The following is a 57,671-nucleotide window of genomic DNA, read 5'->3' on the forward strand; positions in this document are numbered from 1 at the left end:
CTTTTGGCACGCTGTTGAGTTCTCAAGGAACGGACGCTTCCTTTGTACTCACCCACAGTGTTGATTACTGGGGCTTTCCTCCGGGCTTCCCTTCGCTGTTTCCAACCTTACCAGATCCGTTTTCCGTTCCTTACCGCTTCTCATTCGAAGCAGTTCAGTTCGGAATTCATTTCCGGCGCCCTGTCGGAGCGGGCTTCCCCGACTTTATCAGATCTCTCTGAGCCGGATTTCCATCCGCTTTCCGGAACCCCGCCCCGCACTCGAAGTGCTGCGGCGTTCCCTCTGTGGTGGAGCCGTAAACGTACTGGACGGCCGCGCCCGATGCAAATCGGCAGCGGGGCGGCCGTCCATACGGCTGATGCCGCGTCAGACCTCGACGACGACCGGGAGGATCATCGGGCGGCGGCGGTAGCTGTCCGAGACCCACTTGCCCACCGAGCGGCGGACGAGCTGCTGGAGCTGGTGGGGCTCCGCGACGCCGTCCGCGGCGGCCCTGGCGATGGCCTCCTCGATCTTCGGGACGACGGCGTTGAACGCCGCGTCCTCGATGCCGGAGCCACGGGCCTGGATCTGCGGGCCGCTGACGACCTTGCCGGTCGTGCTGTCGACGACCACGAAGACGGAGATGATGCCCTCGTCCCCGAGGATGCGGCGGTCCTTGAGCGAGGCGTCGGTGACATCGCCGACCGAGAGGCCGTCCACGTACACATAGCCGGCCTGCACCTTGCCGACGATCTTCGCCTGGCCGTCGACCAGGTCGACCACCACACCGTCCTCGGCGATGACGATGTGGTTCTTGGGAATGCCCGTCAGAGCACCCAGCTCGGCGTTGGCGCGCAGGTGGCGCCATTCGCCGTGGACCGGCATCAGGTTCTTCGGCTTGCAGATGTTGTAGAAGTACAGCAGCTCGCCGGCGGAGGCGTGGCCCGAGACGTGGACGCGGGCGTTGCCCTTGTGCACGACATTGGCGCCCCAGCGGGTGAGGCCGTTGATCACGCGGTAGACCGCGTTCTCGTTGCCCGGGATCAGGGACGACGCGAGGATCACGGTGTCACCGCGGACGATCCGGATCTGGTGGTCGCGGTTGGCCATCCGCGAGAGCGCGGCCATCGGCTCGCCCTGGGAGCCGGTGCAGACGAGCACGACCTCGTCGTCCGGCAGGTCGTCGAGGGTCTTGACGTCGACGACGAGACCGGCCGGGACCCGCAGATAGCCCAGGTCACGGGCGATGCCCATGTTGCGGACCATCGAGCGGCCGACGAAGGCGACCCGGCGCCCGTACTCGTGGGCGGCGTCGAGGATCTGCTGGATGCGGTGGACGTGGCTGGCGAAGCTGGCCACGATGATGCGCTTCTGCGCGCCCGCGAAGACCTGGCGCAGGACACCGGAGATGTCCCGCTCCGGCGGGACGAAGCCGGGGACCTCCGCGTTGGTGGAGTCCACCAGCAGCAGGTCGATGCCCTCCTCGCCGAGCTTGGCGAAGGCGGGGAGGTCGGTGAGACGGCCGTCCAGCGGGAGCTGGTCCATCTTGAAGTCGCCGGTGTGCACGGCCATGCCCGCGGGGGTGCGGATGGCGACGGCCAGGGCGTCCGGGATGGAGTGGTTGACCGCGATGAACTCGCAGTCGAACGGGCCCAGCCGCTCGCGGTCGCCCTCGGCGACCTCGAGGGTGTACGGGCGGATGCGGTGCTCCTGGAGCTTGGCCTCGATCAGGGCGAGGGTCAGCTTGGAGCCGATGAGGGGGATGTCCGGCTTCTCGCGGAGCAGGAAGGGGACGCCGCCGATGTGGTCCTCGTGGCCGTGCGTGAGCACGATGCCCTCGATGTCGTCGAGGCGGTCCCTGATGGACGAGAAGTCCGGCAGGATCAGATCGACTCCGGGCTGCTCCTCCTCGGGGAAAAGCACTCCGCAGTCGACGATCAGCAGACGGCCGTCGTACTCGAAGACCGTCATATTGCGGCCGATCTCACCGAGACCGCCGAGCGGGGTGACGCGCAGGCCGCCCTTGGGAAGCTTCGGCGGCGCGCCGAGTTCAGGGTGCGGGTGGCTCAAAAGACTCTCCTCACCACGCACGCCACATGCCTCTACGGACACATGGCGCGCATGACATTCGTGCACTTGCTGTTTCGTGCACTTGCAGTTGTTTGTCGATCTTCAGTTGTTTGTCGATCTTCAGTTTTGAAGTCTGGGTGCTAGAGCTGTACCCCGCCGGCGGCGAGATCGCTCTTGAGCTGCTCGGTCTGCTCGTCCGTGAGACCGACGAGGGGCAGTCGCAGCGGGCCGGCGGGCAGGCCCTGGAGGGCGAGGGCGGCCTTGGTGGTCATCACGCCCTGGGTGCGGAACACACCGGTGAACACGGGGAGCAGGCGCCGGTGGATCTCGGCCGCCTTGTCGACGTCACCGGAGCGGTGCGCCTCCAGCATCGCGCGGAGCTCGGGGGCGACGAGGTGGCCGACCACGGAGACGAAGCCCACGGCGCCGACGGACAGCAGCGGCAGGTTGAGCATGTCGTCGCCGGAGTACCAGGCGAGGCCCGAGCGGGCCATGGCCCAGCTCGCCGCGCCGAGGTCGCCCTTGGCGTCCTTGTTGGCGACGATGCGCGGGTGCTCGGCGAGGCGGACCATCGTCTCGGTCTCGATCGCGACGCCGCTGCGGCCGGGGATGTCGTAGAGCATCACGGGCAGGCCCGTGGCGTCGGCGATCGCCGTGAAGTGACGGCGCAGGCCCTCCTGCGGGGGCTTGTTGTAGTAGGGCGCGACCACGAGGAGGCCGTGGGCGCCCGCCTGCTCGGCGGCGCGGGCCAGCTCGATGCTGTGGTGGGTGTCGTTGGTGCCGGCTCCGGCGACGACGTGGGCGCGGTCGCCGACCGCTTCGACCACGGCGCGTACGAGCTGGGCTTTCTCCGCATCGCTGGTGGTCGGGGACTCACCGGTGGTGCCATTGACGACAAGGCCGTCGTTGCCTGCGTCCACGAGGTGGGCGGCGAGGCGCTGAGCGCCGTCGAGGTCGAGGGCGCCGTCGGCGGTGAAGGGCGTGACCATGGCGGTCAGTACCCGCCCGAAGGGCGTCTGCGGTGTGGAGGTCGGAGCCATGGGGGTCACGCTACTCGTTGCTCACCGTGAGGTATCCCCTCGGGGAGTGCCTAAAGGGATCCCGGCACTGCCTGCTCGGGGGTTCAAGCAGTGCCGGGTCCGTTTTTTCAGCGTAGATGAAGGTGATGAAACGCCGCAATACGGACACCTTGCCCGCTGGTCCGGTAGCAGCGCGTCACCGCTGGTCGGCGCACCCTACGGGGCGACGCGACCGTTCTTGTTGAAGGCGTCGTAGGTGAGCGGCATGAGCTTGGCCCACTCCGCCTCCATCTTCTCGCCCACCATCTCGATCTCCCGCTGCGGGAAGGAGGGGACCTTCGCCAGCTCGTGCTGGGTGCGCAGGCCGAGGAAGTGCATCAGGGAGCGGGCGTTGCACGTGGCGTACATCGAGGAGAAGAGGCCGACCGGAAGGACCGATCGGGCGACCTCGCGGGCGACACCGGCGGCCAGCATCTCCTGGTACGCCTCGTACGCCTGGCGGTAGCTGTCCTCCATCGCGCGGCCGGTGAGCTCGTGCTGCGCACGCGTGCCCTCGACGAAGACGTACTTGCCCGGGCGGCCCTCCTGGACCAGCTTGCGGGACTCCCCGGGGACGTAGAAGACCGGCTCCAGCTCGCGGTAGCGGCCCGACTCCTCGTTGTACGACCAGCCCACGCGGTGGCGCATGAACTCGCGGAAGACGAAGATCGGGGCGCTGATGAAGAAGGTCATCGAGTTGTGCTCGAAGGGGCTGCCGTGACGGTCGCGCATCAGGTAGTTGATGAGCCCCTTGGACCGCTCGGGGTCCTTGGTGATCTCTTCGAGGGACTGCTCGCCGGCCGTGGAGACCCGGGCCGCCCACAGCACGTCCGAGTCGGCCGCGCTGTGCTTGACCAGCTCGACGGTCACATCGCTGCGGAACCTGGGCTTCGAATCCTCGGTGGGGGTGTCGCTCACCGGCGGGGTCCTTCCTTTTGCTGCTGTGCTTGCTTTGCTGCTGTGCCTGGCCGTCGCCAAGCCTAAGGGCCACCACTGACAACGGGCCGACACCGGCCCTGGGCGGGGGCTCCGGATCACCCGGGATCGCCCGGAAGCCCGATGCCACAGGAAGGCCCGGGACGCCAGTTGATATTTTTCACAGAAGTTATGGAGAAACGGGCACCCATTGCCCGGTTCGAGCGTCTTCAGGTGTGACAGCACACTTTCGAGGTTCCTAGGAGAGCCCACCATGTTCCGCCGGCGAGAGCCCGTGCCGTTCGCCTTCGTCGCCGAGGCCGAGCGCTACCGCAGCAACGTCACCCCGCCGCCCCGGGGCGGTGCCAGTCGTTCCGAGCTAGTCGGCCGGACGCTGGTGGGGCTGACGGTGGCCGCGGGGCTGATAGGCGCGCTGCTGTTCGGAATGCCGTCGCTGGAGACGGGTCAGCAGAACCCCGGCCACAGCCAGAAGTCCGAGGCCAACGCGGGTCGCTGAGCACTGGCCGTCAGGCAGCGGGTACCCTCACCGCGCACAGTCGTTCGACCGTGCGTATCGAGTGAGGAACCGTCGTGCCCCTGCCCTTTTCGACAGCCGAACGCGACGGCGAGCTCGCGACACCGACCGAGACGACCACGACTGCCAAGAAGTCCGCGACCGACACCATCGCCGCGCTCCTTGCCTCAGAGGACCTGTACGAGGACCACCGCCGCTGGCGGCGCCCGTACCACCCCGGTCCGCTGCGGGTGGGGGGCGCGGCGATGCTGCTTCTGCTGGCCGCCTACGTCCTGGTGTCCGGCGTGATCATCGCCGCCGCGGGAGCCCTGCCGGGCGCGGGCGTCTGCTTCGCGATCGCCGCCGTGCTGATCACGGTCGCGGTGCGGATGGTGCGTACGGGCATCTGGGTGAGCCCTCACGGTCTGCGTCAGCGGCGGGTGCTGCGCGGTGTGACGCTGCCGTGGGCCGAGGTGGCCGAGGTGCGGACCGTGCAGCAGCCGGTGCGGGTGGTGGGGACGCCGCGTACGGCGCAGGGGCAGGCGCTCGTGGTGCGGCGTACGGACGGCGGGACGCTGCCCGTGCTGGTGACCGACCGGAACGCCGATTTCGTGGGGCGGCCGCAGGCCTTCGCGATGGCGGCGGACGCCGTCGAGGACCGGGTGGCCGAGTTCAGGGCGTAGCGGAAGCGGATGGCGGAAACGGATGCGGATGACGGAAGGGCCGGGGCTTCGTGCCCCGGCCCTTCGTCGTCTCAGGCGCCCGAGGCGCTGATCTGTTTGCCGTCGTGCAGGGCGATCGCCCGCTGCATGGCCTTGCGGGCCCTGGGGGTGTCGCGGGCGTCGTGGTAGGCGACCGCGAGGCGGAACCAGCAGCGCCAGTCGCCCGGGGTCCGCTCCGTCTCGTCCTTGCGGCGGGCGAAGACCTCGTCCGCCGAGTCCCGGTCGATCCGCCCGCCGGGCGTCCGTACGAGCTCGTCGACGGGGAGCCCGCCCTCGGCCTCCAGCTCGCGGGCCAGCCGGTTGGCGTCGCGGGCGAACTTGGTGGTCTGGTAGAGGAACCAGGCCCCGATGAACGGCAGGATCATCACCGCCAGCCCGAAGGTGACGGTGACGACGGTGCCCTGCTCGATGAGCATCACGCCGCGGCTGCCGACCAGGACGAAGTAGACGACCAGGACGGCGGCCAGGGCGAAATAGACGATCTTGGCGCGCACGGTACTCAGCCCAGGTCCAGGAAGTTTTCCAGGCCGAACGTCAGGCCCGGCGTGGAGACGACGCGGCGGGCGCCCAGCAGGATGCCCGGCATGAAGCAGCTGTGGTGCAGCGAGTCGTGGCGGATGGTGAGCGTCTCGCCGGTGTCGCCGAGCAGCACCTCCTGGTGGGCGAGGAGGCCGCGCAGCCGGACCGAGTGGACGGGCACTCCGTCGACGTCGGCGCCGCGCGCGCCCTCCAGGGCCGTGGTGGTGGCGTCGGGCTGCGGGGCGCAGCCGGCCTCGCGCCGCGCGGCGGCGATGAGCTGCGCGGTGCGGGTGGCGGTGCCGGAGGGGGCGTCGGCCTTGTTGGGGTGGTGGAGCTCGACGACCTCGACGGACTCGAAGAAGCGGGCGGCCTTCTGGGCGAAGGTCATGGTGAGGACCGCGCCGATGGAGAAGTTCGGGGCGATGAGCACACCGGTCTTCGGCGACGCCTCCAGCCAGGAGGTGAGCTTGGCGAGGCGGTCCTCGGTCCAGCCGGTGGTGCCGACGACGCCGTGGATGCCGTTGCGGACGCAGAACTCGAGGTTGTCCATCACCGAGTCCGGGTGCGTCAGCTCGACCACGACCTGGGCGCCCGCCTCGGTCAGGGCCTCCAGCCGGTCGCCCCGGCCGAGCGCGGCCACCAGCTCCATGTCGGCGGCGGCTTCCACGGCCCGGACGGCCTCGGAGCCGATCCGGCCCTTGGCGCCGACGACCGCCACGCGCAGCTTGCTCATCGTCCCTGCTTCCCCTTGTGTGCCCGGCCGGCGGTGCTGCCGACCGGCGCGGTTTTACGAAACGGCCTCGTGCAGGCGGGCGGCCTGCTTGTCCTTCAGCGGGCCGATCACGGACAGCGAAGGACGCTGCCCCAGGACATCACGGGCCACCTCGCGGATCTCGTCCGGGGTCACCGCGGCGATGCGGGCCAGCATGTCGGAGACCGACATCTGGTCGCCCCAGCACAGCTCGCTCTTGCCGATGCGGTTCATCAGCGCGCCCGTGTCCTCCAGGCCGAGCACGGTGGAGCCGGAGAGCTGGCCGATGGCGCGGCCGATCTCCTCGTCCGACAGGCCCTCGGTCGCGACCTTGTCCAGCTCGTCGCGGCAGATCCGCAGCACGTCGTGGACCTGGTTGGGGCGGCAGCCGGCGTAGACGCCGAAGAGGCCGCAGTCGGCGAAGCCCGAGGTGTAGGAGTAGACGGAGTAGGCGAGGCCGCGCTTCTCCCGGACCTCCTGGAAGAGCCGCGAGCTCATGCCGCCGCCGAGGGCGGTGTTGAGCACGCCGAGGGCCCAGCGGCGCTCGTCGGTGCGGGAGATGCCCGGCATGCCGAGGACGACGTGCGCCTGCTCGGTCCTGCGGCCCAGCACCTCCACCCGGCCGGCCGTGCGGATCGTCTTCGCACCCGAGCGGGGGTCCATCGGCACGGCGTCCGTACGGCCCAGGGCGCCGGCCTTCTCGAAGGCGGCGCGGACCTGGCGGACGACCTTGGCGTGGTCGACGTTGCCGGCGGCGGCCACGACCAGGCGGGTCGGGTCGTAGTGCTTCTTGTAGAAGCGGGCGACCTGGTCCCTGGTCAGGGCGTTGATCGTGTCGACGGTGCCCAGGACCGGGCGGCCGAGGGGGGTGTCGCCGAGCATGGTGTGCGCGAACAGGTCGTGCACACAGTCGCCGGGGTCGTCCTCGGTCATGGCGATCTCTTCGAGGATCACCCCGCGCTCGGCGTCGACGTCGGCCGGGTCGATCAGCGAGCCGGTGAGCATGTCGCAGACGACGTCGATGGCCAGCGGCAGATCGGTGTCGAGCACCCGCGCGTAGTAGCAGGTGTACTCCTTCGCCGTGAAGGCGTTCATCTCGCCGCCGACCGCGTCGAGGGCGGCGGAGATGTCGAGGGCGCTGCGCTTGGCCGTGCCCTTGAAGAGGAGGTGCTCGAGGTAGTGCGTGGCGCCGTTGAGGGCCGGGGTCTCGTCGCGGGAGCCGACGTTCGCCCAGATGCCGAAGGTCGCGGAACGGACGGACGGCAGGGTCTCGGTGACCACGCGCAGACCGCCCGGGAGGGTGGTCCGGCGGACGGTGCCGATGCCGTTCTCGCCCTTGAGAAGCGTTTGGGTACGGGCGACGGCCCGCCCCTCCGAGGAGGGGCGGGCCGTCTTCCGCGAACTGCGGGACGTCACTTGGCGGACTCGTCCTCGTTCTCGTTGGCGTCCTCGCCCTCGATCACGGGGATCAGGGAGAGCTTGCCGCGCTGGTCGATCTCGGCGATCTCGACCTGGACCTTGGCGCCGACGCCGAGGACGTCCTCGACGTTCTCGACGCGCTTGCCGCCGGCGAGCTTGCGGATCTGCGAGATGTGCAGCAGGCCGTCCTTGCCCGGGAGCAGGGAGACGAAGGCACCGAAGGTGGTGGTCTTGACGACCGTGCCCAGGTAGCGCTCGCCGACCTCCGGCATGGTCGGGTTGGCGATGCCGTTGATCGTGGCGCGGGCGGCCTCGGCGGCCGGGCCGTCGGCGGCACCGATGTAGATGGTGCCGTCGTCCTCGATCGTGATCTCGGCGCCGGTGTCCTCCTGGATCTGGTTGATCATCTTGCCCTTGGGGCCGATGACCTCACCGATCTTGTCCACGGGGATCTTGACGGTGATGATCCGCGGGGCGTTCGGGGACATCTCGTCCGGCGTGTCGATCGCTTCCATCATCACGTCGAGGATGTGGAGGCGGGCGTCGCGGGCCTGCTTGAGGGCCGCGGCCAGGACGGAGGCCGGGATGCCGTCCAGCTTGGTGTCGAGCTGGAGGGCGGTCACGAACTCCTTGGTGCCGGCGACCTTGAAGTCCATGTCGCCGAAGGCGTCCTCCGCACCGAGGATGTCGGTGAGGGCGACGTAGTGGGTCTCGCCGTTGATCTCCTGGGAGATCAGGCCCATGGCGATACCGGCGACGGGGGCCTTCAGGGGCACACCGGCGTTCAGCAGCGACATGGTGGAGGCGCAGACCGAGCCCATGGAGGTGGAGCCGTTGGAGCCGAGGGCCTCGGACACCTGACGGATCGCGTACGGGAACTCCTCGCGCGTCGGCAGGACCGGCACGATGGCGCGCTCGGCGAGGGCGCCGTGGCCGATCTCGCGGCGCTTCGGGGAGCCGACGCGGCCGGTCTCGCCGACGGAGTACGGCGGGAAGTTGTAGTTGTGCATGTAGCGCTTGCGCGTCACCGGGGAGAGGGTGTCGAGCTGCTGCTCCATGCGGAGCATGTTCAGCGTGGTGACACCCAGGATCTGGGTCTCGCCGCGCTCGAACAGCGCCGAGCCGTGGACGCGCGGGATGGCCTCGACCTCGGCGGCGAGGGTGCGGATGTCGGTGACACCGCGGCCGTCGATGCGGACCTTGTCCTTGATGACGCGCTCACGGACCAGGGACTTGGTCAGCGAGCGGTAGGCGGCGGAGATCTCCTTCTCGCGGCCCTCGAACTGCGGGAGCAGCTTCTCGGCGGCGAGCTCCTTGACGCGGTCCAGCTCGGCCTCGCGCTCCTGCTTGCCGGCGATGGTGAGCGCCTGGGCCAGCTCGGTGCGGACGGCGGCCGTCAGGGCCTCCAGGACGTCGTCCTGGTAGTCCAGGAAGATCGGGAACTCGGCGGTCGGCTTGGCGGCCTTCGCGGCGAGCTCGGCCTGGGCCTTGCAGAGCACCTTGATGAAGGGCTTCGCGGCGTCGAGACCGGCGGCGACGATCTCCTCGGTCGGCGCCTCGGCGCCGTCCTTGACGAGCTGGATGGTCTTCTCGGTGGCCTCGGCCTCGACCATCATGATCGCGACGTCGCCGTCCTCCAGGGTGCGGCCCGCGACCACCATGTCGAAGACGGCGTCCTCGAGCTCGGTGTGGGTCGGGAAGGCCACCCACTGGCCCTTGATCAGCGCGACGCGGACGCCGCCGATCGGGCCGGAGAAGGGCAGGCCGGCCAGCTGCGTGGAGCAGGAGGCGGCGTTGATCGCGATGACGTCGTAGACGTGGTCCGGGTTGAGGGCCATGACCGTGGCGACGACCTGGATCTCGTTGCGCAGGCCCTTCTTGAAGGACGGGCGCAGCGGGCGGTCGATCAGACGGCAGGTGAGGACCGCGTCCTCGGAGGGGCGGCCCTCACGGCGGAAGAAGGAGCCGGGGATCTTGCCGGCCGAGTACATCCGCTCCTCGACGTCCACCGTGAGGGGGAAGAAGTCGAGCTGGTCCTTGGGCTTCTTCGACGCGGTCGTGGCCGACAGCACCATGGTGTCGTCGTCCAGGTAGGCCACGGCGGAGCCGGCGGCCTGACGGGCCAGGCGGCCGGTCTCGAAGCGGATGGTGCGGGTGCCGAAGGCGCCGTTGTCGATGACGGCCTCGGCGTAGTGGGTCTCGTTCTCCACCAGGGATATCTCCTCTTGTGCGTCCTCACCCGTGTGGCGGGGACGGTGGCCGTCCTCGCCCGTGTGGCGGGGACGGTGGCGGAGGTGCGTCTCGGCTGGCCGGTCTTCGATCGAAGCACCCGGATTTCCCTGATCCGGGGGCCACTACCGAGGACCGGCGGCGAGCGGAGCGCTCCTCCTCATGCGGTTTCGCGGTGCGGGATCCAGATTACAAAGCTTCCGGCTCCCGCGAGATACGCAAAGGGAGCGGCCCCCAGGATGTGGGAACCGCTCCCTTCACGACGTCTTACTTGGCGCCCGCGGCACCGCGGCGGATGCCGAGGCGCTCGACCAGGGCGCGGAAGCGCGTGATGTCCTTCTTGGCCAGGTACTGGAGCAGACGGCGACGCTGACCGACCAGGATCAGCAGACCACGACGGGAGTGGTGGTCGTGCTTGTGGGTCTTGAGGTGACCCGTCAGGTCGGAGATGCGGCGGGTGAGCAGCGCGACCTGGACCTCGGGGGAGCCGGTGTCGCCCTCCTTGGTGGCGAACTCGGCCATGATCTGCTTCTTCGTAGCGGCGTCGAGCGACACGCGTACTCCTTCTGAGTCTCGTTTTGGCCACCGAGTGCCCCTGGTCTCTGTCTCAGGGGAGCTTCCGTAACTCGGGAGGCGGGGTCCGCTGGGCGCTGTCCCCAGATGCCCTGGCGGGCGTTCCGGAGGCGCGTACACAAACGGCCACTGGACACAGTACCAGCCCGGGGGCTTGATTCCGGCCGTGGGGCGCGGCCCCGCGCAGGTCAGCTGCCCGCTCGGTGACCGCTCGGCTGCCCGCTCGGTGGCCGGTCAGCTGCCCGTGAGGCCGCGTGCGCTCGCGTAGACGTCGAGAACGGCGAGGCAGAGGGGGACGAGGGCGAGCAGGACGGCGCTCTCCACCATGTCGGAGGCTCTCCCCCAGAAGGGTGACAGCCCCTTGCGGGGAATGATCAGCGCGACGGCGGTGAGCAGGGCCGCCACGGCGGCGACGGCCACGGTGATCCAGACCGTACGGATGTCGGAGGCACCGCCGTGGGCGCCGGACAGCGGGCGCAGGGCCAGGCCGAGGACGAGCAGGGCGAGCCCGGCGAGGCCGGCGCCGAGGACGGTGGCGACCTGCGAGGTGTAGCGGAAGAGCCGGGCGCGCAGGGTCATGGCGAGCCCCGCGGCGAGGGCGAGGGCCGGGGCCCAGGGGTCGGCCGCGAAGGCGAGGACGGCGGCCGAGCCGACGACGACGGCCGAGCAGCCGCCCACGAGGCCGAGCAGCAGCTCGTGCCCCCGGCGGGCCCGCGCGGCGACGCGTTCGGCGTCGACGGGCGCGGTGTCGGCGCCGCCGCGGGGGGCGTCCAGGTCGTCGCCGGCGGCGCGGGGCGCCGTGTAGCCGATGGGCAGCCGGGCGGCACGGGCCGAGAGGGCCGGGAGGAAGGCGAGCGCGCCGATCGCGGCGACGGCGCAGACGGCGGCCGCGGCGGAGGGCGCGGCACCGGTGAGGATCATCCCGAAGGTGGCCAGGACGCCGGCGGCGGAGGTGACGACGGTGGCGACGAAGGGGGCGTCGCCGCCGGGGGTGACAGCGACGAGGACGACGGAGGCGATCAGGACGGTCGCGCAGCCGAGCAGGAACTGCAGGCGTCCGGCGCCCTCGCCCGCGGCGGGTCCGATGACGCCGGACCCGGCGATCAGCAGGTGCGGCACGGCCGCCAGGCCCAGGGCGACGGCCGAGCCGCGGTCCCGGTAGACCCGGGCCCGTACGCCCGCGTAGGCGGTCAGGAGGACGCCGGCGGCGCCGGCGACGATGCCGGGCAGGCCGTGCGCGTCGTGGCGCGCGGGGTCGGCGTAGAAGAGGACGAGGCCCAGGAGGACGAGCAGCACGGCGGCGCCGGTGAGGCCCGCGGCGCGCAGCATGCGGGTGTTCCACAGGGCGCGGTCGCCGGTGACGGCCGCGGCGACGGCGTCGGAGACGTCGTCGTGGACGGCGGGCGGCAGGGACTCCGCGAACGGGCGCAGGGTGAGGATCTCGCCGTCGAGGACGCGCTGGGCCGCGAGGGTGCGGGCGCCGTCGAGGACGGTGCCGTCGCGGCGGACGAGGTGATAGCCGGTGGGGGTGCCCACGGGCTGGGCGCCTCCGGTCAGCCGGAGGATCTCGGGATGGACGTCGGCGACGGGGAGGTCCTCGGGGAGGGCGACGTCGACGCGGCTGTCCGGCGCGACGACGGTCACCCGACAGAAGCCGGTCGTGGCGGGCGTGCTCACCCGGATTGCCCCCTGATGCTGTCGGTGGTGTCTTTTTTGCTGCTGATTTGCTGCAGATTTGCTGCTGATTCTGATGTTTGGCCGACGGGTGGTCACCAACGGTGGCACTCGCGGCTGGTCACCCTACCGGGGGCGAACTCCCGTACGCCGATAGGATCACCGTCTCGCGAGGGGCGGCCGGGGCCACAGGGGCGTCGGGCGGGAAACGGCCCCTCGGTGCAGAGGGGTTGAGCCGTTCCGTGACCCAGGTCGTCGTCAAACGCCAGCCTCGGGCCCTGCCGCCCGAGCTGCCGAGCGAGGAACTGCGGCTGGAGGCTCCTCCGGAGCTGCCGCGCGGCCGTCAGGAGGGCATCCTGATGCAGCTGCTCCCCACGCTGGGCATGGCCTCGTCGATGGTCTACTTCTTCATGCCGGGCGCCAATCCCATGATGAAGATCATGGGCGTCCTGATGATGATGTCGACGCTCGGGATGACCGTCGCCATGGTCGTGCGGCACCGTCAGGGCTCGCAGGGGCAGATGGCGGACGCGCGCCGCGACTACCTCAGGTACCTCGCGCAGACCCGGCGCACCGTGCGGCGCACGGCACGGGCGCAGCGCGACGCCCAGCTCTATCTCCACCCCTCCCCCGACCAGCTGTGGTCGGTGGTCGCCGAGGGCTCCCGCGTCTGGGAGCGGCGGCCCTCCGACGACGACTTCGCTCAGGTGCGCGTCGGGCTGGGCGCGCAGCGGCTCGTGACGCCGCTGGTGGCCCCGGAGACGGCGCCCATAGACCAGCTGGAGCCGCTGACGGCGGGCGCGATGCAGCGTTTCCTGGCCGTGCACGGCTCGCTGGACGGCCTGCCCATGGCGGTGTCGCTGCGCGCCTTCTACCACGTCACCCTCTCGGGAGACCCCGACACGGTGCACGGCTGCGCGCGGGCGCTCGTCGCCCAGCTGGCCACGCTCCACTCCCCCGAGGACCTGGTCGTCGCCGTGGTGGCCGGGCGCGGCGCGGCGGCCCGCTGGGAGTGGACGAAGTGGCTGCCGCACGTGCAGCTGCCGGGCACGGCCGACGGGGCGGGCGCGCGCCGGCTGATCGGCGACGACCTCGGCGAGCTGGAGGAGCTGCTGGCGCCGCGTCTGGAGGGGCGCCCCCGCTTCGGCCGTGACACCCGTCCCCTGGTCGAGCAGCCGCACGTGGTGCTGTTCCTGGAGGGCGCCGCGGTGCCGCCGGACTCGCTCTTCGCCTCGCCGGAGGGCTTGCAGGGCGTCACCGTCGTGGAGGTCGTGCCGGGCGGGCTGGACGAGCTGCGGGGCGGGCTGGCCATCGGCGTGGCGCCGGGTGCGCTGCGGCTGCGGTCGCAGGTGGCGGCGTACGACGGGGTGCCGGACACGCTGTCCCCGGAGGCCGCCGAGGCGCTGGCGCGGCAGCTCGCGCCGCTGCGTCCGGGCAGTGGCGAGGAGGACGAGCCGCTTCTGGCCAACTGGGACTTCACGGAGCTGCTGGGGCTGGGCGACGCCGGTGCGGTGGACGTCGCCCGCACCTGGCGGCCGCGCACGCCCGCCGAGCGGCTGCGCGTGCCGATCGGCGTCGGCGAGGACGGCGCGCCCGTGATGCTCGACCTGAAGGAGGCCGCGCAGGACGGCATGGGCCCGCACGGCCTGTGCGTGGGCGCCACGGGCTCGGGCAAGTCCGAGCTGCTGCGCACGCTGGTGCTGGGCCTCGCGGTCACCCATTCCTCGGAGACGCTGAACTTCGTCCTCGCGGACTTCAAGGGCGGCGCGACCTTCGCGGGGATGTCCGGGCTGCCGCACGTCGCGGCCGTCATCACCAACCTCGCCGACGACCTGACCCTGGTCGACCGCATGCGCGACTCCATCACGGGCGAGCTCCAGCGCCGTCAGGAGCTGCTGAAGTCGGCGGGCAACTACGCCAACGTCCACGACTACGAGAAGGCGCGGGTCGCGGGCGCCGCCCTGGAGCCCCTGGCTTCACTCGTCCTGGTGATCGACGAGTTCAGCGAGCTGTTGACGGCCAAGCCGGACTTCATCGACATGTTCATCCAGATCGGCCGGATCGGCCGCTCCCTGGGCGTCCATCTGCTGCTGGCCTCGCAGCGCCTGGAGGAGGGCCGGCTGCGCGGGCTGGAGACGTATCTGTCGTACCGCGTCGGTCTGCGCACGTTCTCGGCCGCCGAGTCGCGTACGGCACTGGGCGTGCCGGACGCCTACCACCTGCCGACGGTCCCGGGTTCGGGCTATCTGAAGTTCGGCACGGACGAGATGACCCGGTTCAAGGCCGCGTACGTCTCCGGCCCGTACCGGACGGGCGGGGCAGCCGGCGTGGACGGCGCGGCGCTTCCGGTCGAGCGGCGCCCGGTGCTCTTCACGGCGGCGCCGGTGCCGGTGACGTACGCGGCGCCGACCGCTCCGGATCCGGTTTCGGGGCACCCGGGGGACGACACCTTCGCCGACACCGTCCTCGACGTGGTCGTACGGCGGCTGGAGGGCCAGGGCCCGCCGGCCCACCAGGTGTGGCTGCCCCCGCTGGACCGGGCACCGTCCCTCGACCAGTTGCTGCCGCCGCTGGCGGAGGTCCCGGGCCGGGGCCTGACGGCCTCCGACCCTTCGCGCCAGGGCCGGCTCGTGGTGCCGCTGGGCATCGTCGACAAGCCCTTCGAGCAGCGTCGCGACGTCCTCCTCCGGGACTTCTCGGGAGCGGCGGGCCACATGCTCGTCGTCGGCGGCCCCCAGTCGGGCAAGTCGACGCTGCTGCGCACGCTGGTGGCCTCCTTCGCGCTCACCCACACCCCCGCCGAGGTGCAGTTCTACGGACTCGACTTCGGTGGCGGCGGCATGAGCGTCGTCGACGGCCTGCCGCACGTCGGCGGCGTCGCCTCCCGCCTCGACCCGGAGCGCGTACGCCGCACGGTCGCCGAGGTCGCGGGCATCCTGGCCCGCCGCGAGGAGTTCTTCCGCGCGCGGGGCATCGACTCCATCGCCACCTACCGGCGGCGCCGGGCCGCCGGCGACTTCGCCGACGAGGCCTGGGGGGACATCTTCCTCCTGGTCGACGGATGGGGCAGCTTCAAGCAGGAGTACGAGCTGCTGGAGGGCGTCGTCACGGACATCGCGTCGCGCGGCCTCGGCTACGGCGTGCACGTCGTGATCACCGCCTCCCGCAACATGGAGGTCCGGCCCGCCCTGAAGGACCAGCTCCTCGGCCGTCTGGAGCTGCGGCTCGGCGACACGATGGACTCGGAGTTCGACCGCAAGGTCGCCGCCAACGTCCCGGCCGGCGTCCCCGGGCGCGGCCAGCTCCCGGAGAAGCTCCACTTCATGGCCGGCCAGCCCCGGATCGACGGCGGCAGCGACCCGGAGACGCTCACGGACGCGACGGAGGCCCTGCTCACGGCGGTCGGCGCCGCCTGGACCGGGCCGAGCGCCCCGCGCGTCCGGCTGCTGCCGCGCACGCTGCGGGCCGACGAGCTGCCGAAGGGCTCCGAGTTCCCCGAGCGCGGCGTGGCCATCGGCATCGACGAGACCAACCTGGAACCCGTCTTCGTCGACTTCGAGACCGACCCCTTCTTCCTCGTCCTCGGCGAGAGCGAATCCGGCAAGACGGCGCTGCTGCGCCTGATCGCCAAGCAGCTCACCGAGCGCTACGGCCCGGACGAGGCGAAGATCGTCGTCGGCGACTACCGGCGCTCCCTGCTGGACGTCATCCCCGACACCCACCTGCTGGAGTACGCACCGGTCGCCTCGTCCCTCACCGTCCACGCGAACGCCCTCAACGGCCTGATGGAACGCCGCGCGCCCCAGCCGGGCGTCACCCCGCAGCAGCTGCGGGACCGGAGCTGGTGGTCGGGCCCGCGCTTCTTCGTCATCGTCGACGACTACGAGCTGGTCGCGACGGGAGGCGGCGGGAACCCGCTGGCGGTGCTGACGGAGAACCTGCCGTTCGCACGGGACGTGGGCGTCCACTTCATCGTCGCGCGGAACTCGGCGGGGGCGTCGCGCTCCATGTTCGAGTCCTTTATGCAACGGGTGAAGGAGCTGGGCGCCCAGGGCGTGGTCCTCTCCGGCGACCCGGGCGAGGGCGACATCCTCGGCGGCGTCCGCCCGCGCCCGATGCCGCCGGGCCGCGGCTTCTTCGTCTCGCGCAGGCGGGGAACGCCGCTGGTGCAGGTGGGGTGGGTGCCGGAGCAGTAGGCCGGAGCAGCAGGAAGCGGGCGGGGACAAGATCCCGCCAAGAGATCAACAAGGGGGGTGCGTCACACGCACCCCCCTTGTTAGCTTCGAACGCACGAATGCCTTGTCGCGCGGGCGACTTGAGGCCGGTCTGGGGGGATCGTGACGTTCGAGAACGAGCGGGCGGGGCTGCGCGCCGACGCGGTGACGCGGACACGGCTGGACGGGGCCGGGGGTACGGGCGGCGGGCCGGACCTGTCGTCCTCGGCCGCGAAGAAACGCTCGGCCGTGACGGCTCTGGAACAGCACATAGAACCGGACTCACAGGCCGCCGGCCGGGTGGCGGACGAGACGTCCGAGGCCGCGGCACGGGGCTTCCAGGACTGGGCCACGGGAGCCGGCATCACGGCGGCCCTGAAGGGCTGGCGTGAGTCGGTGAAGTCGCTTCAAGCCCGGCTCTCCGCAGAGAAGGCGGCCCTGAGCGGGACGAACCGGTTGTTCCTGGGGGCGGATTCGGGGATCGCGGGCCAGTTCCCGCTCCTCAAGCCGGGCGGCGGCCCGCTGAACACGAATCCGCCTTTCCCGTCACGCGTCTCGGGCTACTGAGGAGGGCGGCTTCACCATGCTCACGTACCACCAGGTCATGACGACGGACCTCGCCCTCCTGACAACCGCGGCCGAGCAGTGGGACGCGGCGGCGAAGAAGTTCGAGTCCGTGCAGAAGGACTACGAGAGCCAGGTCAAGGCCATAGCCTCCGACGGCACCTGGACCGGCCAGGCCAACCTCGCGGGCAAGACGACCATGCAGCTGACGCACGAGCAGTACACGGCGGCGGCGAAGGAAGCCCGAGCGATCGCCTCACTGCTGCGGGACGCGCACGGCCAGTTCACGGACCTGCGGGGGAAGCTGAAGTCGGCGGTCGCCGATGCCGAGAAGGCCGGCATGAAGGTGTCCGAAGGAGGCATCGCGAGCTTCGACTTCGCCAAAGCCGACGCGGCCACCGCGAACGCCGCACGCCATGACCCCGACCTCCACACAGCCGAAGCATCGTGGACCAAGCACGTCGACAACGTCGTCCGCGCCTTCGACGACGCCGACCAGGGCGTCAAGCTGGCGCTTCAAGCCGCCGTCCAGGACGGGACCCCCGATCTCCTCGACGGCACGCCTCATGGGTTCAACGCCCAGGCGGAAGGCGACATCGAGAAGGTCGAGGCCAAGGAGGCCTACGAGCTGGCGACCAAGCTCACCTCCAAGGGCCACCTCGACGCCAAGGAAATGGCCGAGATGCAACGGCTCTTCCGCGACAACGACCACGACAAGGCCTTCAGTCAGACGTTCCTGAGCGGCCTCGGCGCTGACAACACCATCAGGTTCACCAACAAGCTGAACGAGCTCGGGCACAGCTCCGGTTCCGACAAGCGTGACTATCTGATGTTGGACAAGGGCCTGTCCCAGAGCCTGGCCACAGCTACTCAGATTCCGCCCTTCAAGACTGATGGAAAACAACTCGAGCCAGGCTCCAGAGAATACTTTGGCGCCTATAAGAATTGGCTCGATAGTTCCGACGGAAAATTCTACAAGCAGTGGATGGGCGACCTCAAGACCGCGGGCGTCAAGCATTACCGGTACGAAGGAATAACTGACGAGCAGCGCATCGGCGAGGGCCGTGAGCAGAAAGTTCGCGGTTACCAATCCCTGGTCACCATGATGCAGAACGGTGGCGACTACTCGCCCCAGTTTCTGCACGACTTGACGGACGACATGATCGCCGCCGAGCGCAAGGACAAGAACCTCTGGGACCTCTACGGTCCGTTCAGCAAGAAGGACACCGGCTGGTTCGCCTACGATCCAGTGGACCGCACCCTGGGCATCATGAGCAAAAACCCTGCTGCAGCCACCTCATACTTCGACCCCAAAGCTCAGATCTACGATCGGGATGCGAACGGCGGGGAAGGCGCATACCGCGGCAACGACAGGTTCGACTACCTGCGCGAGAAGCGCGACTGGGCCGTCATGAACACCGTTGACACCATTGGGAACTGGGAACACCACGGGGACGACATAGAGGCCAGGGACGGCCACAAGGGCTTCGGCGAAGCACTGCGGGCTGCCGCCACGGGGCGAGCTCCTGACACACCTGCGATGAGCAGCCACCCACGGCATACCGATACCCAGGTGCGAATTTTCGAAGATATCGTATCGAAGTACGGCACCTATACTGCGGTGAACCAGAGCGACATGCCTGCGAACATTCGTGGCAACATGGCGCATGTTATCGCGGACTATCCGGCCGACGTGCACGACATTCTCGGCAAGGGGGGAGACGCCAGAAAGCTGGAGCTAGACCCCAGCAGGGCAAAAATAGGAACTGCCGAACTCCAGCAGTTCATTCGGGCGGCCTCGGAGGACGGCGACGCCTTCCACATCATTCACCACTCGCAGAGCACTGAGGCGGCTGAGAGGATCAATAAAATAGGGCGCGATGACTTCGCCAGTTACCACGAAGGAAGCCCAGACGTTCCTCGCGGGCACGTAACGGAATCCGGGAGGGCTCTTGGGGCTCTCGACAGAATCCGGGCCGATGTGATCAGCGACCATAAGGACAGCGAGATATTTCGGAACAACTGGAACGCGAAGATCAACTACCACTTGATCGGCGCCCCTTTCACGCTCATTCCCTATTCGGGAGACAGTATCCAGCGATACGTCGACGTCGGGACCTCCGAGTATGCGAACCGCCTCAATGACAAGGCGACAGCCGAGAGCACCAAAGATCTGATAAAGCTGTACGACGGCGGACAACGGGAGCTCGAAGCAATGCTCATAGACCGCGCCAAAGATCTTGATGTACCCATGGAGAAGCTCAGGGCCACAGGAAGCCGGGGGCAGGATCTCCTCACGGAAGCCGGCTTCGGCTATGCGGACGGCATTGGGCGTGCCGGGCGAAGCACGGGCGGGGTCAACTGATGCTCCATCGGCACTCCAGTCGAATATCACCCAAGTTCATCAAGTTCGGTGCTACCGCAGCCTCCATATGCATCGCTACCGGCGCCCTCCTGACGCTGTTCGTATGGCGCTCTCCAGACCCGGCCACCAGTCAAGAGACCTTTTGTTGGGGCTCCCTGTCACGACAGGATGTCGCACAGCTCGACGACAAGAAACCCACCGGCTACTCCTCATCGGAAGAACCTTTCGCGGCCAACGCGCTCCAGAGCTGTTATGTCACCAGCACGACAGAGGACCTGACACCGAAATTCGGCCTCTGGTGGGGAAGTACATCTCAGGACCGTCTTCACGGATCCCTCTCTCACCCTGCCGACCTGGTCCAGCAATATTCCCACCTCCCGCTCGGCGGCAATGTTAACGGCTGGACCAGCCCAACCGAAGCGGCGGTATGGCTGCCGCGTTCCTGCTCTTCCAAAGCCGGGGTCGGCAGCGGCGACTCCATTCAACTGACACTCCAGATCAGATCCGGCCAGGAGGGAAAGTGGAGCGAGCAGGAAACTCGTTCCCGAATGGCAAGCACCCTGATAAAGGCTGCAGCCAGCATGACGAGGAAGATCGGCTGCTCATCCGCGGACTTCGATTCATTCAAGCCTTATTCACAAATCCCCGCATGGCAGGGAGTGCAGCACGTCAACGACGCCTGTAAAATTCCCGGTTTTGCTCCATTCCGCTCAGCAACGGCCGCCTCGACGATCCAGGAACGCACGACTGGAGATGAACGCCGCATATGGAATTGCGTACTGAAGCAGAAGGAACCCCCACTCGCCGCATTCTCAATCACCCAGAACGACCAGCTGATCAGCGAATACGAACACTGGGTCTCCCCCGACAACCCTGCCGCTGCCGCAGAAAAGAACTCCTCTTCAGCTGTTCTGATTGAATGCCGAAACGTCAAGACGCTCCTGAGGATGGCCTTCCCGGACAAGGAGTCGCAATCGGGAGATCTGACGCAGGCCAAAGAACACCTGATTCCTCCACACGACCTTTCTGAACAGTTCATCTCCGCCGTCACCAAGAAGATGGACTGTAACTCACAGTCGCCCGGGTAGCCGTCGGTTGAGGCTCCGCACCATCATTTCACCCGTAATACCCAGGAGGCCTTCCGATGCTCAAATCTGCCACTACCAGAACTGCCACATTGTGCATGGCACTTGGCTTGACTCTCACGGCATGCGGCAATGGGCCCGCAGCGAAGCATGCAGCGCCCACCGCCACACCGCAGCAGGCGACGCCATCGGCCGTCAGCAGCACCGACGAGAGCGGGCTAAAGGTCTTGAGCACCAACCTCCTCATGAGGATCACCTCATTCCATGCATCGGGCACCACAACCGCTTTCGATGGCGGGCGCACGGAAATATGGTCGACTCCTGGGCAAGGGTTGCGTCTTCAGACCACGACGAGCCAGGCAGGCAAGAGCGTCGATATATTCTGCAAGGGCGGCACGACCTACACAAGCGCTCCCATGTTGGCCGAATCCCTGAAGCAGTCCGGCGCAGCAGACATCACCGTCCCACCCGCCCTCGCCGACGTTTACGTCACGAGCAAGACGGGCCAGGGATGTGACAGCTTCTACAAGATCCCGGAAGGTGCCAAGCTCGCGCCGGATCACGACAGCAGTGTCAACGGCACCAAGACTTTTGCTTTGACTGCGGGCAATGGGATAACGAGCGGCGTCTATCACGTAGCTGCGGAAGGGAAGTCCTACCTCCTCAAGCTGGATTCCAGCCGTGGCGGGCGGTCGAGCACTACGACCTACGATTCCTTCGGCGAAAAGTTCGCCATCAAATTTCCTGCAGCGGACAAGACCATGCCGATGAGTGAGTTCCGCAGCCGGGTATCCGGCCACTGAGGAGATTTTCCCAGCACCCTGGCCACGCTGGTTCAACCTGCACGGTTGGCGGCAAAGCGGCTCCGCCGTGTTCTCCACAGACGAATGGCTGGTTCGGGCCACGCGTGCGCGCTCGCGTTCGGTAGCAAAAATCCTGGTGTGATCGACGAATAGCTTGTGGTCGACGCTGCCAACGGGTGTTACTGGCCAGGGCAGATGCGCAGACCGGAGCCACCGGTCCCCTCATCCCGACACGAATCCAGACGACAACGAGCCGGACGAGATGTTCTGGGACAACGAGGGCAAGCTTCCGGGCGGGCCAGCGGCCGTCATCGGCTGGTGGACGTAGCGCAGATGCGGGTGCGTGACCATGTCACTCATCCCATGCTGATAGCCGACACACCCACATCATTTCGGCGACGGCATGCGGTACACGCTTGTCGAAAGCGGGGACGCGCTGCTTGCGCCGACCCTCTAGACGAGGTGGTCGAGCTCGCCTCGTTTGGCCGCTTCGACAAAGTTGCGCAGGCCCTCGCGGGTGGTGGTGACGAGCTCGTGGGGGCGGGCGGTCTCTCTGAGTATGGGGGTGCCGTCGGTGGTGAGCCCTATCTGGATGCAGGCGTTGCCGCCGCCACCGCAGATGGGCTCCTGCCACTGGATCCCGGGCATGGCGTCTCCTTCAGATCCTTCAGAGCTGCTGGGCGATTTCATGGATGAACTTCCGCGACGCGTTCTCGTCCAGGGCGCTGCACTCCATTCTGTCGAGCAGCTGCCGGTAGTTGGCAAGCTGCATCTCGGAGTCGATGAACACAGACCCATGTGACGTGTCGAGCTGCACTGTGTCGAGCTGGGCGACAGGGCCGCACGCGTACAGGATGGTCTGCCCCGCGCCGACGAAACCCCCGGCGCTGAACGGGATCACTCTGAGGGTGATGTGCTCCCGCTCGCCGGCCTCCAGGAGAGAATCCAGCTGGGCCCGGGCGACCTTGCGCCCTCCGAACTGCATACGCAGAGCGCTCTCATGAATGATGGCGTCGTAGGCCGGCGGGTCCTCGCGGTCGAGGATCCGGCGCCGTGCCAGACGCTGGGAGACCCGGATGTCGACCTCGTCGGCCGGGAGCTCAGGGATCACCAGCTCGAAGATCGCCCTGGCGTGGTCCTCGGTCTGGAGCATGCCCGGGATGTGGGACGTCAGCGCGTTCCGGAGCCTCGTGGCGTGCCATTCGAGCTCGGCGATGTCCAGGAAGAAGGCGGGGAGCGATCCTCGGTAATCCTCCCACCACCCCTTCGTGTGATCCTGCGCCATGTCGGCGAGCGCGTCGACCAGCTCGGCGTCGGGGCAGCGGTAGTTGCAGGCCAGCGTGCGCACCCGCGCGGCGCTGATGCCGAAACGGCCGGCCTCCGTGTTGGAGATGCGCGTGCGATCCACGCCGAGCAGTGCGGCGGCATCCAGGGCCGACATGCCTGCCTGCTCACGGAGCCGGCGGAGCGCGGCACCCAACCGGCGTTGCCGGATCGTCGGGTTGCTTCTCGGTGGCACGAGGTCCTCCCCTGGGACGTCAACCAGTGTGCCCGCAGGGTAGACCCGGAGCACAGGGGTTCCGGGAATGAGTAGCACAGGGCTTCCTGTCACGCTACCGTCGGTATCGCTCAGCTCACACGCCGTGGAGTCGGAAGCGCACCGCGCGAGCATGCCCTCTTTCCCTGGAGAGGGTGCGCTCGCGCCCAGGGAGGCAGGCCACCGGCACCCGTTCCGCGTGCGAGAACTCCCCCACTGCCGCCTGCCAAGCGCCTGGAGTGAACGCGCATGAGCAACAGCGCACTCTGTCCACCGGAGACGTCGGCCGTGCCGACGCCCGCCAACTTCAACTACTCCCTCGGCCTGCCCGGAGGCCCGTACTGCATCAGCACCGCGCGCAACCTCGTACGTACCGTGTTGTGCGAGCACGACCTCGGTGATCTGGCCGAGGTCGGCGTTCTCGCGACATCCGAACTCCTCGGCAACGCCTACGCGTTCACGCCTGGGCATGAGGCCCATCTGTCGATGCGGTGGCGCTTCGGCGTGCTGAGACTGACCGTGTTCGACGAGCATCCCGCGCACGAGGCAGCGGGCATCTTCGCCGTATGCCGCGAGCGGCGGAGGGAAGCGCTGTCACTGCTGGACGCCGTCACCGACGCGTGCGGCGGGATCTGTGGGCTGGCCGAGGCCGACGCGCCCCTGTACGGGAGCAGGGTCTGGGTCGTTCTCCCGCGAGAGGCGGGAGCGCTCTACGCGCGGCTCTGAGTAGGAGCTGAGCACACGGGAGGGTGGGCTGCCGCCGTGCGGCTGCCCACCCTCCCGTGTTCCTCGCTCAGTAGCCTTCGGAGAAGAGCTGCGAGGCCTTCCGGTCCGTGGCGTAGTAGTGATCGCTACCCATGAGGATTCGCTCAGAGACCTTCTTGAGGATCTCCTCGATCTCCCTGGCCCTGTTCTGGAGCTGATTCTGGGCGTTGTCCATCGCCGCCTTCGCCTCGCCCTCCCAGCCGGCGGAGACGTTGGCGACAGCCGACCTCATGGCCTCGAGCTCGCTCGAGAGCACCGCCGCGGCACCCTTGATCTGGCCGGCAGTCTCCTGCAACGAGCCGTATGTGACGACGAGTTCGCCGCCGTTTCCTGCCATTTTCCCACTCCCCATGTTCTGTCGGGCGCTTGGTTCTACTTGTACTGGCTGCGACTCGCTCAGTAGGAATGGATCGCGCTGACGCCCTTGACGCTGGCGGCGATCTCCTCATCGGTGGCGCCAGTGGAGGTGTGCGTCTTGGCCACCGCGTCACGAACATGGTCGATGAGTCGCCGCACGGCGTCATGCTCCCTGTTCAGTTCTTCCTGCGCCGCCCGGAAAACATCGTGGGCCTGGCCCTTCCACTGGCCCCCGTCGACGGTCGCAATGGCATTGGCCAGCGTGCGCAGGTTTGCCGTGAATGCCTGGCTGGACTGGTCCAGAGCATTCGTGAAGGTCCTGAACGCTTCGTCGTTGACCTTCTGCTTACCCGACATGTTTCACCATCCCCCATGATTTGTTTGCGAGATCCGATTCGCTTCGGTTTCCCGCTGCGTGGTCCGGCCTGCCCGATTCCGCTCGGCCGGATGTCTTGTCTACCGTCGCCGGCGCCGCACCGTCACCACGATTGCCGCAGAGGCGACGGCCACTACGGCGCCGATACCGATCCCCAACGATAGTGCGGTGCCGGTGCCCTTGGCGGGGCTGGGTCCCGCGCTGGGGCGGTGGTTCGGAGTTGCCGATGACGTCGAGTCACCCGAAGGAATCGGCTTCGGTGAGGCGGATTCGCCTGCGGCGAGCAGCGGGTTGACGTCAGCGGGGCCGGGATCGCCCTCGCCGTCCAGGAGGACCTTGCGGGGGCGGACGATACCGTAGCCGATGTAGGGGCTCGGGATCTTGCCCGTGGTCGGCTTGCCGGCGGTTTCCATCATGACCCGGAGGACCTGGTTGCCGGTCCAGTCCGGGTGCTTGGACCAGATCAGGGCGGCGGAGGCGGAGGCGAGGGCGGTGGCTTGGCTGGTGCCCTGTCTTGCGCAGAAGCCCGCGCTCTTCTTGCATCGCCCTGGGATCTCGTCGCCCGGAGCGGCGAGCGCCACGTTACTGGCGCTGTTCGACCACTTGGTCACCGCGTTCGTCTTGTCGATCGCGCCTACAGAGACGACTCCGGTCATCGTTGCAGGATAGTTCGGCAGATTTCCCTTGTCGCCGTCATTTCCCGAGCCTGCAAAGATCAGGCTTCCCTTGGCAAGCGCATATTTCACCGCAGCTTCCAATTGCCCGGTCTGGCTCGGGGACTCAACGCCGGCCATGGAAATGTTGACGACTCGCGCGCCGTGATCCACCGCGTAACGGATAGCCCTGGCCATCAGTGGATCAGAGGCATCGGCGAGCCCGGCTTGCACGGTCCTCACCGGCAGAATCCTGGCACCCGGCGCCAGCCCCTGAATTCCTCCGTCCGCCCCCGTGCCCGAGATCAGAGCGGCCATTTCCGTGCCGTGCCCGTCCTGATCCACGTCGGCGCCCATCGGCTTGTTCGATACATCTGCACCTTGCAGTACCTGGCCTCGCAGCTCCGGCACAGCACTGTCCACGCCCGAATCGACGACCGCGACGGTCACGCCCTCGCCTCGGCTCACCTTCCACATCTCGTCGGCCTGCATGCCATCGAGATACCACTGCTTCGACTTCACGTCGTCCGCCGCGGCCTGAGGCGTGGCGGCGAGACCGATGCCCAGGAGAGACAGCATCGGCAGGGCACATAGTCGCACTCTGCGTGACACGATTCGCATGCGCCAGGAATCTCCTCGGGCTACTCGACGACAGGCGGGACAGTATCGCGCCGCCCGCGCGTCCAGGTCTCCTCGTCCTCGGTGAGGTATTCGGGCCGACCAGAGGCTGGGCGGCGAGGAGGACTGACTGAGGCGCCACCGACGTGCGGCATCGCACCTGGCATCTGTGTGCCCCGAACGAGACCGGAACCGCCCTGAGTGAATTCCGACCTCAGGCCGGACGAGTTCCGCCCCGACGCCGGATCGCGCGGACTGCCGACGACACCGCCAGGCTCGGTAACGAGCCTTCGGCCCGTTCCTGCGCCATGAGCACCGAAACCACTGCCGCCCACCGGACCTGGGTAACCACCCGCCCCGACAGGGCCACGTCCCATCAGGCCGCGCTCTTCACCGACAACCGCGCCTCGGGGCAACTGCGTGGCGCCGGTCCCATCTCCCGGAACCTTCGGAAGACCACCCACGATTCCATCGTTCGGACGCGGCATACCGCCGCCTCGGGGTACCGCAATGGTCGCCTCGGGGCGGCCAATACCCGAACCGCCGCGCGTCGCTCCGGTCTTGGCTCCTCCACCGCCGCCCGGGCCCTGAGGCAACATGACAGGGGAACCACCCGGCCCCTGAGGCATGGCAACACGATCGTGGTGCTGAATGCCATCAGGCGCTGGAGCGGTCGGCTGTGGAGTCGGAAAAGTGGTCGTTGAGTCGATATTCGTTCCTGACACCCAACCGGCGCCCGGTCCCATTCCTGGCTGCGCGCTGACGCTTCCATGTCCCACTGCGCCTGGATGCCCCACAGCGCTTACAACACCACCGGCTTGGGGAGCAGCATGTGCTGCCCCACCAGAGACGCCGTTGTGAGGCGACGAAGAAAAGCTGCCACTCCCGCCACTCGATGCGTACCCACTTGCGGGTGAAGCCCCGTACGGTCTCTCCACGTCCCTGTCGATGCCGGCATCGATCCCGGGCGGCAGCGCGAACTTCGGCTCCTCCAGCTTCCCCAGATCCGTCTGCGCCGTCGCGTAATACGAATCCAGCATCCGCATCGCGTCAACCGCATGCTGCCGGTCCGTCTCCGCCGCCTTCAGGCGCGCCCGTTCCTTCTCCGCATCCGTGAAACACACCGAGCCGCTCGGTTTCGGCATGCTCGACTGGGCCTTCGCGAGCCCCTCCGCCGCCTTGTCCATCACGGCGCCGGCCGATGAGACATAGTGCGCCAGCTTCGTGGTCTGCATGACCGTCTGCTCGCCCCACTTGCGGAAGGCCTCGCCGCCCTCGCCTTCGAGCCGGACCCGGCCGATGTGTTCCTTGAGGTCGTTGCTGATGGTGTTCAGGTCCTTGAAGGCCTGTTGCAACGCCTTTCCGACGCCGCTCAGGTTCTCCGGCTTGGCATCGGCCACCATCGCATAGAGCTCTTCATGTGACTTGCCCTGGAATTCCGCGTCCGACATCCCTGTCTCCCCCTCCCCTTAGAGCCCGGCACCGCCGGTGCCGGCCGCACCGGGGGCGGCCGGCTTCGCCGGGGCGCCGCGTCCGTACTCGTGCGCTCGCTCCTGGATCGCCCGCATCCGGGCGGCTTCGTCCGCGTCGACGCCGTCGTAGCCGCGTTCGGCGATCACGGCGGCGAGGCCCATGGCCTCGACCTGGTCGCCGAAGACCTTGGACAGGGTCTCCAGTCTCGCGTGGACCGCCTCGTACAGTGCGGCCAGGCCCTCGGCGGAGCCGAAGCCCTTACCGAAGGAGCCCGGGGCGACCTTCTGGTCGCCCATCGTCTTCGGCGAGGCCGCCGACTTCTCCAAGTTGGCCAGCACCTCGTCGATACGGTTCTTGAATGTCGTCAGCGTCTCGGCTTCTTTGGCCAGGCGTCCGCTCATGCCCAACTCCCCCTCCCCCACACACTCCTTCGTCACTGTAGTCACTGGTGACTCGGCGTCCCAACCAGATTGCCGCCAGGTACGCGTCAGGTCCGCGTCAGGCATCCGTCAGGGCACGGCCACCGCGACGACCACGTCCGCGTCCTGGGAATCCAGCTGGCCTTCGTTGAGCAACAGCAGGCGGTCTCCCCTGAGATGGGACACCAGGGCCCTGGGGCGGGCCAGGCGCCATTCCGTCGCGCGGAGGTCGCGGGCGAGGTGCGTGGTGCGGGCGACTTCACCCGTGCGGGTGGAGACGCGGGACAGTTCGCCGACGCGTTCCGGGGTGCCGGGGACGTAGACGGCGAGCAGGCCGTTCTGCACCGAGACGGGGAACGCGGTCCGGTTGGCGTCGGCCTTGTAGGTCCATTTCTCGCGACCGTTCGCGAGGTCGTAGGCGGTCGTGGAGCCCTTGCGGGCGACATAGACCGTGTCACCGTCGATCAGGTATTCCGGGCATTTGCTGATGCTCGCCGAGCAGACGCTGCCGTCGTGGTCGCGCCGGAGCTCGATGCGGGAGCGTTCCTTACCGTCGGTGTCATTGAGGGCGACCAGTCGCAGGGGCTTTCCCTGGCCGTCGCCGGTGAGCAGGACGACAGGACGCGTCGAGAGGACTTCGCGGACCTCCTCTTCGCCGCGCCCCTCCCACGTCCACTTCGGCTTGTCGAGCGCCTCCGGATTCTGGGAGCGCACCCTCGACCGTTCCTCGCAACGGGCCAGCGTCAGCATCTGGGAGCCACCGGCCGCGCCGACGAAGCGGCACGGCTCCTTCTGGGGCGAGTCCCCCACCAGCTTGCCGTCCGCGAGGCTGACGATCTTGGCTCCCGTGGCCCAGGTGATCAGGCCGTGGCCGGCGTTCACCGCCACTTCCAGCTCCGCCTTCCACTTGTCCGGCCGGAAATTGTCCAGGTCCGGGTCGTCGGCCTTGTGAAGGGCGATGGGCTCCGACCAGAGCCGCACTCCGCGCCGGATGTCGATGACCGTCATCGCGTCGCAGAATCCCGACGCCTTGAGGGCGATGAGCACACGGCCGTCGTCGGCGTCCCTCGACGCCGCGCACAGGACTCCGTCCAGCACCAGCGACCACTGCTTCGCACCGGTTTTGAGGTCGTAGGCCGTCACCATGTCGGGCTCGGCCTTGACCACCGTGGTCGGGGTGAACCAGGCGCCCGGCGCCGCGTCGGCGCCTCGTGACGGTTCGGTGCGGGCCGTCTTCTTCCACACCATCGCTCCCGCCTCTGCGGCACCCGGACCCTGGGCCGAGGGCTTCGGGTCACCGTCCGGCCCGCCCCACACGGCGTACGCGCCACCGCCGCACGCGAGGAGGAGGGCGAGGATCAGGCCCGTCGTCCAGAGCTTCCGCCGGGCCATTCCGGTTCTCAAGAGCTGTGGCGGCGAGGGCGGGGGCTGGAGGGGTGGCAAGCGGTAGGGCAGCTGCTGCTGTTGAGACATCGGTTTTCTCCGTCGGAATCAGCACAGAGGGGAGGGAATCGCAGGCTTGGCGTACGGCGTTCAGCGGTCAGGCGAATGACAGCGCCAAGTGCTCATTCCTGTTGCCCGGTTCGCCGAAGATGAAGAGCCTGTCGTCCTCGAAGTACACCTGTCCCATGAACGCGACGTTCCGTTCCTCTTCGGCACTCTCCGCCGGCATGCGCTTGATGACCGCCGCCGCTCCGTCGCGCGGGTCGAGCGTGACGAGCTTTCCGCCTTCTCCCGACTGGGCGATCTGGTAGACCAACGGCCGGTCGCCGACGAATCCGAGGGGCGTGCTGACCCGGTTCCCCCCGGCCTTGCTCTCCCAGCGTTTCTCTCCGTTGGCCAGGTCGATGGCGATGATGCGGTTCTCCTGGGTGTGATCCGCCGTCTCCTGGCCCTGGCTCGACAGGTAGACCGTGTCCCCGCGGACGATGGCGTCGAACGCGTTGCCGTTGCCCGTCAGCGAGATGATGGCCCTGGTCCGGCCCTCCGGGCTGATGCTGATCAGGTCCGTGATCTCGTCCGACCGGTCCCTGCGGCTGACCGAGACGACGACCGGGTCCACGGAGGGGACACCTCTGACCTCAAGCCCGTCCGGCACCTTCCAGGTCCACACCTCCTTGCCCGTTTCCGGGTCGATTCGCTGGACGAACGCGCGCCCGTCGCCCAGGGAGCAGCCGAGCACGGAGAGCAGGGTCTTCCCGTCCGTCGAGGCACGGTGTTCCATGCAGTTGTCGCTCACCCGGAGTTTGGGGTGGTCCAGGACCCGGCCGTCATCGGCCGCGAAGGTCGCCGATTCGCTGGACCCCATGACCTTGACCTTGCCCCGGAACATCAGGATCTGCGGATCGCCGTAGTCCGTGTTGAGCGGGTTGTTGAGAGGAAGAGGCGCATCCCATTTCTTGCGCCCGCTGCCGAGGTCCACGGCCATGAGGCTGTTGCAGTCGTCGCCGGTCTTCGAGGTCTTCGAGTACAGGACGGCCACCGTGTCGCCGTCGGGCTTGCGCGCGGCCGCGCAGAGCACTCCCGGCAGCGGGATGCTCCATCGCTCCGTACCCTTCCGGACGTCGTAGGCGGTGATGTCCCGCGCCCGCGTCCGGATCGCGTTGCCGTGGGCGAACCAGGTGACCGGTTTCTTGGGGGTGCCGTTGGCCTCGGCGTCCTTGTCCTTGTCGGGGTTCCGTACGAGCCAGTCCAGGCGGGTGTCCACGCGGGCCGGCGCCGTCGGCTTCGCCTGCGGCCCGGGCTTCTCGCCGGTCCTCCCCCAGAGCAGCCAGCCGCCCGCGCCGAGGCCCGCGATCAGAGCGAGCGCCAGCACGATGAGCAGGGCCTTGCGCCGTACACGCCCGCTGCCGCCGTTACCACCGCTGCCGCCCCCGCCGGTATCTCCCCCGCCGAACACCGGTGGTGGTGGGCCGAAGCCCGGTGGCGCCGAGGAGCGTTGGTTGATGTCGGTGTCCCAGATCTGCGGGGTGCGGGGCGGCTGGTGTGGCGGCATGGGCGGGGGCGGCTGGGTCATGAAACGGAACGAATCCTTTCTGCGCGTCGGAAACATCATCGATCGGTGGACTGGTGGCCGAAGTCCCGCCCCGAGACCCTCGCCGGTTGCTAGCGTCGGCGGCGGTGCCTCGCACCCATACCGTCGGCTGATCGGAAGAGGAGCCCCGCGCAGTGGCCACAGAAGAAGAGAAGGAAGCGCTGTACGCCATGGACATCTCGGGCGCCGAGTGGCTCAGTGCCCCGGGCGACACTTCCGAGGTTCGTGTGGAGATCGCGTATCTGGAGGGCGGCGCCGTCGGCATGCGGGCGTCGAACGACCCCGACACGGTGCTGCGTTACACCGCGAGCGAGTGGGAGGCGTTCGTACTGGGAGTGCGCGACGGGGAGTTCGACATCGAGGTCGAAGACACCGGTGACGGGAAGACCGATACCGCTTCCGGCGCCAAGGGGTGACGGCCGGCGCGGGGCGTGCCGGGTATGGCCGACACGCCCCGCGCCGTCACCGCGGTCACGCGTCCGGAGCGCTGATCGCGAAGATGGTGCCGTCGTCCTCGCTGCCGATCGGCCCGTCGTTGGTCAGGAGCAGGCGGTCGTTCACCAGGCGTGGGGCGCCCGGGGCCTTGCCCATTACGGCCTCGTTCTTGCGGTCCCGTTCGTTGTCCGAGTGGTCGACGGTGCGGACTTCCTTGCCGGTCGCCGCTGACACATAGGCGGTGCGTCCGGGGCGGTCGGGCGTCGCCGGAATGAACGTGGCCAGTTGGCCCTTCCGTACGGCCACCGGGATCGCGACGCGATTGGCATCGCCCTTGTAGGTCCAGCGTTCCTTGCCGGTGGTGAGGTCGTAAGCCATCGTCACGCCTTGTCCCGCGACATACAGCGCGTCCTTGTCAGCCAGCGCTCCGGTACAACCGGACGTCGAGAGGAAGCACTCGCCCAGGCGCCAGTAGCTGTTGTAGGGAACGCGCGTCTTCTCCTTTCCGCTCTGCGGGTCCAGGACGACGAAGTCGTAACGGCTGTCGTCGCCACCGGTGCCGGGTGACTGCGAGAGGACCAGCGGGTCCGTGGAGATGACGGACACGAAGCCGTCATTGCGCTTGAGCGATGTACTCCACCGCGGCTTGTCCAGCTTCCTGGGGTCGAGCGAGCGAATCTTGATCTCGCGGTCACCGCAGTAGGTGATGGCGATCAGCTGTTTGCCACCCGCCGCGTCGGCCCATTCGCAGGCGTTCTGTTTCTGCTGGTCCACGCGTTTGCCGTCGGCGAGGCTGCGCGTCTGCTCGCCGTCCTTCCACGCCGTATAGACGTGGCCGTCGTGGACGGCGAGCTTCGGGCCGGACTTGCCCCATTTATCGGGGTCGAGGTTGTCCCCCGCGTCTTTCTCCTCCACCAGCAGCTCGTCCCACACCCGATGGCCGTCGCGCAGGTCGATGGCCTTGAGGTTGAGGCAGTGGCTCCCGAACATGACGGCGACGACCGCCACGTTCCCCTCGGTGTCCCGGGAGGCCGCGCAGAGCGAACCCGTGAGGAGGAAGGACCACTTCTTCTCTCCGGTCCTGATGTCATAGGCCGTGACCACGTCCGGTTCGGCCTTGACGACGAGCGTCGACGTGGTCCACGTGCCCAGGGACTGCGCCACCTTGTCGTCGGGCTTGGTCCGCGCCTTCGCCCACCAGGCGACCGACCCCGCGCTCCCGGCCTGGTCACCGGCTTTCTTTCCCGGCTTCGGCGAGTCGTCGCCCAGGAAGGACCACAGCGCCCAGCCTCCCGCCGTGAGCAGCAGGGCGAGAACCAGGCCGATGAGCACGGCCGGCCTGCGCCACAGCGGCCGGTGAGGGGTGAAGTTCCCGCCGAGACTGGAGACGGGCCGCTGGACGGCTCCGGAAGATGTCGATGCCATCGGTGGAAGCGATGGCGGCGTCGACTGGTGCGGGTACCCGTACGAGGGGTGGGGTGGTTGCGTCACTGACCGGGCTCCTGGATCGCTGTTCTCATTCGGGGACACACACTCGTCAGTGGAAGGACATCATCATCGCGTGGTCCCTGATTCCCTCGTCTGTGACCAGATAGAAGCGGCCGTCGTGGAAGTAGGCGGTGCCCAGGCGACCGAGCTCGTATTCGCGTTCATTGGATTCCTGGGGCATCTTCATGAAGTCGGCAGATTTCCCGTCGGCCGGGTCGAGGGACAGCAGTTTTCCGCTCTCGTCCTTCGTGGCCTGCTGATAGACGAGCAGGCGCCCCTCGTGCATGGTCACAGGGCGGTTTCCCCGGTTGCCGCCCAGCGTGGTGGTCCAGCGCTGTTTGCCCGTGGTCAGGTCGATCGCGACGACGGCATTGGGGCTGGCACCGTCGTTGGTGGTCTCCTTGGCGAGCGTGGACAAATAGACCGTGTCGCCATCGACCACCGCCATACGGCAGGACGTCAACTCCGCGAACCTGCAGTCCGTGAGGTTGTACGGGCCGGCCGAGAGGGATATCAGCGTCTTCAGGTGCCCGTTCTCGTCGAGGCTGACGAGGTCCGAGAGGTTGGTGTCGTTCTCCCGGCTCACGGCCAGCACGGCGGGCTTCACGGAGAGGACGTTCCTGACCGTGATTCCGGCCGGGACCTTCCAGACCCACTTCTCCATGCCGGTCCTGGGGTCCACCTCCATGACGAATGTCCGCCCGAAGAGCTGGCATTCGGCGACGGTCAACCACGATGATCCGTCGGCGATCGAAGACCGCTCCTGACAGCCGTAATCGTGGGGCTTGCGCCGGGCACCGTCCCCGATGGCGAAAACCCTCGGCTCGCCGACGTCCGCCACCGACACGACGCCCTGACCGATCGCGATGCTGGCCGAATCGTTATTACTGCTCAGGCCCTTTTCGTTGGTGAGCTCCTTCGACCACAGCGCACGGCCGCGCCCCAGGTCCACGGCCATCAACATGTTGCAGTCGTAAGGGCCCTTGCCGTGGACGACCGCGACGATTCCGTCGACGGGCTTCGAGGAACTCTTGCAGGCGTATCCGGGGACGGAGACGCTCCAGCTGGCTTTGCCTGTCTTGACGTTGTACGCCGTCACCGCCCGGCTGGTGGTCAGTACGACATTGTCCTTGGCGTACCACAACGCCCCCATCGGGCGGACGCTCTTGCCGTCCTCCTCGGGAACCGACGCCATCCAGTCGAGCTTGGCATCGATCGCCTGTACCGGGCCCTTGGGCTTCGGCGAAGGATCGTTTCCGCTACCACCCCACAGGAGCCAGCCGCCCGTGCTCACGCCTGCCACCAGCAGCAGCCCCAGTCCGATGAGCAGGGCCTTGCGCCGCTTGCCGCCCTCGCCGGTGCCGCCGGCCGTGTCCGGGCCGTCCGACGCCGACGGCCCGAACGCCCCGGGGGCCGGCCCAAAGCCGACCGGCCCGGCCTGTGGCCGGCCATCCGACGCCGCCGGAACGGTACGCGGATCGCGCTGGTCGTAGCGGGTGTCCCAGACCTGGGGCGGACGCTGCCGCGGAGCCTCCGGCGGGAGCGCCCCGCCGTGCGGGGGAACGGGTGGTGGCTGAGTCATGGATTCCTTCCTGCGGTACCGGGCCCGCCCCGGTGGGGCGGTGGGCGGGATACGGCCACGGTCGCGGCCGCGCGCCTATGGCTCTGCGTGCGACTGCGACGGTGAACGGGGCAGCGCCGGTAAGTGGCGCGACGGCGGTTCCTGCTCACCCGGCCGCGCCCCACGGCGCCGGACCGGGCCGCCCGACAACGGCTTCGGCCCGTGGGCGCCGGCTCGTACAGCCACGGGTGCGCCCACGGCCGTACGGGCGCCGGCGCGCTCACCCGTCCGTCCGGACATCGGCGCGCTCACGAATCCGCGCGCCCGCGCCGGCGGTTGCGGTCGCGTACGACGACGGCGGTGCCGGCGATCGCGGCGACCAGCGCGGCGGTGCCGCCCAGGGCGTAGGTGGCCAGGCGGGTCTGTCGCCCCTGCGGGGTCTCGCCCAGGGGGAGGGCCGCGGGTTCGGGGGCGGCGACGGGGTGGGCCGGGTCGTCGGGGGCGGTGACGCGGTCGAGGGGGTGGTCGTCCTCCGTGAGGGCGCGGGCGGGGTCGACGACGCCCCAGCCGATGTAGCGGTCACGGCCGGCGGACGGGCGTTCCGCGGTCTGCTCGATCTGGGCGACCACCTGGTGCTGTTTCCAGTCGGGGTGCTTGGCGCGGATGAGCGCGGCGACTCCGGCGACGTAGGGGGCGGAGAAGCTGGTGCCGTGGTCGACGCACTGCCCGCCGCCGGGAACGGTGGAGACCATGTCGACGCCCGGCGCGGCCACGCCGACGAAGTCGCCGGACTGGGAGAAGGGCGCCCGTTCGTTGTTGCGGTCGGAGGCGCCGACGGCGAGGACACCGGGGTAGGCGGCCGGGTAGGTGGCTTTGGCCTGGCCGTCGGCGCCGTCGTTGCCGGCCGAGGCGACCACGACGACGTCGTGGGAGAGGGCGTACTGGACGGCCTGTTCCAGGTCGGAGTCGGGGCGCAGCGGGGTGGCGGTGTCCTGGGAGATGTTGATGACGCGGGCGCCCGCGTCGACGGCCTGGCGGATGCCGACGGCGAGGGTGCGGGAGGTGCCGGTGCCCTTCTCGTCGTTCTGCCGGATCGGGATGATGACGGACTCGGGGGCGATGCCGACGAATCCGCTCGTCGGGGAGGGGCGGGCGGCGATGATGCCGGCGACCTTGGTGCCGTGGCCGACGGGGTCGACGGTGGCACCCGAGGGTCCGGCGGATCCGGTCGGCCCGGTCGGTCCGGTGGCGGGGGCCTGGTCCTTGGCGCCGGTGAGCAGGTCGGTGCCGCTCTTGGCGTCGACGGCGTCCTTGAGCTGCGGGTTGAGGTTGTCGACGCCGGTGTCGATGACGGCGACGCGGACGGGGTTGCCGTGGCCGTCCCTGCCCCGGGTGTCCTGCCAGAGCTGGTCGAGGAGGACGCGCTGGAGCGACCAGGGGGTGCCCTTGATGGGTTTGGCGGGGTAGGTGCACTCGCCGCTGCCGTCGAGGGCGACCGGTGCGGGGGCGGTGATGGAGGTCGGCGCCGCGCCGGTGGTGAGGGCGGTCAGCAGGGTGGCGGAGAGGAGGGCCTGCGTTCGCTTACGGGCGCTCAGGGCACCCAGGGCGTTCAGGGCGTTCAGGGCGTTCACGGGCGTTCCCTCACGAACCCTGTGGCTGCTTGGCGCTGTTGGTGTCCAGCCGTGGCCCGGTCGGCAGGAACTGGGACCAGTTCGCGGGGACGGGCACGGGGTCGACGTCCTTGTAGCCGAGCCGGACGCGGGCCTGGTCGGCCTCGGGGACCGTGGGCGGCTCGCCGGGCCGGGTGTCGGCGGGCTCCTCGCCGATCTTCGATTTGCCGGTGGCGCTGTCGTTGTTGGACTGGACGGCGTAGCGCAGTCCGGTGTCGGTGACGAGGAAGACCGCGCCGCTGTGGGTCTGGCGCCCGGTGACCTGGCGGTAGAGGAGGCCGGAGCCGGGGGTGACATAGGCGCTGGTGGCGCCGTCGGGGATGGTCGCGGGGTAGTCCTTGCCGGTCCAGACGCCGAGGTCGGGGGTACCGGAGGCGTCGAGGCCGCCGAAGAGGGCGCACACGGTGCCGCCGCCGGCGAGGGGGTCGCCGGCGCCCGCGAGGCGGGGCACCTGGGCGGGCCAGTGGTCGACGCCGTGGAACTCCTCGGCGTCGGGGGTGAAGTCGGCGGCGCTCACACGCTCGGGGGCGCCGGCCTGGCCGAGGGGGGCGAGGTCGCGGCTGCTGAGGAGGAGTTTGGCGACGAACTCCGAGACGCGGGCGACCTTGCCGGGCAGCACGACGTAGTGCTGGGTGGTGGCGCCCGTGGGGGCCTGGAGGATCATGCCGACGCGGTTGGCCGTGGGCTTGAGGGTGGGGACGCCCGCCGGTGCGCCGACGCGGCCGCCGACGGTGGGGACGGTGATGGGCGTGCCCTCGCCGAGGGTGCCCAGCCATTCCTTGGTGACGCGCTGGGGCTGGGCGCCGTCGGGGAAGAGGGCGCGCAGGAGGACGCTGCGGTCGGCGGGGTCCTGGTGCTGCCAGTCGGGCCCACCGATGAGGTAGCGGGTGCCCTTGGGGTCGACGAGGTAGCGGGCGTCGTCGGGCCCTTGGACGTAGAGGGCCCGGTCGCCGCGCAGGCGTCCGGCGCCGCTGAGCGTCCTGGCCTTCGGGTCGTTCGCGGAGAAAAGGAAGACCGCTTTCTGGGTGGTTTTCCCGTTGCCCCCGGGTTGTTGGCAGACAGCCCATTGTTTCGGTTTGCCCGCTTGGGTCGCGGTGGGCATTCGGTCCGGTGCGTACGGAATGCCGAGAGTGGGACCGCGCGGAATATGTCCGTCGTCGAGCTCGGATTCCCGGACCTTGATCACTCCGGCCTTGCCGGGGGCGAGGAGCAGCCGGGCGGAGGCGAGATTGAGGACGGGGTGGAGCTGCTTCCTGCCGTCCGTCTTCAGCACGACGTAGCGGGTGGTGGAGTCGCTGCCGACGATCACATGGGCGGCGACGTCGTCCCACCCCTTGGGCGCCACGGGCCGGAACACGCCCCAGGCGCCGAAGCCGGCGACGAGCAGGGCACCGATGACGACGCCGGGCACGACCGTGCGCAGCGGACGCGGGGCGCCTTCTTCGGAACCGGTGGGCGAGGGCTGAAGAAAAGCGGCAACCGTCCGTTTCTTCGCGAAGGTGTAGGCGTTGAGTTCGTCCCGCCGTGATGCCATCTCGAGCTGTTTCTCCCCCGTTTTCGCCGTGGCTTCCCTCGGTCGCCCGGCGTCGCCCTATCGGGCCCGGTGTCGTACCGAGCCTCTACTATGCCCGTAAGTGATCGACACCTGTCGCCGGGGGAGGGCTCCCGAGGCGGCATCCGATTTCCCGGCGGTGCATTCCGGGATGTGCGAGGGGGCTTGACGGGTCGTGGCTGCCATGGCGCGCGTACGGGCCGGGAGGGGTCCGGAGTCCGGTGCGCGGACCGCCGGTGCCGGGGGTGGTGCCCGGAGCGGCACCGGAGGTGTCGTACCCCGGCCGGCGTCGGGGCGCGGGGCGCTGGGGCCGGTCCGGCTGCCGCAGTTGGTGCTGCTGGAGCTCGCGGCTGCCGTGGTGCTCGCCGGCTGGGCGGGTGGGCGGGTGGCGCTCGTCCCGGCCGTGGTGGTCGCGGCGGTGCTGGTGGCGCCGGCGTTCGTACGGCTCGGGCGGCGGCCCGTCGTGGAGTGGCTGACGGCCGTGGTGGCGCTGCGGCGACGGGCGCGGCGGGCGGCGGCGCAGCCGGTGCCGCCGGGTACGGATCCGCGTCTGGCGCCCCTGGTGGAGTGCGAACCGGCGCTGTGGACCGAGTCGTTCACCGATCGCGACGGGCGGCCGCTCGGGCTGGTCGGCGACGGCACGTTCTTGACGGCCGTACTGCGCGTGGACGCCGTGGACCGGCCGCTGCGTGCCTCGCGGACCGAGCGTGCGCTGCCGCTGGATCTGCTGCGGGACGCGATGGACGTGGACGGCGTCCTGCTGGAGTCGGTGCAGGTGGTGCAGAACACCCTGCCGGCGCCCGCCCCGCATCTGCCCGGGCAGGCGCTGCCCGCGCGGAACTACGCGCTGCTGCACGAGATGAGCGGCGCCCCCGCGGTGCGGCAGACCTGGGTGGCGCTGAAGTTCGACCCGGAGCTGTGCCCGGAGGCCGTGGCGGCGCGCGGAGGCGGCGCCGAGGGGGCGCGGCGCTGTGTGCTGCGCGCGGCGCGGCAGCTGGCCAGCCGGCTGCCGGGCGCCGGGTTCGCGGCGACGCCGCTGTCCGAGGAGGAGCTGACGGCCGCCCTCGCGGCGTCGGCCGACCTCAATCCGGCGGCCACGGCACGGGCGGGCCGCGCCGACGCACCCGCGCGGCGCACGGCGGAGACCTCGCGCGCCTGGCGCTGCGACGACCGCTGGCACTCGGTGTACTGGGTGAGCCGCTGGCCCCGGCTGGGGGCGGGCGGCGCGGGTCTGCCGCAGTTGGCCGCGCTGCTCACGTCGCTGCCCGCGCTGTCGACGACGCTGAGCCTGACGCTCGGCCGGGGACGGACGCTCGAAGGGCGGCACGCGCCGACGCTGACGGGGCATATACGGATATGCGGGCGCAGTGCGGATGAATTGGGCGCGGTGCGGCGCGAGTTGGAGCGGGCCGCCCGGGCGGTGAAGGTCGGGCTGGTCCGGCTGGACCACGAGCAGGTGCCGGGCGTGCTCGCCACGCTGCCGCTGGGAGGGACGCGTTGATGGACACTCCGGTGACGGCATCGCCCATGGCGGCGGCGCCTGTGGCGGCAGCACCCGTGATGGATCCGGCGGGGGCGGTCCCGGTCGGGGTGACGGACCTGGGCGGATCTGCGGCCCCGGCGCCCGCCCGTCGGGCGCGGTTCGGCTTCGGGCTGCTCGGGCCGCGCCGCGGGCGGCATGAGCTGGCTCCCGACGAGTTCGCGTCGCTGGCGCTGCCCGTGGGCGACGACGGGGTGGTCATCGGCTCCGACGAGCAGGGCACCCCCGCCGTCCTGGGCCTCGGGCGGCCCGTTCCCTACGAGGTGGTCCTGGTCGGCGGCGCGTGGACGGCCCAGGTCATCGCGCTGCGCGCGGTCGGCACGGGGGCGCGGGTCGCCGTCGAGACCGCACGGCGGCAGTTGTGGACGACGCTCGCGCAGTCGGCGAACAGCGGGCAGCAGTGCGTCACGCTCCACGACGTCGGCCGGATGCCGCCGCAGGGGCCGTCCGTGCACAGCCCCGTGCTCGTCGTCCGCGACTGCGGGGCCCGGCCGCCGCGCGGCCGTACGGGCCCGGCGCCCTGGCAGTCGGTGCTCACCCTGCTCCCCTATCCGAGCCCCACCACGCCGCGTCTGATGGCCCAGGCGGATCTGGTGGGCGTCCAGCGGGTGGCGCCCGACGAGGCCCGGCAGATCGGCCGGACGATGAACCTGCCGCCGGAGGACGTCGAAACGCTGTCCACGCTCCCCGATGGCATCACGCTTTGGTGCACGCGTTCGTCACGAATGTATGTCACCACCCTGCCGACCGAGCCGGAGACGGGTCTGCTGGGCGCCGCCCGGCGCATGGAGTGACACCCGGCTCCACCGGCGCGGGAGCGGTGTCGCCGCCCCCGCGCGGGGAAGCCTTGCCGCACCGAGGGGCGGGTGGTGGGGCGGGGGCGGGCCTGCCGCGGAGATGCGGATGACGATTAGTCTGTAAGAACGTACGCACGCACTGGAGAACCCGACGCCGGTCCTGTCCTGCGACGGATGGGGAAATCCGGGCGGTCGGGGCGACAGTAACGGTCGGCCCCGCCAGCTGAGTCCACCGAAACCCATGGGCAGCCGACCACACCAGCAGGAGGCATTGTGAGCAGCGATCGGGACGAGATCCGAGCGGCCGGGAAGACAGCCGGCGAGGACCGGTCCGACGCCGACCACCGGCCGGGATACGAACACGAGCCCGAGCACACGGGCGAGTTCACCATCGATTACACGCCGCCCGCGTGGTACACGCAGGGCGCGCCGGCGGCGGCGCCCGCGCCCACGCCGGCGCCGCCGGTTGCTCCGGTCGCGCCTGCCGCACCTGTTGCTCCGGTTGCGCCTGTTGCTCCAGTTACACCGCTTTCGTCTGCTCCGAGCGGCGAGGACGCGTGGGCCGCCCCGGCTCCGGCGCCCGCGCCGGCCGAGGCCCCGGCGCCCGCGTGGACCCCGCCTCCCGCGCCCCAGGGCTCCCTGCCGCCGCTGCCGCCCAACTTCCCGCCCGCGGCCCAGCAGACCGCTCCCCCGGCCGCCTGGCCGCCGCCCCCGCAGGCTCCGCACCCCGCCGCGCCGGACCACGGGATGCCGCACCCCGAGGCGGACGCGCCGGTCGCGGCCCGGAGCGCCGACGCCGGGAAGCCGGTGGACGCCGTGGCGGCCGTGGCGGCGAAGAGCGACGTGCCCGCCGTCACGGCTTCGCCCGACGAACCGTCCGACGAAGCGGTGGCGCCTGTCGGCGGCGAGGCCCCGCAGCCCGTGCCGGCCGTGCCGACCGCATCGACTACTTCGTCCCAGGACGAGGACGGCACGGCGGGCGACGCCCGTACGCCGCAGGTCGCGGACGCACCCCCGGTGGCCCCCGCGCCGACCGGTGACGGCGCACCGGCCGTCCCGGGCGCACCGGCCGCCCCCAGCGTTCCCGGCGCACCGGCCACTCCCGCGCCGACCGGCTTCGACAGCGCGCCCGCCGCGGCTCCGGCCGGTAACCCCGCACCCACCACTCCCCCTCCCCCCGTGCCGAGCGCGCCCGCTCCGACCGGTGACGGCGCCCCCGGCGCACCGGCCGTCCCCGGCATTCCCGGCGCGCCCAACACCCCCGCGCCCTGGGGCGCCCCCGTCGCGCCCGCCCCGTACGGTGTCCCGGGCGTGCCGCCCGGTCCCGTGCCCGTGACAGAGGTGCCCGGCGCGGCACTGCCGCAGCCGGTCCCCGGCGCCCCCGTGCCGCCCGGCATGCCCGGTGCGCCCGGCATGCCCGTTCCCAACGCCGCCTCGCCGCAGGCCGGTTACGGCTACCCGCGTCCCGAGGGGGCGCCCGTGCCGCCGTCGTACGACGGCTACGGCTACCCCCGGCCGGACGGCGCTGCCATGCCGCCCTCGGCCACGCCCCAGGACGGCTACGGCTATCCGCGACCGGCCGCACCCGCAGAGCCCAGCGCGTACCCCGGCGCGCTGCCTCCCGCCACCGCGCCCGGGCAGCCGCAGCCCGGTATGCCCGGGGCCTACGCCCAGCCGGGCGCGCCGGTGCCCGGCATGCCCCTCCCCGGCGCCGAAGCGGCAGCGGCAGCGGCAGCGGCCCACCAGGCGCCGCCCGGCGCCCTCCCGCCGGCCATGGACCCGGCGGCGCACCCGGGCGCGTACCCCGCCCAGGCCCCTGGCCAGACCCCCGGTCAGGCCCCCGGCCAGCCCGGTGTCCCCGAGGTCCCTGTCGACCCCCGGGCCGGCGGCTGGCCGACCGTGACGCCGGAGCAGCGCCAGCGGTCCGTGCACGGCGCCCCGCTCGGTTTCACGGCGGCGGTCGAGCTGTCCTCGGAGCGGCTGCTGAAAGCGAAGCAGAAGCCGAAGAAGCAGAACCCGGCGGCCCGCTTCAAGTTCGGCGCCAAGAAGGAGGAGGCCGAGCGGCAGCGCAAGCTGGAGCTGATCCGTACGCCCGTCCTGTCCTGCTACCGCATCGCGGTCATCAGCCTCAAGGGCGGCGTCGGCAAGACGACGACCACCACCGCCCTCGGAGCCACGCTGGCCACCGAGCGCCAGGACAAGATCCTCGCGATCGACGCCAACCCCGACGCCGGTACGCTCGGCCGCCGGGTGCGCCGGGAGACGGGCGCGACCATCCGCGACCTCGTCCAGGCGATCCCGCACCTCAACAGCTACATGGACATCCGCCGTTACACGTCCCAGGCGCCCTCCGGACTGGAGATCATCGCCAATGACGTGGACCCGGCCGTCTCCACGACCTTCAACGACGAGGACTACCGGCGCGCCATAGACGTGCTGGGCAAGCAGTACCCGATCATCCTCACCGACTCGGGCACCGGCCTCCTCTACAGCGCGATGCGCGGGGTCCTCGACCTCGCCGACCAGCTGATCATCATCTCCACGCCGTCCGTGGACGGCGCGAGCAGCGCCAGCACCACCCTCGACTGGCTGGCCGCGCACGGCTACGGCGAGCTGGTCTCGCGCAGCATCACCGTGATCTCGGGGGTCCGGGAGACCGGAAAGATGATCAAGGTCGAGGACATCGTCTCCCACTTCGAGACGCGTTGCCGGGGCGTCGTGGTCGTGCCCTTCGACGAGCACCTGGCCACCGGCGCCGAGGTCGATCTGGAGATGATGCGGCCGAAGACCCGCGAGGCGTACTTCCACCTCTCCGCCATGGTCGCCGAGGACTTCGTCCGCGCCCAGCAGCAACAGGGCCTGTACGCGGCGCCCCACCAGGCCCCGCCGATGCCGGGCGGCTACGCTCCCCAGCCCGCGCCCGAGGCGCAGTACAACCCCTACGGGCAGGGCATGCCCCAGGCCCAGCCGGGGAGCCCGTACGGCCAGCCCCAGCCCCAGCAGCCGCAGCCGCCCCAGCAGGACGGCTGGGCCCTGCCGCCGCAGCAGTAAGCGGTGACAGCGCAGGGCCCCGGGCACGAGGTACGTGCCCGGGGCCCTGCGCTGTCTCGTGTCTCGGCTAGCCCGCGACGACCGCCGCCTCGTGCGCGGCGACCAGGTCGCGCGCCTGCTTCACGTCCTGGGCCATGCGGTCCAGCAGCGCGTCGATGGACGCGAACTTCTCCATGCCGCGCAGATACGCGAGGAAGTCCACGGCCGCGTGCATCCCGTAGAGGTCGAGGCCGACGCGGTCGATGGCGTAGGCCTCCACCGTCCGCTCGGTCGCGTCGAACTGCACGTTCGTCCCGACCGAGATGGCGGCCGGCATGGCCTCGCCGCCGACGGTCAGCCAGCCCGCGTACACCCCGTCGGCCGGGATCGCGGTGTGCGGCAGGGTCTCCACGTTGGCCGTGGGGAAGCCGAGCTCGCGGCCGCGCTGGGCACCGCGCACGACGACGCCCTCCACGCGGTGCGGCCGGCCGAGGATCTCCATGGCGCCCGCGACGTCGCCCTCGGCGACCAGCCGCCGGGTCAGCGTCGAGGAGAACGGCAGCCCGCCGCCCGCCTCGCCCGAGACGAAGAGGTCGATGACCTCGACGTCGAAGTCGTAGGTGCCGCCGAGCTCCTTGAGGAACTCGACGTTGCCCGCGGCCCGGTGGCCGAAGCGGAAGTTGGGGCCCTCGACGACGAGCTTGGCGTGCAGCTTGTCGACCAGCACCTTGACCACGAAGTCGGCGGGCGACAGCTTCGAGAACTCCGCCGTGAACGGCAGGACCAGCACCGCGTCCACGCCCAGCTCGGCGATCAGCTCCGCGCGCCGGTGGTGGGGCGCCAGCAGCGGCGGGTGGCTGCCGGGGCGCACGACCTCGCTGGGGTGCGGGTCGAAGGTGACCACGACCGAGGGAACGCCCAGTTCCCTCGCCCGGTCCACCGCACGACCGATGATCAACTGGTGCCCGCGGTGCACGCCGTCGTACGAGCCGATGGTGACGACGCTGCGCCCCCAGTCCTGGGGGATGTCCTCCAAGCCACGCCAGCGCTGCACTGTCCCCGCTCCTCGCCCGAACCCGAACCTTTGTCTGTCTGATGACGCAGGTCTAAGAGTGCCATGCCGGTTGGCGGCGTCCCGCATCGGCCGGTGCGGTGCCGGTCACGTCGGCTGGGTGCGCGGGATCCGACGCGCCCCCCTGACCCCCTCCACCCCCCTTCTCACGCCCCGCGGTCAGACGGATACGGGCGCTCGGGCCCACGACCACGGCCCACTGGGCCGGTGCGGATTTCAGCCAACCGCGAACCTGGGCGCCGAAGACCGGGATCTCCCGGGCGAGCTGGGTCAGTCTCCGGTCGAAGCAGGCGGCGCCCTCGGGCGTACGCGCCATCAGCAGGCCCGTGCGGTGCACGAGGTCGCGGGTACGGGCCTCGGTGCGCTCGGCAGCGCCCGCCGCCACCGCGCGCAGCAGGGCGTCGAGGACGGTGGCGTCACGGTCGTACGGCCCGTACTCCTCGCGCTCCATCAGCACCTCCAGCAGCTCCTGGCGCAGGGGGCGCGAGGTGGCCGTGCCGGGGCCGGCGAGGACGGGCGCGAGGGCGCGGCGCACCTGGGGCGTCCCGGTGCGCAGCAGGTCGACGACGAGCGGGAAGAGCACGGCACGGGCGGTGGGGCCGCACTCCAGACGGCGGTCGACGAACTCGGCGGCGTTGACCGCGCCCTCGGGGCGGTGGTCGACGTGCTCGCGCACCAGCGTGGTGATCCGCCGGGCCAGGGTGGCGGGGGCGGAGATCCCGGCGAGGGTGCGCAGCACGGCGGCGGGCCGCTCCCCCGGCTCGTACAGCCGCGCCCGGAAGGCGTCGAGCACCTGGTCGGGGTGGGTGTCCAGGGCGGGGGCGAGCACGTCGGGCGGGAGGTCGGGCTCGCCCGTGGCGAAGGCCGCGAGGGCCTGCGGGAGGTACCGGGCGCGAGTGTCGGGGTCGCCGACGAGCAGGGCGAGCGCGGTGCCGTGGAGGGTGCCCTCGTCGGGCCGCTCCAGGAGGGCGAGCGCGGCGTAGCGCAGCAGCTCGCGGTCGGCGGACGTGACGACGTGCGGGGCGGTGCGCAGCGCGTACGCGGCGGCGGCCACGTGGCGCTCGACGCGGTCGTCGTGGGCCCAGCGGTCCACGGCCCGGCACAGCGCGGAGGGCTCGTCCTCGGCCAGGGCGGCCAGCAGTTCATCGGCCCGGGGGTGGGCGGCCTCCACCAGCGCCTCGGTCAGATCGTCCACGGCCCGGCGGCGGTGGGTGTGGAGGAGGGCCTGGGCGGCGGTGGCGACGGTGAGGCGGACCCTGGCCCCGGCGGGGGTGATCTGGAGGGGGCGCTCGTCGGCGAACCAGCGGCACATGAGGGGCTGCGCGGCGCAGGGGTCGGCGGTGAAGAGGGTCACGACGGCGGTCAGGAACCGGTCGGCGAGCGCCGCCGTGGCATCGCCGGACGTACGCCGACGGGCGGGCGGGGCGGCCGCCGCCGCGCCCTTGTGGGCGGGGCTGTCGGCGGCCTCATGCTCACCGCCCTCCTCGCCCTCATCAGTCATGGCGGGCACCTGCGGTTCCGGATGGAGCTCTACCTCCACCTCCAGCTCGATCGACTCGATCGGCTCGTCCGGCCCGGCGGGCTCCTGGGCTCCGCCCGGCTCCTGCCCGGCGGCGGAACGGGTCCGGGCCCACGCGTCCGACCATCCCTCGCTGTACGGCACGCCGGGTTCGCGGGGCTCGTGGGGTTCGTACGCCCCGGGGCGGGCGGAGGTGTAGGAGATGACGCGTTCCTCCTCCGGGACGGCCTTCCGGGGCCGTCCCAGCACCGGGGGGCGCCCGGCACCGTTCCACTCCTCCCCCGCGCCCCGCGCCTGGCCGGGAACACGCGGCGCCTGGCCACCCCAGGGGGCGCGCGCGCCGCCGGACGCGCGGTCCGCCCGGCCGTTCCCGGTGGCCCCGCGCCCGTCGGCCCAGTCGGACGCCTCCGGCTCGCCCCCGCCGCTCCCTGCCGCGTGCCAGGCCGCACCGGCGCAAGCCGCCGCCGGGCCCCTGCCCCGAGCCCCCGCCCGAGCCGCTCCCCGCTCTTCGCCTGCCCGAGCCGCCCGAGCCGCGTCCGCGCCACCGTCGGGAGCACCTCGGCCTGCGGCGCGGCCCGCAGTGCCGGCATCCGCTGCGGCAGCCGCCGCCCCGGACGTCCCACGTACCTCGTCCGACTCACCGGTCCCGGCACCACGACCCCCATCAGGCACCGTGGCACCGCCCTGCCCCGGGACCCGCCCGGCCGTACCAGCGCGGCGGTGCGCACCGGAACCGGCCGCACCACCGGTCGCACCACCGGTCGCACCACCGGCGGCGCGCGCCCCCGCGCGCCCCGCGCCCGCCCGCGCCGCACCACGCCGGGCCCCATCGGACCCGTGGGCACCCTCCCGGCCTCCGTCCCTGCCTCCGTCCCGGTCTCCCTCCCCGTCTCCATCGGCCCGCGCCGCACCCCCGCGCGACTGCCCCGGTACCGCCGCCCGCGCCGTCCCGCCCGTCGACGGCGGGGCCGACAGGGCCGCCGCCTCCTGCATGACGCCCGGGGGCGGGCCGTCGGCCGGGATCAGGACGCGCAGGAGCTCCAGGCGGTCGGCTAGGCCGAGCGGCAGCCGCAGCCAGAACCAGGGGCCGAACTCCGCGAGGCCGCCCAGGGTGCGTCCCGCCTCGCTGTCGAAGCCGCCGACGGCCAGGGAGCGGGCCGTGACGCGCTCGGCCAGGAGGCGGAGCACGCCCAGGTACGGCGTGGCGTCGGGGACGCGCAGCAGGGTCTCGCCCAGGAGGTGGGCGGCCCACCAGGCGGGGTCGCCCAGGCGGCGGCCGGCGCCCTCCTCCTTGGCCTCGGCCTCCGCCGCCCGCTGGGAGAGGGTCTCGATGGCGTGGACGAGGGCGCTGAGGCGGCGGGAGAGCTCCGTCGGGCCCGAGCGCCGGGCGAGCAGGAGCATGGCCGCGAGCACGGGCCCGATCCGGTGGCGCGGGACCGGCAGCGGGCGCGGCGGCTCGGCCGGGCCCCCGCCGCGCTTACGGCGGCCCTTCGCCCCGCCGCGCCCGGCCCCGGAGCCGGGCGGCGGCGGCACATGGCCGCCCGGCGTGGGCAGCGGCCCCTTGCCGCCCGTGCGGGAGGGCAGCCGCACGGCGGCCTCGGCGGGCGGCCCCGCCGGCTCGTACCAGCGGTGCACCAGCGCGTAGAGCGCGGCGTCGAGGTCCAGGTGGGAGCCCTGCACCCAGTCGGCGAACTCCTCGTGGGCGAAGCGGTAGCCGGAGCCGGCCGGGACGAGGAGGCCCTCCGTGAGGACGGCGGAGGCCCAGCCCGTGCGCCAGGGGAACAGCTCCTCGAACGCCTCCCGCTCCAGCTCCCCCTGCCCCGGGCCGAGGCAGCGCCGGGCGGCCTCGTGGACCTGCCCGGCCACCCGGGCCGCGAGCCGGCGGACGGCGGGGCCGCGCAGCGGCGGGCGGCGGGAGGCGGCGAGGCGCACGGCGATGCGCAGACAGATCAGGTCCAGGTAGGCGGAGAAGACGCCCCACCGGTCGGGGGCGGCCTCCCCGGTGCCGCCGGTGCCCACCGTGCCGTCGGGCAGCGCCGCCCGGACCTCGGCGAGCAGCCGCAGGGCGAGGGGGTGGGCGGCGTCGGCGGGGTCGACGGCGCCCGGCGGGATGCCGTAGGAGGCCCGGACCTCGGCGGCCTGGGCGGGGGTGAGTCCGGGCAGCCGTGAGCAGGGCGGCAGGGCCCGGGGGCCCGAGGGCGGGGGCAGGGCGCACGGGCCGCCGCCGGGGCGGTGGAGGATGCCGGGCGGGAAGAGGGCGCCGGCGGTCTCCCAGTGCTCGGGGCGGCAGGCGACGATCAGCCGGGAGGAGCTCTCCTCCAGCCAGCGGACGGTCGCGGCGGTCCAGGCGGGCAGGGCGTGGGCGAGGACGGGCGGCATCTCCTCGGGCCCGTCGAGGAGGACGAGCAGGGGGTGGCCGACCCGGCGGGCGAGCCCGGCGACGGCCTCGGGCGTGGCGGCGGAGGTGTCCCCGATGGTGCCGGCGGGGCCCGCCGAGGCGGTGACGATGCGGCCGGCGGCCTTGAGGGCCCGGGCGATCGCGTCCCGTACGCTCTCGTCGCCCACGCGCAGGTCCGCGCCGCGCAGCCAGAGGGTGGGCGCGGGCTGGGCGCCGCGCGCCCGGCGGCCGGCGAGCGCGCCGAGCTCAGTGGTCCGGCCCGTACCGGGGTCGCCCACGAGGCCGAGCACCAGGGCGTCGCTCTCCGCGCCGGGCTCCCCGTCCAGGAAGCGGGCGAACTCCCGCTCGGTCTCGGGGCGCTCCACGGGATCGCGCCAGACGCGCGGGGTGACGACCGAGCCCAGGGCGGTGGCGGTGAGCTGGAGGGCGCCGGCCAGATTGAGGTCGGCGCCGAAGGCGGGGACGGTGGCGGAGTTGCGGTCGAGGAGCTCCGCGAGCGCCCCGCCCGGGCAGGACGCCGCGGCGGCCCGGAGCGGGATGGCGAATCCGGCGGCCCGGCGGTCGGCCTGGAGCGCGGTACCGAGGACGGCGACGACCGCCCCCGTACGGGCGTCGAGGACGGGCCCGCCGGTGGCCTCCTCGCCGAGCCGCAGCCCCGAACGGCCGGACAGGGACAGCTCCAGCGCGGCGCCGAGCAGATGGAAGCGGTCGGTGGCGGTGTAGGTGACCGGGACGTCGCCGATGATCCGCGCGTCGTACCAGCGCCCGGCGCGCAGCCGGACGTCCTTGTCGTCCTCGAAGCTCACGGCCGCGGCGACCGGCAGCGGGGGGACGCACAGGCCCTCGGTGCGCACCAGCGCCAGGTCGTACTCGGGCAGCGGCGTGACGTTCTCGGCGCCGACGACGCAGGTCAGATCGCCCGAGGCGTGGAGCACCAGCCTGGCCAGTCCGTCGACCGCCTCATGGCTGGTGATCAGGGTGCCGCGGTCGTCGGCGAGGAATCCCGTCCCGCGCTCGCGCCCTGCGAGGTCGCGAATGCGTACGAGCGATTCCTCGGCATCGGTCCGCCGACCGTTCATCTCCGTCGAACCTCCCCGGCGTGCTGGTCCACACGACGGTAGGCAGCGGATGATCGGCGAAACCAGATCACATCCTGAACGCGCCCCCTTCCACCCCCCTGGTTCACTCCGAGCGCCTGCCCGTTGGGGTGAATCATCCGTCCCGGATGGATAGAGACCAGGGGGAGGGGGACCGTGGGGCGGGGAAGGCGTCGCAGTCGACGCGCTCCCCGCCCCACGGTGGGTCCGGCCAGGGCCGGGAAAGGGTCCGCCGGCGAGGAGTCCGCCGGACGTAAGGGGTCCGCTAGACGAAGACCGCCAGGCTCTTGGCCCGTCCGCCCTGGTTCTCCACCAGCACGAGGAAGCGGCCGTCCGGTCCGTAGACCGCGATCGGGCCCGTGGTGTCGAACAGCGGCACCTTGATCCGGACGCCGTTGCCCAGCAGCCGGGCCTGCTCCTCGTTCACGTCCCAGCGCTGGAAGGCGGCGGCCGCCGCCTCGGCGACGGGCATCACGCTCAGCTCCTCCTGGAGCTGCTCGAGCGTGCGGGCGTCGCCGATCCCGTAGGGGCCGACGCGGGTGCGCCGCAGCGCCGTGAGGTGGCCGCCGACGCCCGTGTCGGCGCCCAGGTCACGGGCGAGCGCCCGGACGTAGGTGCCGGAGGAGCAGACGACGGACACCAGCAGGTCCTGCACCGGGGTGCCGTCCTCCGCCTGGGCGGGGATCACGGCGTGGAGGGTGAAGGACGAGACGGTCACCGGCCGGGCGGGAATCTCGAAGTCCTCGCCCTCGCGCGCCCGCTTGTACGAGCGCACGCCGTCTATCTTGATCGCGCTGACCCTGGACGGGACCTGCATGATCGCGCCCGTGAGCTTGGCGATGCCCGCGTCGACGGCCTCCCGGGTGACCCCGGAGGCATCGGTGGAGGAGGTGATCTCCCCCTCCGCGTCGTCGGTCACCGTGTTCTGCCCGAGGCGGATGGTGGCCACGTACTCCTTCTCGGTCAGCGCGAGGTGACCGAGGAGCTTGGTGGCCCGCTCGACGCCGAGGACGAGCACACCGGTCGCCATCGGGTCGAGCGTCCCCGCGTGGCCGACGCGCCGGGTGCGGGCGATGCCCCGCATCTTGGCGACGACGTCGTGCGAGGTGAAGCCGGCCGGCTTGTCGACGATGATCAAGCCGTCCGGACCGCTGTACTTCTCCTTCATCAGGCGCCGGCGCCCTTTTCGTCGCTCTCGTCCTCGCCCGGCTTGCGGTACGGGTCCGCGTCACCGGCGAAGGTCGCGCCCGAGGACGCCTCGCGCACCTGGGCGTCGGAGGTGCGGGCCCGGTCGAGGAGGTCCTCGATGGTCCGGGCGTTCTCCGGCAGGGCGTCCGCCACAAAGGTCAGCGTCGGCGTGAACTTGGTGCCCGCGGCCCGGCCGACCTCGGAGCGCAGGATGCCCTTGGCGCTCTCCAGTCCGGCCGCGACGCTGGCACGCTCCTCGTCGTCGCCGTAGACCGTGTAGAAGACCGTAGCCTCCCGCAGGTCGCCGGTGACCCGGGTGTCCGTGATGGTCACGTGCGATCCCAGCCGCGGGTCCTTGATTCCGCGCTGGAGCTTCTGGGCGATGACCTCGCGGATGAGGTCCGCCAGCCTCTTCGCCCGCGCGTTGTCGGCCACTGGTCCGTCTCCTTCTCGTCTTCCTGCATTGTGCTCTCGGCGCCGCCGACGCGCTCAGTCGTCGTGCTCGCCGTGGAACCGCCGTCGTACCGACAGCAGCTCCACCTCGGGCCGTGCGGCGACCAGGCGCTCGCAGCGGTCCAGTATGTCCGTGAGGTGCCCCGGGTCCCCGGACACCGCCGCCACCCCGATGGTGGCCCTGCGGTGGAGGTCCTGGTCGCCGACCTCCGCCACGCTCACCGCGTATTTGCGGTGGAGCTCGGCGACGATCGGGCGGACGACGGAGCGCTTCTCCTTCAGCGACCGGACGTCACCGAGGAGGATGTCGAAGGACAGCGTCCCTACATACATATGTAACGGGTGAGGCCCACCCGGGAGGCGTGAGGTTTTCCCGTACACGGTGTACGGACTCACCGAACCGTACACGCAACGGCCGGGGCCGATCGACGGAAATATGATCCGCCGACCGGCCCCGGTGCAGCTACCCGGCTGTTCAGCCGCGCGGCTTCTCGCGCATCTCGTACGTCGCGATGACGTCGTCGACCTTGATGTCGTTGAAGTTTCCGAGGTTGATACCACCCTCGAAGCCCTCGCGGATCTCGGTGACGTCGTCCTTGAAGCGACGCAGACCGACGATGTTGAGCTCCTCCGCGATGACCTTGCCGTCGCGGATGAGGCGCGCCTTGGTGTTGCGCTTGACCTCGCCGGAGCGGATGAGAACACCCGCGATGTTGCCCAGCTTGGACGAGCGGAAGATCTCGCGGATCTCCGCCGTACCGAGCTCGACCTCTTCGTACTCCGGCTTCAGCATGCCCTTGAGGGCCGCCTCGATCTCCTCGATCGCCTGGTAGATGACCGAGTAGTACCGGACGTCGACGCCCTCGCGCTCGGCCATCTGCGTGGCACGGCCCTCGGCGCGGACGTTGAAGCCGATGACGATCGCGTCGGAACCGGTCGCCAGGTTGATGTCGGACTCGGTGACCGCACCCACGCCGCGGTGCAGCACGCGGATGTCGACCTCCTCGCCCACATCGAGCTGGAGCAGCGAGGACTCGAGAGCCTCGACCGAACCGGACGCGTCACCCTTGATGATGATGTTGAGGTCCTGGACCAGACCGGCCTTGAGCACCTTGTCGAGGTCCTCGAGGGACACCCGGCGGGTGCGCTTGGCGAAGGCGGCGTTGCGCTCGCGCGCAGCGCGCTTCTCGGCGATCTGGCGGGCCGTGCGGTCCTCGTCGACGACGAGGAAGTTGTCGCCGGCGCCCGGGACGTTGGTCAGACCGAGGACGAGGACCGGGGTCGACGGACCCGCCTCTTCCACGTTCTGGCCCTTGTCGTCGAGCATCGCGCGGACACGACCGTAGGCGTCACCGGCGACCATCGTGTCACCGACGCGGAGGGTACCGCGCTGGACGAGGACGGTGGCCACGGCGCCGCGACCGCGGTCGAGGTGGGCCTCGATCGCGATGCCCTGCGCGTCCTGCTCCGCGTTGGCGCGCAGGTCGAGCGCGGCGTCGGCGGTGAGGACGACGGCCTCGAGCAGCTTGTCGATGTTCAGACCCTGCTTGGCGGAGATGTCGACGAACATCGTGTCGCCGCCGTACTCCTCGGCCACCAGACCGAACTCGGTCAGCTGACCGCGGACCTTGGTCGGGTCGGCGCCCTCGACGTCGATCTTGTTGACCGCGACCACGATCGGCACGTCGGCCGCCTTGGCGTGGTTCAGCGCCTCGATCGTCTGCGGCATGACACCGTCGTTGGCCGCCACCACGAGGATCGCGATGTCGGTCGACTTCGCACCACGGGCACGCATGGCGGTGAACGCCTCGTGACCCGGGGTGTCGATGAAGGTGATCTTGCGGTCCTCGTCGTTGACCTCGGTCGTCACCTGGTAGGCACCGATGTGCTGGGTGATGCCACCGGCCTCGCCCGCGACCACGTTGGTCTTGCGGATCGCGTCGAGGAGTCGGGTCTTACCGTGGTCGACGTGACCCATGACGGTCACGACCGGCGGACGCGCGACGAGCATTTCCTCGCCGCCCTCGTTCTCACCGAACTCGATGTCGAAGGACTCGAGCAGCTCGCGGTCCTCCTCCTCCGGGCTGACGATCTGAACCTGGTAGTTCATCTCGCCGCCGAGGAGCTGGAGCGTCTCGTCGGAGACCGACTGCGTGGCCGTGACCATCTCGCCGAGGTTCATCATCACGGCGACGAGCGACGCCGGGTTGGCGCCGATCTTCTCCGCGAAGTCGGTGAGGGAGGCACCACGGGAGAGACGGATCGTCTCGCCGCCGCCGCGCGGCAGCATCACGCCGCCCACGGACGGGGCCTGCATGGCCTCGTACTCCTGGCGACGCTGGCGCTTGGACTTGCGGCCACGACGGGCCGGACCGCCGGGACGGCCGAAGGCGCCCTGCGTGCCGCCACGGGCACCCGGACCACCGGGACGACCGCCGAAGCCGCCACCCGGACGACCGGCGAAGCCGCCGCCACCGCCACCACCGGGGCCACCGCCACCGGGACGACCGGCGAAACCGCCGCCGCCACCGGGACGACCGCCGCCGCCCGGACCGGCCGGACGACCGGCGAAGCCCGGACGGGCACCGCCGCCACCGGGACGACCCGCGCCGCCACCGGGACCGCGACCGCCGCCACCGGGGCCCGGACGCGGGCCGGCAGCCGGACGCTGCGGCATCATGCCCGGGTTCGGGCGGTTACCGGCCGGAGCGCCACCGGGACGCGGGGCGCCACCGGGGGCACCCTGCGGACGGGGCATGCCGCCGGGGGTCGGGCGCGGAGCGCCGCCCTGCGGACGCGGGGCGCCGCCGGGGCCGCCCTGCGGACGGGGAGCACCGGGACCGCCGGCACCCGGACGCGGGGCGCCACCCGGACGGGGGGCCTGCGGACGGGCCATGCCGGTGGAGCCACCGGAGGTGAAGGGGTTGTTGCCCGGACGGGGACCGGCCGGACGGGCGCCACCGGGACGCGGGGCGCGCTCGCCGGGACCACCGGCACGCGGGGCACGCTCGCCGGGGCGGCCGCCCTCACGCTGACCGGCGGGACCCGGACGGGCGCCGGGGCGCGGGCCGGGAGCACCGGGACGTGGCGCGGCGGGACGCTCGGACGGCGTGGCCGGGGCCGGCGCGGAGAACTCCGCGGCGGGCACCGGGGTGACCGGAGCCGGCTTGGCCGGGGCGGCCGGAGCGGGCTTCGGGCCCGGACGCGGACCGGGCGTCGGCGCGGGGCCGGCGGCCGGCGTCGCCGGGGCGGGCTTGGGGGCCGCGGCCGGCTTCGGGGCCGGGGCGGCGGGACGGGGGGCCTGGGCACCCGGAGTGGGGGCACCAGGCTTCGCGGGCGCTGCCTTGCGCGGCGCCGCGGGCTTCGCAGCGGACTTGCCGGCGCTGCCGCCGGGCCCCTGCAATGCGTCAGTCAACTTACGGACGACCGGCGCCTCGATGGTCGAGGACGCCGAACGGACGAATTCACCAAGTTCTTGGAGCTTGGCCATGACGACCTTGCTCTCCACTCCGAACTCCTTGGCGAGTTCGTATACCCGGACCTTAGCCACTTCGCTCCTTCTAGGTCCGGGTGTCCGCCGGACCGTCGCTACTTCATGGGCGTACTCATCGCGTACTCATCGAGTGCTCATCGCAATCTCGACCTACTTCCAACTCGCGAGGTACCTGACATGGGTCATCCCCGCGTGATGCGGGGCCGATCTCTACTGCTGACCGGTCTGTTCGACGTACCGGCGGAGCTCCGCCGTGTCGAGCGGCCCCGGGACCTTGAAGGCCCGGGGAAACGCCCGGCGGCGCACCGCCAGATCGAGGCAGACCAGTGTGGGATGCACGGAGGCACCCCGGCCGGGCAGCGTACCGCGAGGGTCGGGGACGCACGATCCCTCGATCACCACGGTCCGCAGCAGTTCACCCTTGGCCGCTCGCTCCCGGCACCCCACACAGGTGCGCTCAGGGCATGCGCGGGCATGCGTCCGGCCAGACACTGGTTAAGTCTACCTCCCCGCGCGGACCTCACCCCTTCGGGGCACTGGTCGCGCACGTATGCGTTTCGGCCATGATCGGCTGGTTTCACGGGCCGCGGCCCGGCTCCGCCAAGGGCGGAAGCGGCCCACCATGGTTGTTTTACGGACCTTTCGGGGCCGCTCGGGGCGCCGGGTGCGCGCCCCCGTCCGCTTCCGGACGCCGGTACGCGACTCAGTCGCGCTCGGACGGCTGCTCGGTGTCCGGACGGATGTCGATCCGCCAGCCGGTCAGCCGGGCCGCGAGCCGGGCGTTCTGCCCCTCCTTGCCGATGGCGAGGGAGAGCTGGTAGTCGGGGACGGTCACCCGGGCGGAGCGGGCGGCCAGGTCGACGACCTCCACCTTGCTCACCCGAGCGGGGGACAGCGCGTGCGCCACCAGCTCGGCCGGGTCGTCCGACCAGTCGACGATGTCGATCTTCTCGCCGTGGAGCTCGGCCATGACCGCGCGGACCCGGCCGCCCATCGGGCCGATGCAGGCGCCCTTGGCGTTGAGGCCGGAGCGGGTCGAACGCACCGCGATCTTGGTGCGGTGACCGGCCTCGCGGGCGATGGCGGCGATCTCCACCGAGCCGTCCGCGATCTCCGGGACCTCCATGGCGAAGAGCTTCTTCACCAGGTTGGGGTGGGTACGCGAAAGGGTCACGGACGGGCCGCGGACACCCTTGGCCACCCGGACGACATACGTCCGCAGCCGGGTGCCGTGCTTGTACTCCTCGCCCGGAACCTGCTCCTGGACCGGCAGGATGGCTTCCAGCTTGCCGATGTCGACCAGGACGTTCTTGGGGTCCTTGCCCTGCTGCACGACGCCCGCGACGACGTCGCCCTCACGGCCGGCGAACTCACCGAAAGTGATCTCGTCCTCGGCGTCGCGCAGACGCTGGAGGATGACCTGCTTCGCGGTGGTCGCGGCGATCCGGCCGAAGCCGGAGGGGGTGTCGTCGAACTCGCGGGGCTCCTCGCCCTCGGCGAGGTCCTGCGGGTCCTCCTTGGCCCACACCGTCACATGCCCGGTCGACCGGTCCAGCTCCACGCGGGCGCGGCGGCGGCTTCCCTCGGTGCGGTGGTAGGCGATGAGGAGGGCCGACTCGATCGCCTCGACCAGCAGGTCGAAGGAGATCTCCTTCTCTCGCACCAGACCCCGCAGGGCACTCATGTCGATGTCCACGGCTACGCCTCCTCTTGAATCTCGTCGGATTCGTCTGCTTCGGCCGGGACGTCGCCCTCGGCCGGCTTGCGGTTGAACTCGATCTCCACACGCGCCTTCGCGATCTCGGCGAAGGCCAGGCGGCGGGCGGTGGGCTTACGGCCCTTGACGCCCGGCACCTCCAGGTCGAGCCCCTCGTCGTCCACGGCGACGATCCGCGCGACGAGCTCGCCGCCCTCGGCGAGCTGCGCCTTGATCAGCCGGCCGGTGGCCCGGACATAGTGCCGGTGCTGCGTCAGGGGACGGTCGGCACCCGGAGAGGTGACCTCGAGAACGTAGGGGGCCCCGCCCATCACATCGGTCTCGTCGAGCTTCTCGGAGATGTCACGGCTCAGGTCCGCGCACGCGTCCAGCTGGACGCCCTCGTCGGAATCGACCACGATGCGCAGCACACGCCGCTTTCCGGCCGGTGTCACCTCGACCTCTTCCAGCTCCAGCTCCCGCGCGCTCACGAGAGGGGCCAGCAGCTCGCGCAGCCGCTCGCTCTGGGTGGTGCTCATCCGGGTGACTCCTCGGCCGCGTGTGCTGTTGTGGGAAAGACGCGTGTCAGGTCAAAGCCTATCTGTTCCGGCAGCCGACTGACGATTCGGTGCCCGGTCCACGGCCGCCGGGTCCCGCGCCGGTACGCTCGCGTGCGGCGATCACTTGCGGCCCAGGCCCGTGGAACGCCCGCCCCACCAGGACCCCGACGGGCCGGCGCGCCCGGCGCGCCGCACAGAGCCCACAAGGCGGAAAGAGGAACGTGCCGCTCACGACTTCGACGCGGGGTGCGAACGGCCCGCGCAGACGCAGGGTACTGGCGGGCGGCGCCGCCGCCCTGCTGGCCGGCGGCGCCGGCGCGCTGCTCTCCGCCTGCTCCTCCGCTTCCGCCGGCGACCCGGACGCCGCCGAACGCTCCCCCGGCGCGGCGCGGCTGAGGGAGCGTGCGGCGCGGGACAGCGCCGCGCTGCTGGAGCGGTACGACGCCACGCTCGCCGCGCACACCGCCCTGACGGCCCGGCTGCGGCCGCTGCGGGCCGAAGTCGCGCGGCACGCCGAGGCGTTCGCCGCTCCTGGGACGAAGTCCCCGTCGGCTTCCGCTTCCGCGTCCGCATCCGCTTCCTCGGCGTCGCCCGCCACGCCGGCCGCGCGCGTCGAGGTGCCCGAGGAGGAGAAGGCGGCGCTGGCCGCCCTCGCGGACGCCGAGCGACGCACCGCCGACACCCGGACCGCCGCCCTCGGCTCCGCGCCGCCCGAGCTCGCCCGGCTCCTCGCCTCCGTGGCGGCGGCGGGCGCGGCGCACGCCTACCTGCTGACGGAGGGCGGCTCATGACGGCGGCCGGGGCCGGGCGCGCCCGGCAGGAGACGGTGGCCGCCGCGCAGGCGGCGCTCGCGGCCGAGCACGCGACGGTCTACGGCTACGGGATCGTCGGCGGGCGTGTCGACGACACGCGGGCGGGCGAGGCCCGTGAGGCCCACGACGCCCACCGGGCCCGGCGGGACGCGATGAGCCGCGCGGTACGGGCGCTGGGCGCCGCGCCGGAGGCGGCCGCCGCCGCGTACACCCTGCCCTTCCCCGTACCGGACGGGGAGGCGGCGGTGCGGCTCGCGGCGGAGCTGGAACGACGGCTGACGGCGGTCTACGCGGATCTCGTCCGGGCCGCCACGGGGAGTCTGCGCGCCGAGGCGGCGACCGGGCTGCGGGAGGCGGCGGTCCGGGCGGTGCGCTGGAGCGGTGGCAGCGTAGCCTTCCCTGGGCTCGCCGATCGGGCCTGATCAGCGGAGAAGGCAGGAAAGGGAACGCTCAGGGATGGCCATCACGAACGACCGCCTCGAACCGCCGCAACGGCTGGTTCGGACCCTGGGCGCGGACCCCGCCGCCGACGAGGCCGCCCGCCGGTGGCTCTCGGACCTCCCGGGCATCGCCCGGGAGTGGCTGACGCGCTGGGAGCTGACACCCGATCGGGTGCAGTGT

Annotated in this window: 47 protein-coding genes (1 of these 47 running past the window's edge); 16 read left to right on the forward strand and 31 right to left on the reverse strand. The window is 70.9% G+C overall.

Annotated elements, in window-relative coordinates; genetic code table 11:
• On the forward strand, positions 1-221 hold a 221-nt coding region (locus ACFYZR_RS09415; protein ID WP_391907365.1), incomplete at its 5' end, for a hypothetical protein.
• A 145-nt stretch (positions 222-366) separates the two neighbouring features.
• Here ACFYZR_RS09415 and ACFYZR_RS09420 read toward each other — a convergent pair.
• From ACFYZR_RS09420 to thyX, 3 genes are all read right to left on the reverse strand, one after another.
• Positions 367-2,052, reverse strand: coding sequence for a ribonuclease J (locus tag ACFYZR_RS09420; protein ID WP_391907368.1), 1,686 nt, complete (start codon positions 2,050-2,052; stop codon positions 367-369).
• A 140-nt stretch (positions 2,053-2,192) separates the two neighbouring features.
• Positions 2,193-3,092, reverse strand: a complete 900-nt coding sequence (dapA, locus tag ACFYZR_RS09425) for a 4-hydroxy-tetrahydrodipicolinate synthase (protein ID WP_391907370.1) — start codon at positions 3,090-3,092, stop codon at positions 2,193-2,195.
• Positions 3,093-3,287: 195 nt separating this feature from the next.
• Positions 3,288-4,028, reverse strand: coding sequence for an FAD-dependent thymidylate synthase (gene thyX, locus ACFYZR_RS09430; RefSeq protein WP_391907373.1), 741 nt, complete (start codon positions 4,026-4,028; stop codon positions 3,288-3,290).
• Positions 4,029-4,299: 271 nt separating this feature from the next.
• Between thyX and ACFYZR_RS09435 the strand changes: the two genes are divergently transcribed.
• Positions 4,300-4,542: a hypothetical protein gene (locus ACFYZR_RS09435; RefSeq protein ID WP_229349641.1), complete on the forward strand. Its 243-nt coding sequence runs from the start codon at positions 4,300-4,302 to the stop codon at positions 4,540-4,542.
• 74 nt (positions 4,543-4,616) lie between these two features.
• Positions 4,617-5,222: a PH domain-containing protein gene (locus tag ACFYZR_RS09440; protein ID WP_391907376.1), complete on the forward strand. Its 606-nt coding sequence runs from the start codon at positions 4,617-4,619 to the stop codon at positions 5,220-5,222.
• A gap of 71 nt (positions 5,223-5,293) precedes the next feature.
• Here ACFYZR_RS09440 and ACFYZR_RS09445 read toward each other — a convergent pair whose 3' ends face one another.
• The 6 genes from ACFYZR_RS09445 to eccD form a co-directional block, all read right to left on the reverse strand.
• Positions 5,294-5,755 (reverse strand): hypothetical protein, encoded by a 462-nt coding sequence (locus tag ACFYZR_RS09445; protein ID WP_391907378.1) that lies wholly within the window; start codon positions 5,753-5,755, stop codon positions 5,294-5,296.
• A gap of 5 nt (positions 5,756-5,760) precedes the next feature.
• Positions 5,761-6,513: a 4-hydroxy-tetrahydrodipicolinate reductase gene (gene dapB, locus ACFYZR_RS09450; protein ID WP_391907381.1), complete on the reverse strand. Its 753-nt coding sequence runs from the start codon at positions 6,511-6,513 to the stop codon at positions 5,761-5,763.
• A gap of 54 nt (positions 6,514-6,567) precedes the next feature.
• Positions 6,568-7,947 carry a M16 family metallopeptidase gene (locus ACFYZR_RS09455; protein WP_391907383.1) on the reverse strand — a complete coding sequence of 460 codons (1,380 nt, stop codon included), beginning with the start codon at positions 7,945-7,947 and terminating at the stop codon, positions 6,568-6,570.
• The gene (locus ACFYZR_RS09460; protein ID WP_391907385.1) at positions 7,944-10,160 is read right to left on the reverse strand and encodes a polyribonucleotide nucleotidyltransferase; all 2,217 of its coding nucleotides are present in this window, start codon (positions 10,158-10,160) and stop codon (positions 7,944-7,946) included. Before ACFYZR_RS09460 ends, ACFYZR_RS09455 begins: the two co-directional genes overlap by 4 nt.
• Before the next feature lie 286 nt (positions 10,161-10,446).
• Positions 10,447-10,734: a 30S ribosomal protein S15 gene (rpsO, locus tag ACFYZR_RS09465; protein ID WP_311614106.1), complete on the reverse strand. Its 288-nt coding sequence runs from the start codon at positions 10,732-10,734 to the stop codon at positions 10,447-10,449.
• Between the two features lie 252 nt (positions 10,735-10,986).
• A complete protein-coding gene (gene eccD / locus ACFYZR_RS09470; RefSeq protein ID WP_391907388.1) occupies positions 10,987-12,429 on the reverse strand; it encodes a type VII secretion integral membrane protein EccD in 1,443 nt (480 codons plus the stop codon).
• Positions 12,430-12,668: 239 nt separating this feature from the next.
• On the opposite strand from eccD, the gene eccCa reads away from it, so the two are divergent.
• The 5 genes from eccCa to ACFYZR_RS09495 all read left to right on the forward strand — a co-directional run bounded on the left by eccCa (position 12,669) and on the right by ACFYZR_RS09495 (position 21,457).
• Positions 12,669-16,622, forward strand: a complete 3,954-nt coding sequence (eccCa, locus tag ACFYZR_RS09475; RefSeq protein ID WP_391907391.1) for a type VII secretion protein EccCa — start codon at positions 12,669-12,671, stop codon at positions 16,620-16,622.
• Positions 16,623-16,763: 141 nt separating this feature from the next.
• Positions 16,764-17,207, forward strand: coding sequence for a hypothetical protein (locus ACFYZR_RS09480; protein WP_391907393.1), 444 nt, complete (start codon positions 16,764-16,766; stop codon positions 17,205-17,207).
• Positions 17,208-17,244: 37 nt separating this feature from the next.
• Positions 17,245-19,569: a hypothetical protein gene (locus tag ACFYZR_RS09485; protein WP_391907395.1), complete on the forward strand. Its 2,325-nt coding sequence runs from the start codon at positions 17,245-17,247 to the stop codon at positions 19,567-19,569.
• Positions 19,569-20,657: a hypothetical protein gene (locus ACFYZR_RS09490; RefSeq protein WP_391907398.1), complete on the forward strand. Its 1,089-nt coding sequence runs from the start codon at positions 19,569-19,571 to the stop codon at positions 20,655-20,657. The genes ACFYZR_RS09485 and ACFYZR_RS09490 overlap by 1 nt, the downstream gene beginning before the upstream one ends.
• Before the next feature lie 224 nt (positions 20,658-20,881).
• Positions 20,882-21,457, forward strand: coding sequence for a hypothetical protein (locus ACFYZR_RS09495; protein WP_391907400.1), 576 nt, complete (start codon positions 20,882-20,884; stop codon positions 21,455-21,457).
• Between the two features lie 453 nt (positions 21,458-21,910).
• Here the strand turns inward: ACFYZR_RS09495 and ACFYZR_RS09500 are convergent, their stop codons facing one another.
• Both ACFYZR_RS09500 and ACFYZR_RS09505 read right to left on the reverse strand, forming a co-directional pair.
• Complete coding sequence (locus tag ACFYZR_RS09500) at positions 21,911-22,105, reverse strand: hypothetical protein (RefSeq protein WP_391907403.1); 195 nt, start codon at positions 22,103-22,105, stop codon at positions 21,911-21,913.
• 19 nt (positions 22,106-22,124) lie between these two features.
• The gene (locus ACFYZR_RS09505) at positions 22,125-23,069 is read right to left on the reverse strand and encodes a helix-turn-helix domain-containing protein (RefSeq protein ID WP_391908510.1); all 945 of its coding nucleotides are present in this window, start codon (positions 23,067-23,069) and stop codon (positions 22,125-22,127) included.
• A 174-nt stretch (positions 23,070-23,243) separates the two neighbouring features.
• On the opposite strand from ACFYZR_RS09505, the gene ACFYZR_RS09510 reads away from it, so the two are divergent.
• Complete coding sequence (locus tag ACFYZR_RS09510) at positions 23,244-23,720, forward strand: ATP-binding protein (RefSeq protein ID WP_391907406.1); 477 nt, start codon at positions 23,244-23,246, stop codon at positions 23,718-23,720.
• 67 nt (positions 23,721-23,787) lie between these two features.
• On the opposite strand, the gene ACFYZR_RS09515 is transcribed toward ACFYZR_RS09510, so the two are convergent.
• From ACFYZR_RS09515 to ACFYZR_RS09545, 7 genes are all read right to left on the reverse strand, one after another.
• The gene (locus tag ACFYZR_RS09515; protein ID WP_391907409.1) at positions 23,788-24,096 is read right to left on the reverse strand and encodes a WXG100 family type VII secretion target; all 309 of its coding nucleotides are present in this window, start codon (positions 24,094-24,096) and stop codon (positions 23,788-23,790) included.
• Positions 24,097-24,155: 59 nt separating this feature from the next.
• Positions 24,156-24,473 (reverse strand): WXG100 family type VII secretion target, encoded by a 318-nt coding sequence (locus ACFYZR_RS09520; protein WP_391907411.1) that lies wholly within the window; start codon positions 24,471-24,473, stop codon positions 24,156-24,158.
• 99 nt (positions 24,474-24,572) lie between these two features.
• Positions 24,573-25,724 carry a type VII secretion-associated serine protease mycosin gene (gene mycP / locus ACFYZR_RS09525; RefSeq protein WP_391907414.1) on the reverse strand — a complete coding sequence of 384 codons (1,152 nt, stop codon included), beginning with the start codon at positions 25,722-25,724 and terminating at the stop codon, positions 24,573-24,575.
• A gap of 62 nt (positions 25,725-25,786) precedes the next feature.
• Positions 25,787-27,214, reverse strand: coding sequence for a hypothetical protein (locus tag ACFYZR_RS09530; protein ID WP_391907417.1), 1,428 nt, complete (start codon positions 27,212-27,214; stop codon positions 25,787-25,789).
• 18 nt (positions 27,215-27,232) lie between these two features.
• Complete coding sequence (locus ACFYZR_RS09535) at positions 27,233-27,637, reverse strand: hypothetical protein (RefSeq protein WP_391907421.1); 405 nt, start codon at positions 27,635-27,637, stop codon at positions 27,233-27,235.
• Positions 27,638-27,745: 108 nt separating this feature from the next.
• Entirely contained in the window at positions 27,746-29,128 is a 1,383-nt protein-coding gene (locus ACFYZR_RS09540) for a PQQ-binding-like beta-propeller repeat protein (protein WP_391907424.1), read from the reverse strand.
• 67 nt (positions 29,129-29,195) lie between these two features.
• Positions 29,196-30,671: a PQQ-binding-like beta-propeller repeat protein gene (locus ACFYZR_RS09545; RefSeq protein WP_391907425.1), complete on the reverse strand. Its 1,476-nt coding sequence runs from the start codon at positions 30,669-30,671 to the stop codon at positions 29,196-29,198.
• A 152-nt stretch (positions 30,672-30,823) separates the two neighbouring features.
• Here ACFYZR_RS09545 and ACFYZR_RS09550 point away from each other — a divergent pair, with 152 nt between their 5' ends.
• Complete coding sequence (locus ACFYZR_RS09550) at positions 30,824-31,105, forward strand: DUF397 domain-containing protein (protein ID WP_391907428.1); 282 nt, start codon at positions 30,824-30,826, stop codon at positions 31,103-31,105.
• Positions 31,106-31,160: 55 nt separating this feature from the next.
• Here ACFYZR_RS09550 and ACFYZR_RS09555 read toward each other — a convergent pair whose 3' ends face one another.
• From ACFYZR_RS09555 to eccB, 4 genes are all read right to left on the reverse strand, one after another.
• Entirely contained in the window at positions 31,161-32,549 is a 1,389-nt protein-coding gene (locus ACFYZR_RS09555) for a PQQ-binding-like beta-propeller repeat protein (protein ID WP_391907430.1), read from the reverse strand.
• Positions 32,550-32,661: 112 nt separating this feature from the next.
• Positions 32,662-34,194, reverse strand: a complete 1,533-nt coding sequence (locus tag ACFYZR_RS09560) for a PQQ-binding-like beta-propeller repeat protein (RefSeq protein WP_391907432.1) — start codon at positions 34,192-34,194, stop codon at positions 32,662-32,664.
• A 287-nt stretch (positions 34,195-34,481) separates the two neighbouring features.
• Complete coding sequence (gene mycP / locus ACFYZR_RS09565; protein WP_391907435.1) at positions 34,482-35,804, reverse strand: type VII secretion-associated serine protease mycosin; 1,323 nt, start codon at positions 35,802-35,804, stop codon at positions 34,482-34,484.
• 10 nt (positions 35,805-35,814) lie between these two features.
• Entirely contained in the window at positions 35,815-37,377 is a 1,563-nt protein-coding gene (gene eccB / locus ACFYZR_RS09570) for a type VII secretion protein EccB (protein WP_391907438.1), read from the reverse strand.
• Between the two features lie 202 nt (positions 37,378-37,579).
• On the opposite strand from eccB, the gene eccE reads away from it, so the two are divergent.
• From eccE to ACFYZR_RS09585, 3 genes are all read left to right on the forward strand, one after another.
• On the forward strand, positions 37,580-38,896 hold the full coding sequence (eccE, locus tag ACFYZR_RS09575) for a type VII secretion protein EccE (protein ID WP_391908513.1): 1,317 nt from the start codon (positions 37,580-37,582) through the stop codon (positions 38,894-38,896).
• Positions 38,897-38,955: 59 nt separating this feature from the next.
• Entirely contained in the window at positions 38,956-39,729 is a 774-nt protein-coding gene (locus ACFYZR_RS09580) for a hypothetical protein (RefSeq protein ID WP_391908516.1), read from the forward strand.
• A 276-nt stretch (positions 39,730-40,005) separates the two neighbouring features.
• On the forward strand, positions 40,006-42,783 hold the full coding sequence (locus ACFYZR_RS09585) for an SCO5717 family growth-regulating ATPase (protein WP_391907441.1): 2,778 nt from the start codon (positions 40,006-40,008) through the stop codon (positions 42,781-42,783).
• Positions 42,784-42,850: 67 nt separating this feature from the next.
• On the opposite strand, the gene ACFYZR_RS09590 is transcribed toward ACFYZR_RS09585, so the two are convergent.
• The 9 genes from ACFYZR_RS09590 to rimP form a co-directional block, all read right to left on the reverse strand.
• On the reverse strand, positions 42,851-43,816 hold the full coding sequence (locus ACFYZR_RS09590; protein WP_391907445.1) for a bifunctional riboflavin kinase/FAD synthetase: 966 nt from the start codon (positions 43,814-43,816) through the stop codon (positions 42,851-42,853).
• Between the two features lie 52 nt (positions 43,817-43,868).
• Positions 43,869-48,830 carry a hypothetical protein gene (locus ACFYZR_RS09595; RefSeq protein WP_391907447.1) on the reverse strand — a complete coding sequence of 1,654 codons (4,962 nt, stop codon included), beginning with the start codon at positions 48,828-48,830 and terminating at the stop codon, positions 43,869-43,871.
• A gap of 283 nt (positions 48,831-49,113) precedes the next feature.
• Positions 49,114-50,016 carry a tRNA pseudouridine(55) synthase TruB gene (gene truB / locus ACFYZR_RS09600; protein WP_391907450.1) on the reverse strand — a complete coding sequence of 301 codons (903 nt, stop codon included), beginning with the start codon at positions 50,014-50,016 and terminating at the stop codon, positions 49,114-49,116.
• On the reverse strand, positions 50,016-50,471 hold the full coding sequence (rbfA, locus tag ACFYZR_RS09605) for a 30S ribosome-binding factor RbfA (RefSeq protein WP_391907453.1): 456 nt from the start codon (positions 50,469-50,471) through the stop codon (positions 50,016-50,018). Before rbfA ends, truB begins: the two co-directional genes overlap by 1 nt.
• A 54-nt stretch (positions 50,472-50,525) precedes the next feature.
• A complete protein-coding gene (locus tag ACFYZR_RS09610; RefSeq protein WP_391907455.1) occupies positions 50,526-50,822 on the reverse strand; it encodes a DUF503 domain-containing protein in 297 nt (98 codons plus the stop codon).
• A gap of 142 nt (positions 50,823-50,964) precedes the next feature.
• Entirely contained in the window at positions 50,965-54,039 is a 3,075-nt protein-coding gene (gene infB, locus ACFYZR_RS09615) for a translation initiation factor IF-2 (RefSeq protein WP_391907457.1), read from the reverse strand.
• Positions 54,040-54,192: 153 nt separating this feature from the next.
• A complete protein-coding gene (locus ACFYZR_RS09620; protein WP_391907460.1) occupies positions 54,193-54,474 on the reverse strand; it encodes a YlxR family protein in 282 nt (93 codons plus the stop codon).
• 211 nt (positions 54,475-54,685) lie between these two features.
• Positions 54,686-55,678 carry a transcription termination factor NusA gene (gene nusA, locus ACFYZR_RS09625; RefSeq protein WP_189451036.1) on the reverse strand — a complete coding sequence of 331 codons (993 nt, stop codon included), beginning with the start codon at positions 55,676-55,678 and terminating at the stop codon, positions 54,686-54,688.
• A 2-nt stretch (positions 55,679-55,680) separates the two neighbouring features.
• Positions 55,681-56,217 carry a ribosome maturation factor RimP gene (gene rimP, locus ACFYZR_RS09630; RefSeq protein ID WP_391907463.1) on the reverse strand — a complete coding sequence of 179 codons (537 nt, stop codon included), beginning with the start codon at positions 56,215-56,217 and terminating at the stop codon, positions 55,681-55,683.
• Between the two features lie 242 nt (positions 56,218-56,459).
• Here rimP and ACFYZR_RS09635 point away from each other — a divergent pair, with 242 nt between their 5' ends.
• The 3 genes in view from ACFYZR_RS09635 to ACFYZR_RS09645 are tightly spaced (at most 34 nt apart) and all read left to right on the forward strand, a layout consistent with a single transcriptional unit that may run on beyond the window.
• Positions 56,460-57,029: a hypothetical protein gene (locus ACFYZR_RS09635; RefSeq protein WP_391907465.1), complete on the forward strand. Its 570-nt coding sequence runs from the start codon at positions 56,460-56,462 to the stop codon at positions 57,027-57,029.
• Positions 57,026-57,472, forward strand: coding sequence for a ferritin-like domain-containing protein (locus ACFYZR_RS09640; protein WP_391907468.1), 447 nt, complete (start codon positions 57,026-57,028; stop codon positions 57,470-57,472). Before ACFYZR_RS09635 ends, ACFYZR_RS09640 begins: the two co-directional genes overlap by 4 nt.
• 34 nt (positions 57,473-57,506) lie before the next feature.
• A protein-coding gene (locus tag ACFYZR_RS09645) for an aminoglycoside phosphotransferase family protein (RefSeq protein ID WP_391907470.1) crosses the window boundary here: on the forward strand, positions 57,507-57,671 show its 5' end (the start). Its footprint extends 774 nt past the window's final position; 165 of the gene's 939 nt are visible here — the first part of the coding sequence; its start codon is at positions 57,507-57,509; the stop codon falls past the right edge of the window.

The sequence above is a fragment of the Streptomyces sp. NPDC001678 genome, from assembly GCF_042892945.1.
Classification (GTDB): domain Bacteria; phylum Actinomycetota; class Actinomycetes; order Streptomycetales; family Streptomycetaceae; genus Streptomyces.

Coding starts and splice junctions, on each gene's coding strand:
- mycP (WP_391907414.1), bottom strand. CDS start 25,724: ATGCTGTCTCTCCTGGGCATCGGTCTCGCCGCCACGCCTCAGGCCGCG.
- ACFYZR_RS09490 (WP_391907398.1), top strand. CDS start 19,569: ATGCTCCATCGGCACTCCAGTCGAATATCACCCAAGTTCATCAAGTTC.
- eccB (WP_391907438.1), bottom strand. CDS start 37,377: ATGGCATCACGGCGGGACGAACTCAACGCCTACACCTTCGCGAAGAAA.
- ACFYZR_RS09435 (WP_229349641.1), top strand. CDS start 4,300: ATGTTCCGCCGGCGAGAGCCCGTGCCGTTCGCCTTCGTCGCCGAGGCC.
- rimP (WP_391907463.1), bottom strand. CDS start 56,217: ATGAGCACCACCCAGAGCGAGCGGCTGCGCGAGCTGCTGGCCCCTCTC.
- ACFYZR_RS09530 (WP_391907417.1), bottom strand. CDS start 27,214: ATGTCGGACGCGGAATTCCAGGGCAAGTCACATGAAGAGCTCTATGCG.
- ACFYZR_RS09485 (WP_391907395.1), top strand. CDS start 17,245: ATGACGACGGACCTCGCCCTCCTGACAACCGCGGCCGAGCAGTGGGAC.
- ACFYZR_RS09535 (WP_391907421.1), bottom strand. CDS start 27,637: ATGAGCGGACGCCTGGCCAAAGAAGCCGAGACGCTGACGACATTCAAG.
- ACFYZR_RS09640 (WP_391907468.1), top strand. CDS start 57,026: ATGACGGCGGCCGGGGCCGGGCGCGCCCGGCAGGAGACGGTGGCCGCC.
- ACFYZR_RS09610 (WP_391907455.1), bottom strand. CDS start 50,822: ATGTATGTAGGGACGCTGTCCTTCGACATCCTCCTCGGTGACGTCCGG.
- ACFYZR_RS09545 (WP_391907425.1), bottom strand. CDS start 30,671: ATGACCCAGCCGCCCCCGCCCATGCCGCCACACCAGCCGCCCCGCACC.
- ACFYZR_RS09595 (WP_391907447.1), bottom strand. CDS start 48,830: ATGAACGGTCGGCGGACCGATGCCGAGGAATCGCTCGTACGCATTCGC.
- ACFYZR_RS09580 (WP_391908516.1), top strand. CDS start 38,956: ATGGATCCGGCGGGGGCGGTCCCGGTCGGGGTGACGGACCTGGGCGGA.
- dapB (WP_391907381.1), bottom strand. CDS start 6,513: ATGAGCAAGCTGCGCGTGGCGGTCGTCGGCGCCAAGGGCCGGATCGGC.
- dapA (WP_391907370.1), bottom strand. CDS start 3,092: ATGGCTCCGACCTCCACACCGCAGACGCCCTTCGGGCGGGTACTGACC.
- ACFYZR_RS09520 (WP_391907411.1), bottom strand. CDS start 24,473: ATGTCGGGTAAGCAGAAGGTCAACGACGAAGCGTTCAGGACCTTCACG.
- ACFYZR_RS09560 (WP_391907432.1), bottom strand. CDS start 34,194: ATGACTCAGCCACCACCCGTTCCCCCGCACGGCGGGGCGCTCCCGCCG.
- ACFYZR_RS09540 (WP_391907424.1), bottom strand. CDS start 29,128: ATGTCTCAACAGCAGCAGCTGCCCTACCGCTTGCCACCCCTCCAGCCC.
- eccE (WP_391908513.1), top strand. CDS start 37,580: ATGGCGCGCGTACGGGCCGGGAGGGGTCCGGAGTCCGGTGCGCGGACC.
- ACFYZR_RS09510 (WP_391907406.1), top strand. CDS start 23,244: ATGAGCAACAGCGCACTCTGTCCACCGGAGACGTCGGCCGTGCCGACG.
- ACFYZR_RS09500 (WP_391907403.1), bottom strand. CDS start 22,105: ATGCCCGGGATCCAGTGGCAGGAGCCCATCTGCGGTGGCGGCGGCAAC.
- truB (WP_391907450.1), bottom strand. CDS start 50,016: ATGAAGGAGAAGTACAGCGGTCCGGACGGCTTGATCATCGTCGACAAG.
- ACFYZR_RS09555 (WP_391907430.1), bottom strand. CDS start 32,549: ATGGCATCGACATCTTCCGGAGCCGTCCAGCGGCCCGTCTCCAGTCTC.
- ACFYZR_RS09515 (WP_391907409.1), bottom strand. CDS start 24,096: ATGGCAGGAAACGGCGGCGAACTCGTCGTCACATACGGCTCGTTGCAG.